The 57,671-nt window shown below is 43.2% G+C and carries 52 protein-coding genes, 2 tRNA genes and 1 pseudogene (2 of these 55 running past the window's edge); 14 read left to right on the forward strand and 41 right to left on the reverse strand.

What is annotated here, in order from left to right; genetic code table 11:
• From CWC29_RS10655 to CWC29_RS10675, 5 genes are all read left to right on the forward strand, one after another.
• On the forward strand, nucleotides 1–1,028 hold the 3' portion of the coding sequence (locus CWC29_RS10655) for an MFS transporter (protein ID WP_045964393.1). It extends 190 nt beyond the left edge of the window; only the last 1,028 of its 1,218 coding nucleotides appear in the window; its start codon lies beyond the left edge, outside the window; its stop codon occupies nucleotides 1,026–1,028.
• 201 nt (nucleotides 1,029–1,229) lie between these two features.
• On the forward strand, nucleotides 1,230–1,925 hold the full coding sequence (locus CWC29_RS10660) for a 3-keto-disaccharide hydrolase (RefSeq protein WP_138523824.1): 696 nt from the start codon (nucleotides 1,230–1,232) through the stop codon (nucleotides 1,923–1,925).
• A gap of 2 nt (nucleotides 1,926–1,927) precedes the next feature.
• Entirely contained in the window at nucleotides 1,928–3,607 is a 1,680-nt protein-coding gene (locus tag CWC29_RS10665; protein WP_138523822.1) for a GMC family oxidoreductase, read from the forward strand.
• Nucleotides 3,607–4,356: a gluconate 2-dehydrogenase subunit 3 family protein gene (locus CWC29_RS10670; RefSeq protein ID WP_128726847.1), complete on the forward strand. Its 750-nt coding sequence runs from the start codon at nucleotides 3,607–3,609 to the stop codon at nucleotides 4,354–4,356. The genes CWC29_RS10665 and CWC29_RS10670 overlap by 1 nt, the downstream gene beginning before the upstream one ends.
• A 71-nt stretch (nucleotides 4,357–4,427) precedes the next feature.
• A complete protein-coding gene (locus tag CWC29_RS10675) occupies nucleotides 4,428–5,282 on the forward strand; it encodes a sugar phosphate isomerase/epimerase family protein (protein ID WP_209319130.1) in 855 nt (284 codons plus the stop codon).
• Nucleotides 5,283–6,031: 749 nt separating this feature from the next.
• Here CWC29_RS10675 and CWC29_RS10680 read toward each other — a convergent pair.
• The 11 genes and pseudogenes from CWC29_RS10680 to rpsP all read right to left on the reverse strand — a co-directional run bounded on the left by CWC29_RS10680 (nucleotide 6,032) and on the right by rpsP (nucleotide 15,151).
• Nucleotides 6,032–7,063: a hypothetical protein gene (locus CWC29_RS10680; protein ID WP_138523819.1), complete on the reverse strand. Its 1,032-nt coding sequence runs from the start codon at nucleotides 7,061–7,063 to the stop codon at nucleotides 6,032–6,034.
• 87 nt (nucleotides 7,064–7,150) lie between these two features.
• Nucleotides 7,151–7,627, reverse strand: a complete 477-nt coding sequence (locus CWC29_RS10685; protein WP_138523817.1) for a hypothetical protein — start codon at nucleotides 7,625–7,627, stop codon at nucleotides 7,151–7,153.
• Between the two features lie 106 nt (nucleotides 7,628–7,733).
• Entirely contained in the window at nucleotides 7,734–8,153 is a 420-nt protein-coding gene (locus tag CWC29_RS10690) for a GFA family protein (RefSeq protein ID WP_209319046.1), read from the reverse strand.
• 420 nt (nucleotides 8,154–8,573) lie between these two features.
• Nucleotides 8,574–9,437: an AraC family transcriptional regulator gene (locus tag CWC29_RS10695; protein WP_138523813.1), complete on the reverse strand. Its 864-nt coding sequence runs from the start codon at nucleotides 9,435–9,437 to the stop codon at nucleotides 8,574–8,576.
• 421 nt (nucleotides 9,438–9,858) lie between these two features.
• Nucleotides 9,859–10,260, reverse strand: a pseudogene (locus tag CWC29_RS10700) (VOC family protein).
• A 164-nt stretch (nucleotides 10,261–10,424) separates the two neighbouring features.
• Nucleotides 10,425–11,390, reverse strand: a complete 966-nt coding sequence (locus tag CWC29_RS10705; RefSeq protein ID WP_138523811.1) for a phosphotransferase — start codon at nucleotides 11,388–11,390, stop codon at nucleotides 10,425–10,427.
• A 444-nt stretch (nucleotides 11,391–11,834) separates the two neighbouring features.
• Entirely contained in the window at nucleotides 11,835–12,983 is a 1,149-nt protein-coding gene (gene tyrA, locus CWC29_RS10710) for a bifunctional chorismate mutase/prephenate dehydrogenase (RefSeq protein ID WP_128726852.1), read from the reverse strand.
• Between the two features lie 208 nt (nucleotides 12,984–13,191).
• Nucleotides 13,192–13,551, reverse strand: coding sequence for a 50S ribosomal protein L19 (gene rplS, locus CWC29_RS10715; RefSeq protein WP_128726853.1), 360 nt, complete (start codon nucleotides 13,549–13,551; stop codon nucleotides 13,192–13,194).
• Between the two features lie 33 nt (nucleotides 13,552–13,584).
• Nucleotides 13,585–14,352 (reverse strand): tRNA (guanosine(37)-N1)-methyltransferase TrmD, encoded by a 768-nt coding sequence (gene trmD, locus CWC29_RS10720; RefSeq protein ID WP_128726854.1) that lies wholly within the window; start codon nucleotides 14,350–14,352, stop codon nucleotides 13,585–13,587.
• On the reverse strand, nucleotides 14,352–14,885 hold the full coding sequence (rimM, locus tag CWC29_RS10725; protein ID WP_128726855.1) for a ribosome maturation factor RimM: 534 nt from the start codon (nucleotides 14,883–14,885) through the stop codon (nucleotides 14,352–14,354). Before rimM ends, trmD begins: the two co-directional genes overlap by 1 nt.
• 17 nt (nucleotides 14,886–14,902) lie before the next feature.
• Nucleotides 14,903–15,151: a 30S ribosomal protein S16 gene (gene rpsP / locus CWC29_RS10730; RefSeq protein WP_017216164.1), complete on the reverse strand. Its 249-nt coding sequence runs from the start codon at nucleotides 15,149–15,151 to the stop codon at nucleotides 14,903–14,905.
• Between the two features lie 252 nt (nucleotides 15,152–15,403).
• On the opposite strand from rpsP, the gene CWC29_RS10735 reads away from it, so the two are divergent.
• Entirely contained in the window at nucleotides 15,404–17,062 is a 1,659-nt protein-coding gene (locus CWC29_RS10735; RefSeq protein WP_128726856.1) for a tannase/feruloyl esterase family alpha/beta hydrolase, read from the forward strand.
• Between the two features lie 59 nt (nucleotides 17,063–17,121).
• Here the strand turns inward: CWC29_RS10735 and ffh are convergent, their stop codons facing one another.
• Nucleotides 17,122–18,501, reverse strand: coding sequence for a signal recognition particle protein (ffh, locus tag CWC29_RS10740; RefSeq protein ID WP_010606686.1), 1,380 nt, complete (start codon nucleotides 18,499–18,501; stop codon nucleotides 17,122–17,124).
• Between the two features lie 207 nt (nucleotides 18,502–18,708).
• On the opposite strand from ffh, the gene CWC29_RS10745 reads away from it, so the two are divergent.
• Together CWC29_RS10745 and CWC29_RS10750 are read left to right on the forward strand one after the other, a co-directional pair.
• The gene (locus CWC29_RS10745) at nucleotides 18,709–19,515 is read left to right on the forward strand and encodes a cytochrome C assembly family protein (protein ID WP_095727509.1); all 807 of its coding nucleotides are present in this window, start codon (nucleotides 18,709–18,711) and stop codon (nucleotides 19,513–19,515) included.
• Nucleotides 19,516–19,583: 68 nt separating this feature from the next.
• A complete protein-coding gene (locus tag CWC29_RS10750; protein WP_095727508.1) occupies nucleotides 19,584–20,846 on the forward strand; it encodes an HlyC/CorC family transporter in 1,263 nt (420 codons plus the stop codon).
• A gap of 267 nt (nucleotides 20,847–21,113) precedes the next feature.
• Here CWC29_RS10750 and CWC29_RS10755 read toward each other — a convergent pair whose 3' ends face one another.
• The 6 genes from CWC29_RS10755 to rluD form a co-directional block, all read right to left on the reverse strand.
• The gene (locus tag CWC29_RS10755; protein WP_128726857.1) at nucleotides 21,114–21,722 is read right to left on the reverse strand and encodes a transglycosylase SLT domain-containing protein; all 609 of its coding nucleotides are present in this window, start codon (nucleotides 21,720–21,722) and stop codon (nucleotides 21,114–21,116) included.
• A gap of 130 nt (nucleotides 21,723–21,852) precedes the next feature.
• On the reverse strand, nucleotides 21,853–23,430 hold the full coding sequence (gene gshA, locus CWC29_RS10760) for a glutamate--cysteine ligase (protein ID WP_138523809.1): 1,578 nt from the start codon (nucleotides 23,428–23,430) through the stop codon (nucleotides 21,853–21,855).
• A 128-nt stretch (nucleotides 23,431–23,558) separates the two neighbouring features.
• The gene (locus CWC29_RS10765) at nucleotides 23,559–24,494 is read right to left on the reverse strand and encodes an NADP-dependent oxidoreductase (RefSeq protein WP_138523807.1); all 936 of its coding nucleotides are present in this window, start codon (nucleotides 24,492–24,494) and stop codon (nucleotides 23,559–23,561) included.
• A 129-nt stretch (nucleotides 24,495–24,623) separates the two neighbouring features.
• Nucleotides 24,624–27,197, reverse strand: coding sequence for an ATP-dependent chaperone ClpB (clpB, locus tag CWC29_RS10770; RefSeq protein WP_138523805.1), 2,574 nt, complete (start codon nucleotides 27,195–27,197; stop codon nucleotides 24,624–24,626).
• A 90-nt stretch (nucleotides 27,198–27,287) separates the two neighbouring features.
• Nucleotides 27,288–28,004 carry a peptidoglycan editing factor PgeF gene (gene pgeF / locus CWC29_RS10775; RefSeq protein ID WP_128726861.1) on the reverse strand — a complete coding sequence of 239 codons (717 nt, stop codon included), beginning with the start codon at nucleotides 28,002–28,004 and terminating at the stop codon, nucleotides 27,288–27,290.
• A 1-nt stretch (nucleotide 28,005) separates the two neighbouring features.
• Nucleotides 28,006–28,983, reverse strand: a complete 978-nt coding sequence (gene rluD, locus CWC29_RS10780) for a 23S rRNA pseudouridine(1911/1915/1917) synthase RluD (RefSeq protein WP_128726862.1) — start codon at nucleotides 28,981–28,983, stop codon at nucleotides 28,006–28,008.
• 123 nt (nucleotides 28,984–29,106) lie between these two features.
• On the opposite strand from rluD, the gene CWC29_RS10785 reads away from it, so the two are divergent.
• On the forward strand, nucleotides 29,107–29,871 hold the full coding sequence (locus CWC29_RS10785; RefSeq protein ID WP_128726863.1) for an outer membrane protein assembly factor BamD: 765 nt from the start codon (nucleotides 29,107–29,109) through the stop codon (nucleotides 29,869–29,871).
• Nucleotides 29,872–30,089: 218 nt separating this feature from the next.
• On the opposite strand, the gene glnB is transcribed toward CWC29_RS10785, so the two are convergent.
• The gene (gene glnB, locus CWC29_RS10790) at nucleotides 30,090–30,428 is read right to left on the reverse strand and encodes a nitrogen regulatory protein P-II (RefSeq protein ID WP_010371023.1); all 339 of its coding nucleotides are present in this window, start codon (nucleotides 30,426–30,428) and stop codon (nucleotides 30,090–30,092) included.
• Between the two features lie 137 nt (nucleotides 30,429–30,565).
• Between glnB and CWC29_RS10795 the strand changes: the two genes are divergently transcribed.
• Both CWC29_RS10795 and CWC29_RS10800 read left to right on the forward strand, forming a co-directional pair.
• Nucleotides 30,566–31,102 carry a GspH/FimT family pseudopilin gene (locus CWC29_RS10795; protein WP_235956562.1) on the forward strand — a complete coding sequence of 179 codons (537 nt, stop codon included), beginning with the start codon at nucleotides 30,566–30,568 and terminating at the stop codon, nucleotides 31,100–31,102.
• A 99-nt stretch (nucleotides 31,103–31,201) separates the two neighbouring features.
• Nucleotides 31,202–31,708: a GspH/FimT family pseudopilin gene (locus CWC29_RS10800; protein ID WP_235956563.1), complete on the forward strand. Its 507-nt coding sequence runs from the start codon at nucleotides 31,202–31,204 to the stop codon at nucleotides 31,706–31,708.
• A gap of 62 nt (nucleotides 31,709–31,770) precedes the next feature.
• Here the strand turns inward: CWC29_RS10800 and CWC29_RS10805 are convergent, their stop codons facing one another.
• The 13 genes from CWC29_RS10805 to murJ all read right to left on the reverse strand — a co-directional run bounded on the left by CWC29_RS10805 (nucleotide 31,771) and on the right by murJ (nucleotide 46,466).
• Nucleotides 31,771–32,208, reverse strand: coding sequence for a type IV pilin protein (locus CWC29_RS10805; protein WP_128726865.1), 438 nt, complete (start codon nucleotides 32,206–32,208; stop codon nucleotides 31,771–31,773).
• Nucleotides 32,195–35,329 (reverse strand): pilus assembly protein, encoded by a 3,135-nt coding sequence (locus CWC29_RS10810; protein WP_128726866.1) that lies wholly within the window; start codon nucleotides 35,327–35,329, stop codon nucleotides 32,195–32,197. Before CWC29_RS10810 ends, CWC29_RS10805 begins: the two co-directional genes overlap by 14 nt.
• A gap of 22 nt (nucleotides 35,330–35,351) precedes the next feature.
• Nucleotides 35,352–35,813 (reverse strand): pilus assembly protein PilX, encoded by a 462-nt coding sequence (locus tag CWC29_RS10815; RefSeq protein ID WP_128726867.1) that lies wholly within the window; start codon nucleotides 35,811–35,813, stop codon nucleotides 35,352–35,354.
• On the reverse strand, nucleotides 35,801–36,808 hold the full coding sequence (locus CWC29_RS10820) for a PilW family protein (protein WP_128726868.1): 1,008 nt from the start codon (nucleotides 36,806–36,808) through the stop codon (nucleotides 35,801–35,803). Before CWC29_RS10820 ends, CWC29_RS10815 begins: the two co-directional genes overlap by 13 nt.
• Nucleotides 36,805–37,362: a type IV pilus modification protein PilV gene (gene pilV, locus CWC29_RS10825; protein ID WP_128726869.1), complete on the reverse strand. Its 558-nt coding sequence runs from the start codon at nucleotides 37,360–37,362 to the stop codon at nucleotides 36,805–36,807. Before pilV ends, CWC29_RS10820 begins: the two co-directional genes overlap by 4 nt.
• 117 nt (nucleotides 37,363–37,479) lie before the next feature.
• On the reverse strand, nucleotides 37,480–38,166 hold the full coding sequence (locus CWC29_RS10830) for a LytR/AlgR family response regulator transcription factor (protein WP_128726870.1): 687 nt from the start codon (nucleotides 38,164–38,166) through the stop codon (nucleotides 37,480–37,482).
• A complete protein-coding gene (locus CWC29_RS10835) occupies nucleotides 38,163–39,167 on the reverse strand; it encodes a sensor histidine kinase (protein ID WP_138523801.1) in 1,005 nt (334 codons plus the stop codon). The genes CWC29_RS10830 and CWC29_RS10835 overlap by 4 nt, the downstream gene beginning before the upstream one ends.
• A 13-nt stretch (nucleotides 39,168–39,180) precedes the next feature.
• The gene (ispH, locus tag CWC29_RS10840) at nucleotides 39,181–40,110 is read right to left on the reverse strand and encodes a 4-hydroxy-3-methylbut-2-enyl diphosphate reductase (protein ID WP_128726872.1); all 930 of its coding nucleotides are present in this window, start codon (nucleotides 40,108–40,110) and stop codon (nucleotides 39,181–39,183) included.
• Nucleotides 40,110–40,550 carry an FKBP-type peptidyl-prolyl cis-trans isomerase gene (fkpB, locus tag CWC29_RS10845; protein WP_128726873.1) on the reverse strand — a complete coding sequence of 147 codons (441 nt, stop codon included), beginning with the start codon at nucleotides 40,548–40,550 and terminating at the stop codon, nucleotides 40,110–40,112. The genes ispH and fkpB overlap by 1 nt, the downstream gene beginning before the upstream one ends.
• A complete protein-coding gene (gene lspA, locus CWC29_RS10850; RefSeq protein WP_039496949.1) occupies nucleotides 40,547–41,050 on the reverse strand; it encodes a signal peptidase II in 504 nt (167 codons plus the stop codon). Before lspA ends, fkpB begins: the two co-directional genes overlap by 4 nt.
• 9 nt (nucleotides 41,051–41,059) lie before the next feature.
• On the reverse strand, nucleotides 41,060–43,888 hold the full coding sequence (gene ileS / locus CWC29_RS10855; RefSeq protein WP_138523799.1) for an isoleucine--tRNA ligase: 2,829 nt from the start codon (nucleotides 43,886–43,888) through the stop codon (nucleotides 41,060–41,062).
• Nucleotides 43,889–43,909: 21 nt separating this feature from the next.
• Complete coding sequence (gene ribF, locus CWC29_RS10860; RefSeq protein ID WP_128726875.1) at nucleotides 43,910–44,836, reverse strand: bifunctional riboflavin kinase/FAD synthetase; 927 nt, start codon at nucleotides 44,834–44,836, stop codon at nucleotides 43,910–43,912.
• 67 nt (nucleotides 44,837–44,903) lie between these two features.
• Nucleotides 44,904–46,466, reverse strand: coding sequence for a murein biosynthesis integral membrane protein MurJ (murJ, locus tag CWC29_RS10865; protein ID WP_138523797.1), 1,563 nt, complete (start codon nucleotides 46,464–46,466; stop codon nucleotides 44,904–44,906).
• Between the two features lie 429 nt (nucleotides 46,467–46,895).
• Here murJ and rpsT point away from each other — a divergent pair, with 429 nt between their 5' ends.
• Nucleotides 46,896–47,156, forward strand: a complete 261-nt coding sequence (rpsT, locus tag CWC29_RS10870; protein ID WP_010370978.1) for a 30S ribosomal protein S20 — start codon at nucleotides 46,896–46,898, stop codon at nucleotides 47,154–47,156.
• A gap of 93 nt (nucleotides 47,157–47,249) precedes the next feature.
• Here rpsT and CWC29_RS10875 read toward each other — a convergent pair whose 3' ends face one another.
• Complete coding sequence (locus CWC29_RS10875) at nucleotides 47,250–47,633, reverse strand: response regulator (protein WP_128726877.1); 384 nt, start codon at nucleotides 47,631–47,633, stop codon at nucleotides 47,250–47,252.
• Between the two features lie 92 nt (nucleotides 47,634–47,725).
• Here CWC29_RS10875 and CWC29_RS10880 point away from each other — a divergent pair, with 92 nt between their 5' ends.
• Nucleotides 47,726–48,196: a hypothetical protein gene (locus CWC29_RS10880; RefSeq protein WP_128726878.1), complete on the forward strand. Its 471-nt coding sequence runs from the start codon at nucleotides 47,726–47,728 to the stop codon at nucleotides 48,194–48,196.
• 119 nt (nucleotides 48,197–48,315) lie between these two features.
• On the opposite strand, the gene CWC29_RS10885 is transcribed toward CWC29_RS10880, so the two are convergent.
• The 7 genes from CWC29_RS10885 to dnaQ all read right to left on the reverse strand — a co-directional run bounded on the left by CWC29_RS10885 (nucleotide 48,316) and on the right by dnaQ (nucleotide 56,818).
• Complete coding sequence (locus tag CWC29_RS10885) at nucleotides 48,316–51,393, reverse strand: error-prone DNA polymerase (protein WP_138523795.1); 3,078 nt, start codon at nucleotides 51,391–51,393, stop codon at nucleotides 48,316–48,318.
• Nucleotides 51,393–52,790, reverse strand: a complete 1,398-nt coding sequence (locus tag CWC29_RS10890; RefSeq protein ID WP_128726880.1) for a Y-family DNA polymerase — start codon at nucleotides 52,788–52,790, stop codon at nucleotides 51,393–51,395. Before CWC29_RS10890 ends, CWC29_RS10885 begins: the two co-directional genes overlap by 1 nt.
• Nucleotides 52,791–52,792: 2 nt before the next feature.
• The gene (gene imuA, locus CWC29_RS10895; RefSeq protein ID WP_138523793.1) at nucleotides 52,793–53,479 is read right to left on the reverse strand and encodes a translesion DNA synthesis-associated protein ImuA; all 687 of its coding nucleotides are present in this window, start codon (nucleotides 53,477–53,479) and stop codon (nucleotides 52,793–52,795) included.
• 852 nt (nucleotides 53,480–54,331) lie between these two features.
• Nucleotides 54,332–54,408: transfer RNA gene (locus CWC29_RS10900), tRNA-Asp, on the reverse strand.
• Between the two features lie 41 nt (nucleotides 54,409–54,449).
• Nucleotides 54,450–54,526 (reverse strand) — tRNA-Asp (locus tag CWC29_RS10905).
• A 110-nt stretch (nucleotides 54,527–54,636) separates the two neighbouring features.
• Entirely contained in the window at nucleotides 54,637–56,007 is a 1,371-nt protein-coding gene (locus tag CWC29_RS10910; protein WP_128726882.1) for a TIGR03503 family protein, read from the reverse strand.
• A 100-nt stretch (nucleotides 56,008–56,107) separates the two neighbouring features.
• Complete coding sequence (gene dnaQ / locus CWC29_RS10915; RefSeq protein WP_128726883.1) at nucleotides 56,108–56,818, reverse strand: DNA polymerase III subunit epsilon; 711 nt, start codon at nucleotides 56,816–56,818, stop codon at nucleotides 56,108–56,110.
• A 69-nt stretch (nucleotides 56,819–56,887) separates the two neighbouring features.
• On the opposite strand from dnaQ, the gene rnhA reads away from it, so the two are divergent.
• Nucleotides 56,888–57,358 (forward strand): ribonuclease HI, encoded by a 471-nt coding sequence (gene rnhA / locus CWC29_RS10920; RefSeq protein ID WP_099029375.1) that lies wholly within the window; start codon nucleotides 56,888–56,890, stop codon nucleotides 57,356–57,358.
• A 63-nt stretch (nucleotides 57,359–57,421) separates the two neighbouring features.
• Here the strand turns inward: rnhA and CWC29_RS10925 are convergent, their stop codons facing one another.
• Nucleotides 57,422–57,671: the 3' end of a class I SAM-dependent methyltransferase gene (locus CWC29_RS10925; RefSeq protein WP_010370946.1), read on the reverse strand. Its footprint extends 500 nt past the window's final position; the window shows 250 of its 750 coding nt (coding positions 501–750); its start codon lies beyond the right edge, outside the window — the gene reads right to left on this strand; it ends in the stop codon at nucleotides 57,422–57,424.

Below are 57,671 nucleotides of genomic sequence, written 5' to 3' on the forward strand. Positions count from 1 at the left end.
GTGGTGCAATCTACAACGCCATTGGCGCCAAAAAGTTAGTTGCCCTCGCCTTTATTTGCCACTTTGCTGGGTTGGTTTTAACCATTACCGCTGATGGTTTTTGGTTACTGCTGATCTCGACGTTTTTAATCGGCTTTGCGAATGGTTCAGTGGAAGCTGGCTGTAATCCACTGATTGCCGAAATGTATCCGAAAAACACCACGACTATGCTCAACCGATTCCATGTCTGGTTTCCAGGCGGCATTGTGATTGGTGCTCTGGCATCGAATGCCATGACTGCATCGGGCTTTAATTGGCAATGGCAAGTTGCTTTGATATTAATTCCAACGCTGATTTATGGAGCGATGATGGTCAAGTCACAGTTTCCTGAATTTGACCGCACAGATCATTCCACCACCAGCAATCTCAAGCACCTGTTTTCTCCGCTCTACCTATTTTTAATTTGCTGTATGACCTTAACAGCAACAACTGAACTTGGTACACAACAGTGGATTGAACGCATACTGGGAGCGTCAGGCGCCTCTCCTATGATGATCCTCGCACTGATCACAGGCTTGATGGCATTAGGTCGCTTCTTTGCCGGCCCAATAGTCCACCGTTTTAATCCAACAGGCGTATTACTCGGCTCTGCGGTATTGGCAACCGCGGGGATTTTCATGATGAGCCAAGCACAAGGGTCAGCAATCTACTTGGCCGCAATATTATTTGCCTTGGGTGTCACTTATTTTTGGCCAACCATGCTGGGCTGCGTTGCTGAATACACCCCAAAAACAGGCGCACTTGGTATGTCTTTAATGGGCGGTGCGGGGATGTTCGCTGTCAGCATGTGGAATCCGGTAATTGGTAGTTGGATTGATTCGGCGCGACTCGAAGCCCAAGCAGCAAACTTAACCGCGCAGCAATCAGAACTAGTTGCAGGTCAAGCGGTGCTTGAAAATATTCTGTTATTCCCAGCTATTCTCATTGCCGCTTTTATCGGCCTTTACCTTTATATCAATAAAAATAAACGCGTTGAGAAATACGCGTAATACCAATTCGCTTAATTAAGTGATCTATTTTGAGGCGAGAAAATCTTGTCGATAACAAGGCGAAAATATTGCTATTTAATTGTTCTAAATGAGAAATTTTTAACGCAGTTAGCGTCAGATTTGCTCCTTCAAATTGAGCAAGTATTAAGACTAATTGGTATATGTAGCAACAAGTAAAAAGTGAACAGACGAGGTTCCAATATGCTCAACTCTATAAAAATACTAACGCTGGCATTGGCGGTTAGTTGTGCGGCTTGCGCTAGTACAACTGACAACCAATTGAGCCCGCAAGAACAACAAGCCGGATGGCAACTGCTTTTCGATGGCAAAGATATGTCGCAATGGCGCAACTTTAAAAGTGACGGCCTAAATAGCCAGTGGCAAGTTGAGGACGGCGCGATGACACTTACCCAAGGTGGTGGCGGCGATATTCTGACCAAAAAACAATATCAGAATTTTGAGCTCCAGCTCGATTGGAAGATTTCTAAAAAAGGCAACAGTGGGATTTTTGTATTGGCGGACGAAAAAGGTGGAGCTATATATTCCCACGCCCCAGAAATCCAAATTCTAGATAACAAAGAACACCCAGACAATAAAATAGACTCTCACCTTGCTGGTTCTATTTATGACCTGTTCGCCGCGCCAAGTACGGCACATAAACCTGCTGAAGTTTGGAACCAAGTTCGTATTAAGCTGCAAGATAACCACCTACAAGTTTGGCAAAATGGTGTAAGCACGACGAGTATCGTGATTGGCAGCACCACTTGGAATGCTTTGGTTAAGAACAGTAAATTTGCGACATGGCAAGGGTTTGCTGAAGGTAAAAAAGGCCACATCGGCTTGCAAGATCACGGCGACAAAGTTTGGTTCAAAAACATTAAGATCAAGGAGCTGTAACCATGGCAACATTTGATCATAAAGTATTGGTCGTTGGCTCAGGTGCTGGTGGCGCAATGGCCGCTTATACACTCACTAAGCTAGGCCACAAAGTTTTATTGCTAGAAGCTGGTCGAAATTACGACCCAAAAACAGAAAGCCCGATGTTCCGCCGAAATAGCGAAGCCCCACTCATGGGCGCTGGCAATAAGGATAAGAACTTTGGGTTTTACGACGCGACAATTGATGGCGGTTGGCAAGTACCAGATGAACCATATACGCGCGCTGAAAACACCGATTTTTATTGGTGGCGTGCACGTATGCTCGGTGGCCGAACCAATCACTGGGGTCGCTACTCGCTGCGTTTTAGTGAACATGACTTTAAGGGCAAAAGCCGTGACGGGCATGGCGCCGATTGGCCGTTTGAATATCAGGACATTGCGCCTTGGTATGATAAAACGGAAGAAATAGTTGGGATCTGTGGGACCAATACCGGCTTGGATGATATGCCTCCTTCTGCGCCTGGCGTGTTACAGCCACCACCGACGCCAAGAGTACCCGAATTACTGGTTGCAGCGGCCGCGAAAAAAATGGGGATCCCAGCGGTTCCTATGCACAGAGCGGTGTTGACTCGTAATAAAGACGACCGCTTAGCCTGTTTTTACGCCACGCCTTGTGGCCACGGTTGCTCAATTGGCGCAGCATTCCAAACCACAACCTCGCTTATTCCGATGGCCAAAGCGACAGGAAACCTTGAAGTGATCACCGATGCCATGGTGAAGTCGGTCGCGGTGAATGAAGATGGCAAAGTAACTGGAGTGACTTACGTCGATAAAAAGTCTGCGCAAGAACATGCACTCAATGCAGATGTGGTGATTTTGGCGGCCAGCGCCTGTGAATCTGCCCGTATTTTGCTTAATTCCAAACATGCAAAGCATCCCAAGGGACTTGCAAACTCAAGTGGTCAGGTAGGTCGCAATCTAATGGACTCTACCGGTGCTTGGCTTGGTGCACAAATCCCTGCGTTAAAAGGCCGCCCACGTTATAACGAAGACGGCCACACCGGTAACCACCTTTTTATTCCTTGGTGGGGACACAAAGCCCATGAGAAAGGTGAGCTTAATTTCCCACGCGGCTATCACTTTGAAATTAGCAGCGGCTTTAATCAACCGGGCTCTGGCGTGTCTGGCAATAAACAAGGTTATGGCCCCAAGTTAAAGCAACAAGTGCGTGACGCTTATGGTTCCTATGTTGGATTTGCACTGCGCGGAGAAATGCTACCGAATAAAGATTCTTACATGGAAATTGACGAAAACGTCAAAGATAAATGGGGGATCCCGGTTGCTAAGTTCCATTTCAAATGGTCTGACAGAGAGCTCAAGCAAATCGAGCATGGTCTCAAAACCGCGAAACAGATCCTTGAGAACATGGGTGCCGAAGTGGGCGAGCTACCACCTGCGGAAAAAGCCATTTCAAAAGGCGGTGAGATCATTCATGAGGTCGGCACGACGAGAATGGGCAGTTCAGCAAAAGAATCGGTAACGAATCAGTGGGGTCAAACATGGGACTGTGACAATCTATTTGTGATGGATGCCGGTGTCTTTGCGTCTAACCCCCATAAAAATTGCACCTTAACCATTATGACCTTAGCGATGCGAAACTCAACTTGGTTGGCAGCACAAATTGATAAAGGAGCACTGTGATGAATACACCTGATCGCGTTGATTCTTATAAATATATTTCAGGTATGACACGTCGCGAGTCATTAAAATGGTTAGGCTTGCTTGCTGCGGGATCTGCGGTAACACTCACCACTGGTTGCAGCAAGGCCATTGAAGGTGAAACGGCTACTGCCGGGCACTGGCCAGATATTGAAATACAGCCAGTTAGTGCTCAAGGGTATGGCACCGATCCAAATATGATCATGCCGCCAGAGTCACCTTGGCCGCTCACCCTCACCGAAGCGCAGCTCACGTTAGTTGCAGTACTAGCTGATTTTATTGTGCCCAAAGAGGGCAAACACCCTTCAGCTTCTGAAGTACAAGTACCGAGTGTGATCGATGAATGGGTAAGCGCACCGTATCACGGACAACAAAAAGATAGAGTGACAATACTCCATGCACTCGCTTGGATTGACGATGAGTCGACTTTGCGCTTTAAAAAGCCATTTTTGCAACTTAGCGCAACGCAGCAAAGTAAGATTATGGATGATATTGCTTATTTTAATGCGCAAACACCTGAGCAATTTCAGCGTATAGGTAAAGCATTCTTGCGCTTTAAAGATCTCGTTCTCGGCGCTTACTTCTGCACACCTGAGGGCTGTCAAGATATAGGCTATCTGGGCAATGTACCAATTGCAGGTGATTATCCAGGACCTACTGCTGAAGCCAAGGCGCATCTAGATGGCGTACTCGCAGAGCTTGGGCTAAGCCAGTATGCCTACCGCGACTAACCCTTGAGTCATTTTGTTATGGCTAACCGAAGCAGAGTCTAGCTCTGCTTTTTTAGTTTTAGGAAGAAATGATGTTTAGAAAAATCGTATTGTTTAAACAAGTAATGCTGTTCATTGCTTTTATTATCGCGCTGCCGCTATACGCGCAGGCATCTTATCAGTCGTTATCTATTAGCGTTCAACTGTGGTCGGTAAAAGATGAGTTGGCAAGAGACTTTGATGGCACTTTGCAAGCACTCGCCAACATGGGATTTGATGGCGTTGAATTTGCTGGAAACTTTGGCAACTATGCCGATAACCCAAGCAAATTAAAACAAAGACTAGCAGAGCTCGGCTTAGTTGCGAGCAGCGCCCACATCGGCTTTGACGTATTAGCTGAAGAAAAACTAGCGAGCACCCTACTCTTTTACAAAACCTTAGGCGTATCCACGCTCTTTATCCCTTGGGATGAAAGGGCATGGGACAAGAACCAAGTGCAAGCATTTGTAAAACAGCTTAACCAAGTGCACCAAATTGCCCAGCGCTATGATATGAAGATCGGGTTTCATAATCATGAAAAGGAATTTAACCCATACGCTAATAGCACGTTTTGGGATTATATCGCCACCAACACCCCTAGCGATTTTCCGCTACAGCTCGATGTCGGCTGGGTGAATTACGCCGGTAAATCACCCAGCGATTATGTTAAGCGATATGCTGGCAGAACCGTGTCGACACATATTAAAATACGCACTCATCAAGGAGATGACAAAAGCCCAATCATTGGCGAAAACCACTACCCTTGGAAAGCGCTCATCCAAACCATGCAGCAACACGGCGGCACACAGTGGCTAGTAATCGAACAAGAAGAATACCCAAGTGGTCTCACGCCGCTAGAAAGCGTCGCCCGCTCAAAAGCGAATTTAGATAAGATACTGAGTGAGTAACAAGCGGGAATATGTTTATCTGAAATAGTTAATTGTCACTGTCAGGTTTGATCGTGGGGTTCGATCGAACTTGACTGTTGAATGATGCGAGATTGGGAAATAGTAAACGCCCCATTATGTGACGGGTTAAGCTTGACTACACTAGCGAGAATGAGCGCTAGCCAAGCTTTAGACGTCCACTTCATAAACAGCTTGTTATTTGCCAAATACAAAATATAAGCAAAGCACAATAGAAACTGACAGCAATAGCGATATAGGCCTTTGAAATACTGTACCTGATAGCTTTTGAATACCATTTACCTTTGTTCGACTAAAAAAATTGAAAACATGTTCGGCACAAAACAATACAAATACGCTACCAAAACCTAATGCAGAAAGTGGCTTTTCATATAATAAAAACCAACTAAAGCAAAACAAAAGTAGCACCCCAACAAACGGAATTAATACTCTCTCAAGTAGTTTGCTGATAATGAACTTCCTTAGGAAAATAACAGCCCATTAGCTTGAACGGTCGAGTATCTCACTTATTTTTAAGTAAAAAACGACAATTATCAAACTAACTTTATTTAATAATTTTAATAACTTACCAGTCAAAGGCTATAATTTAAACAGGCAAATCACCTGCTACACGCAAGGAGTGACTTGTCCGAGCCATCGATTGGCTCGCTAAGAACAAATTACATCTAGATAACATGTTAAAAATGCTCAATTTTATCTGTTGCTGGTTATTTGTCGCCATAAATGGCGACCTACGTAAGATCTTGGCGTAAAGTTCTCGGTAATGCATTTTTATGTCGTGACATCTCGTCTGATACTGCTGAGATAAATTGGTCGGCATCATCTACCCCGACAAATATATTTTTAACATTCCCCACGGGTTCAATCAGTTCAATTTCAACATTTGGATAGCCTGAGTAGTTATAACGTTTTATAGACCTAGCACGCTTTACAAACTCCATGTTCTTCTGAATTTTTGCTATGTTGCTTAACGGTATTGCCAATGGCTGATAAAGACCATATCGGATGAACAAATGATTTCCCACCAAAGAAATAGGCCGTTTTGCAACAGCGCGGTACTCCGCAAAGAAAAATACTAAGCTAAACGCCGTCAGCAGAGTAAAGATATTTGCCGCAAATGGGGACCAAATAAAATGCAAAAATAGATGCATAATTGGCATTTCAAACGCTATTAATAAAATAAAGCCAAGCAGATTACTTTGTGCGCCATCTTTACTATGGTAAGTAAAGTGCTGCTCGCCACTAAAACTTTCAGGCTGCACTCGCTTAGAAAAAAGCGCATAGGTCCACATACGCGTTTCAAAACTCAGTAGCTTTGCAACAGGGCCGTCACCCGCATATTTTTTAATTGGCTTCTCAATGACATGGTCGGGCTCTTCACTCTTGCCAATGGCGGCTTTAATCGCAAGGTATACGGTTAAAATTGCAGCCAGTTCAAAGGCAAGCACGATAGCCAATAAAACATAGCGCCCACTCTCAAGAAAATGCCAAACCAGTTTGCTTTGTTCGGGAATAATGTAACTGCCGACGAGCACCGCAAGACACACTAAAATAATCGACTTCAACAAGGCTTCTTTTCTATCTTCAACACAGAAAAAGCAGACTATCGGCAAGACTATTAACGCATCTAACAGAAACAGCCATTCAAAATTTGCATTGCCATAATCATTAAGCGTACCGTTTGATTGGTAATAGAACCCCCACCATAACGAAACACACACAAGAAATAATAAGGGGACTTTTGACTTAATAGAACTACTCATACATGTCTCCGTGCAGTATCAAGCCTGAGCTAAAATTCGTGACGAAAGAGCGAAAACCAAGCCCTTAAGCTTCTTATGAGTAACTAGTTAAGCATGCAAACAAGCCGCATGCTTTCCCGTCAGCCAAAACCTTAGCTCTTGAAGCAATTCAGCTTCAATCTCAAAAGTAGTTTTCGTTTTGAAATCAAGCGTTTCAGTATTACTATAGCGCTCACTACCCGAGTGAGTCACTTCAAGTGCTAGATGCCCCAATGACGATAGAGAGTAAAATCTTAGTCTTAACTCACGGTCATCGTAGGTATCTTCGGCTGCACCACGCAATAATAATTGCGCCTCACCAGTTCTGGTGTCGTAAAGAGAGCTCAGTGCATTTATGAATTGCGCTATTTCGTCATCATGAGAACTAGATAAGTATGCCTTAAACACCAGATTAGATGAGGAATGAGTACTCTTTATTTTCGAATGAACGCCAACTTCCTTAACCCACTCTTCATCGTCCGCATAACCAAAAAATGACAGCTCTAGTTCAACACTACACCTTCTATCGATTGAATGAATTTGCATAAATCTACTTGCCTAAAGAGCCTGTTAAGAAGGTGAAAATGTTTAGCTAAAATATGGAGCGAAGCGAAACCAAACCCGCTGTCTTAGTTACGTTTTAAATGCCTTGTCAGCTGTGATTCAACCAACAAACCTTCGTTTCTGTTCGTATATCAATTACTTTTTTAGGTTTATACGGAGTATCTAGAGTAGCAATCGCCACTGACACCCAATCAGGATAGTTTTCACTACCTCCCCACTCAATACTCGAGCAGCAAACTTTACAGAATTTTTGCTTAATATTGGCAGAAGAGTTGTATTCTGTTAGCGAAGAAGAGCCAGATAAATAAACGACATCGCTTTTAGGTAAACTAGCATATGTAGCAAACGCTGCACCGTGTTGTTTTTGACACATATTACAATGGCTGTGTGATGCTTTTTTAGGCTCACTTAACAATTTATATTTTACTTCTTCACAGAGACAACTACCTAAATACATAATAACCTTACTGCTCATTCGCGTGAATTCTTGAATATCTCTCTTATCCACGAGAAAACTAAACGCAACATTCAAGCAAACTTTATTTAATAATTTTAGTAAGTTATCAGTCAATAGTTATAATTTCAATACGCAAATCACCTGCTACATGCGAGGGGGGGTCTGCACAAGCTTTTTGTTGGCTCGTTAAATACAAATAGTGTTTAGTTAACGCATTAAAAATGCTCAACTTTATATGTCGCAAGGTTGTTTGTCGCCATAAATGGCGACCTACATAAGATTACTTCGTAAAGTGTCAAAGCTAAACGGAAGGTTGGTAAGTCTTGATAATAAACGCTCAGACTCGACTTGCAGCGCTGAGAACTCGCTTCGCTAGAGCAACAATGATTGCTATAGCAAAGCAAATAAATATTAGTAACTTGCTTATAGGCAGATACATTAGCCATAAATGCAAACCAAGTAACGTTATCATCAATTTTGCAATGGCAGGTAAATATCGGTGATCAAGTCGCACTCATCCACTTGATGCACAAAATTATGATATTCAAAAAAGCAGCAATGCGCATTTGGCAATTCGCCACTGTCTGCTAGCCAGTTTTGATACAACCAGCGTATAGTTTGCTCCATATTGTCGTGACTCCCTAAATGCCTTACCTTGGCGCAACGCATTTGTGGAATAACACCATTTTCGACGCCAAACGCGTTATCTGGTACTTCAGTGTTTACTGAGCCACACAATTTAAAACGAAATGCGTCTTCAGCCATGGCTTCAGGGTCGCCATTAGGCATGCCAAATGTTCGACTCGTATTAATTGGTGAAAGTCCGCTATTTTGTCGCCAAGCGATAAACTTGCCGGCACTTTCAAATATCTGTTTTGCTGACCCTTTGTGCTCTAAAAAAGCAATTTGAGTCTGTTCAAAGTTAATAATATCGACCTGCATTGTCTGCACTCCTAAATTTTGCGGTGAAAAATTAAAAATGTCATACCAACTAGGCCAATTTGCAGCTTGTCTAAACTGTGAAGGACTTTGTTCAAAAGTACGTTTAAAAGCTCGAGAGAAGGCCTCAGCACTATCAAACTTTGCTTCAAGTGCAATATCAATAATTTTAATATCGCGCTCAAATGCTAGGCGAAAAGACGCCCGCTTTAATCGCGCCAGCAAAATATACTTACCCACATTCACGCCCATAAAAGCCACAAATACACGATGAAAATGAAATTTAGATAAAACAGCAACATCACTAAGCAAACTCACCGTTAATTCATCATCTAAATGTTGATTGATATAATCGCAAACGAGCGAAATACGCTGCTGTAAAAGATTGCTTTGCATAAAGCGCCTATGTGTTAGTAGAACTGCAGACAAGCTTAATCATATCAAAAGCAAGATACTTGATTGAAATTGCTCAATGTAAGAGAAAATGAGGAAATATCCATCCACAAAGATAGAAATAGCGAGGGGTGTCACTTATTTTACTATTTAATGAGGCTCGGTTCTAACATCAATATTCCTTTTAAACTGCTTAACCCAGTAAACATCATGATTGGGGCTGAATGCCCTTATTAAACGATATTTTGTGATGACTGACAATGGGATAGATTTTAATCAGTAAGCGAGCCATTAGATTGGTAATAAAACCCCCACCATAACGAAATACAAACAAGCAATATTAGGGGCAATTTTGATTTGATGGAACGATTCACCGATACCTCCTTATCCAAACCTCAGGTTATGTACGTGTTACTTAACGACTCTATATTAGTTGCAGTAAATTCCACTTGTTACCATAGAGATCTTGAAATACCACTACTGTGCCATATTCTTCAGCTCTTAGTTCTTAATTAAATACAACACCTTGTGTCTTCATTGACTCATAATCACGCCAGAAATCATTAGTTTGTAGAAACAAGAATACACGACCACCAGTTTGATTCCCTACTGCTTGCATTTGTTCTGATGTACTGGCTTGAGCCATCAGTAGGTTCGTACCATTGGAATTTGGAGGAGAGACTTGAACCCAGCGTTTACCTCCTCCTAAATCGCTATCTTCAACTAGCGTAAATTTAAGTTTTTGCGTGTAAAACTCTATCGCATCATCGTAATTTTCAACGACTAAAGCGATGCTTGCGATTTGCTGCTGAACAGTGTGAGACATGATTCTTCCGCTATTCCAAAACGCTGATTGCGCGCTATTTTAAGACTTTTTAAGAGAGCATATAATGCCCAGTTAAGATGTGAGCCATGCGATATCGACGCTAATACATAACGCCTATAAGCATTTTTTATATGCACTTTAGAGTTTTTGCGAATAATTAAATTCTATTTCTGGCGTCGAGTTGCATTGGTTAAACAAGACAAATATCTTGTAAATGATTCTGTAAAATCACTCACATCATCTTCATTACCGCCTGAAGCATTCAAAATAATAGACGCATAACTTAAAGTATGATGTGCATAGCAAACTGGTTCTGCAGCTTGCCACGCTCTTTGCAGTTCTAATTCAGGTAAATAATGACGCCAATTTGACAAATAATTTTTAATTAGCTTCTGCTTCAAATTTGTTTCTGAAAACTGATAAATGAAATTACCGTCCATAAATGGATGAGTAACGCAAGCATCACTCCAATCAAAAAACAAATAAGATTCAGCCGTTCTTGCCATATTACTTTCATGTAAGTCACCATGAACCAGACAATCTGGCAACGAGTATTCTTTAAGCTTATGAATTTCTATTTCTAAATTAGACAAGAAGTTATTATCAAAAACAATATTTCTATCTGTTAAAATTGCTGCGATCTCGGGTTGGTTAAAATGCCAGATAAGCTGTGTTGATAAATTTTCGATACTTCGTGATTGGCACCCTGATTGTCGCAACTTATCAACATGCTCAACAGATAAGCTCTGGATTTCTCCCCATACTTGATATGCATCATTCCACACCGTCAAGTCTACATCTTCGTCCAGCGGCTCCCCAAAATCACTCGTTAGTTGCCACCGACGGCCTTTATCAATAGCTAAAACTTCCGGCACTTTCCCCTTGAAAATATGGGCTAGAAAGTCACAAACTCCAGCTTCATTAGAGAACAGTGGCAATGATGCTGTTGCTTTAAAATATACATTTCCTTTTTCGGTTGGAATGCGCCACACATCCCCTAAAAACCAATCTTCAACAATGATTGGCTCATCAACTTTTTTGTAATTTAGTTGTTTAAGTGTATTTTCTATCCAGTATTTAGCATCAAGCTTCCAACCTGAAAGGCGCTCAGAACACGGTTGAGTATTCATTCAAAGTTTCCCTTAACGATGCGCCTGTTAGTAGGCGCTATTCCAACGGTTAGGTGTATCATACCAGATCCTTCACCAATCGTTTTTATTAAGGGTACAATTTTCAGCTAATCGGCTAGCGCTTGAAGTAAAATGCGCTCGTATCAGTAACTCGAGGATATTTTTCGACATAAAGATCGCGGCGTAAAGCCGCTCCCACAACACTATTTGTACGAAATCGCTGACACCCACCTCATGCTTGGAACTGTATTTTCAGCATTGCTGCAGATAGCAACGGGTGTTATTTGATACTTTGCTTCGTCAGGCTAACGCTTAGAACAAAACGCTATAGAATCTGCGCCGAAAAGTTATTTGTCGCCATAAATAGCGACCTACGTAAAATCGTGACGTAAAGCCACTCCCACAACACTATTTGACCCGTGATGTAGGAGACATACCTTGGCGCTAAATACTTTCCTCATAGTCCAACACTTTAGCGTCATTGGCTTTGTTAAGCAGGCCACGGCTTTGTGATAGGAAGTGTTTCGCGCTTTCTGAGAAATACTGTTTGGCCTCTGAGAAAGACTGCATTAGGCCTTCTTTATCGCCTTGTTGTAGCTTAGTTAATGTCTGCTCAAAGGTATCTTGATAGCTTGCCAATAAGCCTTCTACATCGTTAAATTGCGCAAGCATGATATCTGAATAAAGTTCTGGGGATTGTGCAAACAGCCGTCCCACCATCATCAGCTCTAATTGGTAAATAGGCGATGAGCAGCTTCTTAGGTCTTTTAATGAATGGCATTGCTTAGATAAAAACTGACCATATACAAAAGTCGTTAAGTGGCGCATAACTTGGATGATCTGCATAGATTGATCGTGTTTTTTAGCGTCCATGGATACCAGCTGGCAGCCCCAGATCTTTAGTTGCTTGATTAATCCTTCACATTGTTTTGGCAAACGCCCTTCGCACACCACAACAGTTTGCTTCACCCAGTGAGATATATCTGGACCAAACATAGGGTGCAGTCCAACCACAGGGCCATTATGTTTGTTCAATAAAACTTTAAGCGGTGCTTGTTTCACCGAGGTAATATCGGCAAGAATACAGTCATCAGGTAGCGCGGGTAGCTCGTTGACGACTTGCTCTAGCGCATTAATTGGTACGCTCACCAATACTAGCTTAGCATCACTCAGCAGCTCAGTAGCCTGTGATTGATTGTCTTTGTCTAGTAATCGTACCTCGTAGCCAGAACGTCTAAATTGTTTCGCAAATAACTTACCCATCGCACCTTGACCCCCAACTATAACGATAGGCGACATTTTGGGTGAGGCACAGGCAAGCTCACTTTGTTGGTTTTCGTAGGCCTCTCGCATCATGCGACGCAGTATATCTTCGACTAAATCAGGGTTAACCCCTTTAGCTTCGGCTTCCATACGACGTGCTCTGATAAGCTCAGCTTCACGCTTTGGTACATGTAACGGTGCACCTTTTTGCTGTTTTATTTTTCCAACTTGCTCGGTCAATGCTTTGCGCTTTGCAAGTAACGCGACAAGCTCGCTATCGCACTCATCTATTGCAACGCGTATTTCATCTAAATCGTTTGCCCCATTCATGATGTAAACTTATATATACAGTAGTAAATTAAATAATACACCGAGTCTAACAAGAAGTAGACGGCTTTAAAAGTAAGCATAGAGGAAAATATCAGACAAGATACCTAAAGTGCCAAGGAAAATGGCTAGGATTATTTTTTCTGGTGTTAAAACCAAAACAGGCCGCATAAAGCGGCCTGTTTTATCTGCATTTGATAAATGCGACGTATTAGTTAAGTTTCTCTTTAATACGTGCAGATTTACCAGAACGCTCACGTAGGTAGTAAAGCTTAGCACGACGAACCGCACCACGACGCTTAACTTCTACGCTGCTGATAAGAGGGCTGTGCGTTTGGAATACACGCTCAACACCTTCACCGCTTGAAATCTTACGAACAGTGAAAGATGAGTGTAGACCACGGTTACGCTTAGCGATTACAACACCTTCAAAGGCCTGTAGACGCTCTTTGTTACCTTCTTTTACGCGTACCTGTACAACTACTGTATCACCAGCGCCGAACGCAGGTACGTCTTGCTTAAGCTGTTCAGCTTCAAGCTCTTTAATAATATTTTGGTTTACTTTTGCCATTTTATTTCTCACATTCCTAGGTGTAACTGTCTTCTAGCCACAAGCTTGGCCATTCTCTTGCTGAAATTCAGCAAGTAATGCCGCCTGCTCCTCAGTCAGAGCTAGGTTACGCAACAAGTCAGGACGACGTTGCCAAGTTCTACCCAAAGACTGCTTTAAGCGCCATTTGGCTATTTCTTGGTGGTTTCCGCTGAGTAATACAGCAGGCACCTGTTTATCATCCAATGTTTCCGGCCGAGTATAATGAGGACAATCTAACAAGCCATCCGAAAATGAATCTTGTTCTGCTGATTGGTTATGACCCAACACACCTGGCACTAATCGTGCTACTGCATCGATTAATGTCATGGCAGGTAACTCACCACCGCTCAGTATAAAATCGCCGATGGACCACTCTTCGTCTATATAAGACTCGATGATCCGCTCATCAATACCTTCATAACGACCCGCTACTAAAATCAACTTTTCAGATTGCGCCAATTCAGTCGCACCTTGTTGATCTAGCTTTCGCCCTTGAGGGGACATATAAATTACTTTAGCGCCTTCTCCTGCTGCCGCTTTGGCATCAAGAATAGCTTTTTTGAGAGGCTCAACCATCATAAGCATTCCTGGGCCACCACCATAAGGGCGGTCATCCACAGTTCTATGCTTATCAAGAGCATAATCTCTCGGGTTCCAGCAATTAAACTCAATCAAGCCATTTTTCACAGCTCGACCCGTTACGCCTTGCTGAGTTATCGCATCAAACATGTCAGGAAAAAGTGAAACCACTCCAACCCATAGCTTTTGCTGATCACTCATTAAAACGCTGGATCCCAATCTACAGTAACTTTTCTCTCTTCATGGTTGACATCCAAAATAACAGAGTCTGTTAAGAATGGAATTAACCTTTCAGATTGCCCAAATGCATCTTTTTTGTTTGCTTTCACAACCAAAACATCATTTGAGCCTGTCTCCATCAAGTCATCAACTGTGCCTAAGTCGTAACCTTTATCGGTTACTACTGACATGCCGATGAGATCTCGCCAATAAAACTCCCCTTCAGGTAATTCAGGAAGCTGCTCAGCATAAACAGCGATTTCGGCATTGGTATAAGCCACTGCTTCATCTCTGTCGTTTACTTGAGCAAATTTAGCGATATATCCCTTGTTGTGACGACGCCAGTCGCTCACTTCAAGGTTTTGCCATTTACCTTGTTGCCCTATCAACCATGGGCTGAAATCGAAGATCCCTTGGGGATCATCAGTAAATGAATGCACCTTAAGCCAACCCTTGATGCCATAAGGAGCACCAAGCTTACCAACAACGATTGTCGAGGTTTTACTTTGACTCATGGTTACACTTACGCCTATTAAGCCGCTTTACGAGCGTCTTTAACCAGCTTCGCAACGCGATCTGAAAGAGATGCGCCTTGACCTACCCAGTGATCAACACGAGATAAATCTAAACGTACTTTTTCTTCCTGACCTGCTGCGATCGGGTTAAAGAAACCTACTTTCTCGATGAAACGACCGTCACGCGAGAAACGGCTATCCGCAACCACGATTTGATAGAATGGACGCTTTTTAGCGCCGCCACGTTGCAAACGAATAGTTACCATACCGTCCTCTACATAGATTGACTGTTTTCATTAATAAGTTTGTACTTCCCATTACGGGAAGCTCGGGCATTTTACGCATTTTCACGCGCAATGCAAGTTAATTCCATCGTTGATGCTTTATTAGGCCTTGCTAAAGAATTACTGCTGAAGTTTCACACGCCACTTTCGTCTCAATATCGGTACGAAAAATTGACTTTTCAGCACTACTGGAAAGTCGCCCCCCTGTTGTTTCATTATAAGGAGAGCACACATATGAACCAAATGTGGAAAGCAAAACGTTCAATTAAACACCTATTCCTAAGTATACCACTCATCTCTTTTACGCTCGTTGCTCCTTCAACACTGGCAGCAAGCAATGAAGAAATAACGGCTTGTAAACTGTTACGTTTTGGTGACTTCTCGCAGCTAGAGCAAGGTAATGCTGCAATGAGTATCACCAACGCAGAATATGTACCAAGCCAAACCCTAGATGCCGACACCGAACTCTGGACATATAAGTATAGTCGCCTATTAGGTGCGCCTGTACCAAAAGGAACAAACTCTTTACCTGAGCACTGTTTGGTTGAAGGCTATGCTGCACCGACGATACGTTTTCAGCTTAGGTTGCCAATGGATCAAGTTTGGAACCAACGTTTCCTCCTCAATGCCTGTATGGGTTTTTGTGGCGAAGTATCCAACTACCCGACGATGGCTGGAGTTATGCGCAATTACGCGACCATGTCTCATGATGGCGGCCATACTGCAGCCGGATTCGATGGTTTGTGGGCTAAAAACAATGTGCCATTAAGGGAGGACTTTGCCTACCGATCGAACCATGTGGTTGCTGTTGCAGCAAAAGCGGTTATTGAGCGCTTTTATAGTAAACAACTTACGTACTCATTTATATCGGGTTGTTCGAAGGGAGGTCATGCTGGGATAATGGCCGCAAAGCGTTACCCAAATGATTTTGATGGCGTGATTGCCAGAGGGCCGACGATTAATTACACCAAAGTCAACCTAATCAACTGCATGGATAATGCAAAAGCTATTTTGGATGAAAACGATAACGCACTGCTCGATGCAAGCTATACTGACTTTATTTCGCAGGCCGTCATGCAAGCTTGTGACTATAAAGATGGCTTAGTTGATGGATTAATAAGCGATCCTAGACGCTGCGATTTTGACCCCCAAACACTCCTGTGCAGCGACAACACCACGGGTACATGCCTGACTCCTCGCCAAGTCAACGCAATTAAGGAAATATATGCACCATCCTACGATCAACAAGGCAACGTTATTTATGGCGGCCTCCCCTATGGCTCCGAACCTGAATGGACAGGCTGGCTGTTTCCTGAAGCACCGTTTATCAAGCCTTATCACTATTATGCTGCAACCGAGTATTTAAAGTACTTGGCTTTTCCTCGAGAAAGATACAATCAAGGCAACTGGAGAGACTTTTCTTATAACAATGAGGTTGGCGAGCTTTCACCTATCTCAAGCTTTATGGACGCCGATCACCCTGATCTCACTGGATTTAAAAATAGCGGTGGCAAAATGATTGTATTACATGGATGGTCAGACGCTGCAATACCCGCATATGCAACTATTGATTGGTATGAGTCAGTTATCAATTATATGGGTAAAGACAACACCTACGACTTTGCTCGGCTATTCTTGCCACCAGGATTAGTGCATTGTGGTATCGAGGGACCTGGCGCTGAAACCTTTGATGCCATCGCAGCGCTAGTGCATTGGCTTGATACCGGTAACGCCCCGGATGCGCTTATGACACAAAAAGAAGATCCGCAGGGCAATATTCTTTTCACTCGCCCTGTTTACCCTTATCCACAAGAAGCCCAGTACATTGGTACAGGCGACCCTAAAAAAGCAGAAAACTTTAGGCCAATAGTGCCCAATTTTAAGAATAACTAAGTAAACAAAAAGGCAAGCCCCAAGGCTTGCCTTCACATTATAAAAACTATAAAACGGTGTTAGAACTTAGGCCCACCGCCACCGAACATGCCCGGCGGCATCATGCCTTTCATGTTCTTCATCATTTTCATCATGCCGCCTTTGCCTTTCATCTTTTTCATCATCTTCTGCATTTGGGTAAATTGCTTCAGCAACTTATTAATGTCTTGTACTTGCGTACCAGAACCCGCAGCGATACGCTTTTTACGCGAGCCTTTGATGATTTCAGGACGTGCACGCTCTTTTGGCGTCATTGAGCTTATGATGGCTTCCATTTGGTTAAAGGTCTTATCATTTACTTGACCTTTTACTGCATCCGGCAAGTTTGACATACCAGGCAGCTTTTCCATCATTGACATCATACCGCCCATGTTTTTCATCTGGCGCAGCTGCTCAGCAAAATCTTCCAGTGTAAAACCATCGCCTTTAAAGACCTTCTCAGCCACTTTTTGGGCTTTGTCTTTATCGACTTTCATTTCGACTTCTTCAATAAGCGACAGTACATCGCCCATACCGAGAATTCGAGATGCAACACGGTCAGGGTGGAATGGCTCTAAGGCATCCGTTCTTTCACCCACACCGATAAACTTAATGGGTTTACCGGTAATATGACGAATAGACAACGCCGCACCACCGCGCGCATCACCATCCGTTTTAGTTAAGATAACACCGCTGAGTGGCAGCGCTTCATCGAACGCTTTTGCTGTATTTGCAGCATCCTGACCTGTCATTGAGTCAACGACAAATAAGGTTTCGATTGGGTCAATCGCCGCGTGTAAATCTTTGATTTCGTCCATCATGTCTGCATCTACGTGCAAACGACCAGCGGTATCCACAAGCACCACATCAATGAACTTTTTCTTCGCGTGAGAAATAGCACCCGTTGCGATATCTACCGGTTTTTGTGAAATATCACTGGGGAAAAACTCGACGTCAACTTCAGCGGCTAACGTTTCAAGCTGTTTGATAGCCGCTGGACGATAAACGTCAGCACTTACCACCAATACAGATTTCTTTTTGCGCTCTTTAAGGAATTTAGCCAGCTTACCAACACTGGTGGTTTTACCCGCACCTTGCAGACCTGCCATCATGACGACAGCTGGCGGCTGCGCGTTTAGGTTCAGCTCTTCGTTGGCCTCACCCATCGACTTTTCAAGTTCTTCACGAACAATCTTGATGAAAACCTGGCCTGGGCTCAGACTCTTTGTGACTTCTACACCAACCGCGCGTTCTTTTACTTGTTTTACAAAGTCGCGCACAACCGGCAAGGCAACGTCAGCCTCAAGCAATGCCATGCGTACTTCACGGAGTGTTTCTTTAATATTGTCTTCAGTTAGTCGGCCACGGCCACTGATGTTTTTAAGCGTTTTTCCTAAACGCTCTTGGAGGTTTTCAAACATGTATCGGTTCCAAAATCTCGAAATTGTCGGGCATTATACTGATATGCGAGCTACTAATACAGTATTCAAGCAGATTGTTCTGCTTTTTACGCTTTCGTTGAACGAAAATAAGAATAAGTTAACGGATTGAAATAAAACCCTATGCAAGCGCAGAGGCTTTAAATACAATAGCTAAAAAAGGAAAGCAAAAATTAGGCACTTATTTTTATGTTGATTATTAGCTTGTCATTAATCGCCTGTCTCTTTTACATCATGGCCACCAGCCATGTTTTATCGCGCTTATTTGACAAACAAGGTCCAGATCAAAAGAAAACATTAATATTAAGCACTGTCGCCATTTTGACTCATATGCTAGTGTTGGTGAATTCAGTGTTTACGCACCAAGGACAAGATCTCAGTACCGTCAACGTTGCCTTGTTAACCTGTTGGGTTATCGTTGTTTCCGTAACGACCGTATCTTTACGCTTCCCTGCAACACTATTGCTGCCTGTGGTGTATGGCTTTGCCGCCATTTTGTTATTGGCAAGCCTGTTTATTCCACACCACATTATTATGCATACAATAAACATAGATGTTGGTCTCGTTTTGCATATTTCACTTTCTTTGTTGGCTTACTGCGTACTTATCATCGCCACGCTCTACGCCATTCAATTTATGTTTATTGATAAACGCTTAAAACAACGGGATTTGGCGATTATGACCAGCCATCTACCGCCACTTATGCAAGTAGAAAGGCAGCTTTATCAGCTGTTATTTGTAGGCACAGGTTTATTAACGCTGGCATTGGCATCCGGTTTTTACTTTTTAGACGGTATGTTCGCTAAAGAGACTATTCACAAAACCATTTTATCTATCGTTGCATGGCTTATCTATGTCGTCGTCGCCTTCGGGCATAGGCAGTTTGGCTGGCGCGGTAAGTCTGTGGTGATTTCCATCATAGCGGCTTCTGGCATCGTGACTTTAGGTTACTTTGGCAGTCGCTTTATACAAGAAGTGATTTTAGGCAGGTTTTAAACTTTAACTTGACTATCGTAACTCACTAACGCTTAATACTCTTTCGTAAGTAAAAAAGGGATCCACTGTTGGAAGACATATCGACCAGCGCCTTGTTTATCATACTCGGCGTGCTCATTTTGATGTCGGCTTATTTTTCTAGTTCAGAAACCGGTATCATGTCAATCAACCGTATTCGTCTACGCCATCTTGAAAAAGAAAATCACCGTGGTGCGAAGCGTGTAAGTAACCTCCTTAACCGTCCTGACAGACTAATTGGCCTGATCCTGATCGGAAATAACCTCGTTAATATTGCCGCTGCGCAAGTTGCAACTATCATCGGATTACGTTTGTATGGCGATATGGGTATCGCAGTTGCTACCTTTGGTCTCACACTCGTGGTCCTGATCTTCGCTGAAGTCACACCTAAAACTCTTGCGGCTTTATATCCTGAGAAAGTCGCTTTCCCAAGCTCTGTAATCCTAAAAGTATTGTTGAAGGTCTTGTTTCCTTTAGTTGTCGCGACTAACTGGATCACCAATGGTATGTTGCGTTTGGTTGGGATCACACCACAAGAGATTGAGGAGCACAGCCTAAGTAAAGAAGAATTAAAAACCGTGGTAAATGAGTCAAGCGCTATGTTGCCCTCAAACCACCAAAACATGCTCACTTCTATCTTAGACTTGGATCACGTGACCGTAGAAGACATTATGATCCCACGTAGTGAAATCAATGCGATAGATATCAATGACGAGTGGAAAGATATTGCTCGCCAGCTCACGAATGCACAGCACACCCGAGTGCTACTTTACCGTGACCAAATTGATGACGCGGTTGGTTTTATCCATGCTCGTGATGCGTTACGCCTGCTAACAAAAGAGCAGTTTGATAAGCCGTCACTACTACGTGCGGTAAGAGAGATTTACTATGTGCCAGAGAATACCTCACTCAATACACAGCTGATCAAATTCCAAGAAGCCAAAGAACGTATTGGTCTTGTTGTTGACGAGTATGGTGACATTCAAGGTCTGGTTACGCTTGAAGACATTCTTGAAGAAGTCGTTGGTGACTTTACCACCACGCAGACGCGTGCGCCGAGTGAAGACGTAAATATGCAGCGTGATGGCTCAGTTATGGTTGACGGCAGTGTAAACGTGCGTGACTTAAATAAAGAAATGAGTTGGGACTTACCTACCGAAGGTCCTAAAACTCTCAGCGGTCTGATTGTAGAGCACCTTGAAGATATTCCAGATGCGCCTCTTGGCTTAACGATTTCTGGTTATAAGATGGAAGTCATTGAGATCAAAGAAAACATGATCAAGATGGTGAAAATATCTTCTACTACCAATTAGCTTGATTAAGTGGTCTATTTTGAGGCAAGAAAATCTTGTCGATAACACCGCTACCGCGTCCTGCTATCGCCAAGGTACCTACATCCATATAGGCAAGGCAAAAATTTTACTATTTAGTTGTTCTAAATGAGAAATTTTTGACGCAGTTAGCGTCAGATTTGATCCTTCAAATTGAGCAAGTATTAAGACTAATTGGTATAACTCTTAAGCGAGTAAAAGCTAAACTCTAAACTCAATTGCGGTGTTGAAAGTAACACCGCAATTTACTCAAGAAAAAATTCTCTCGAACCAGTTCTTATCTAAATCATCTTCACAGCGTTTAAGTTGAACGGCATAGCGCGCAGCACGATGCTTTACCTTATTTGCTACTTGCATTAACCATTTCTTATTCTTATATGTACCACGACGATAACCGCCCCAACCTTCATGATAATTGAGGTATTGTGCGTAAGCGTCCCATTTCGACACGCCGTTTACCTTGTGAGTTTTGTATACGAACCAAGCCATAAAATCGATGGCGTCTTCAAAGTCATCGCGATCTGCACCTGAGTTTCCAGTTTCACGAATATAATCAGACCAGGTCGGAGTTTTGGCTTGAGAGTAACCATAAGCAGAGCTCACTCTGCCAACAGGAATAAACCATAGGAAATATTCCATTGGAGGCGCCGCATCGTGACGAAAGGAGCTTTCTTGGTACATCATGCTCATCAGTACATGCTTTGGTGAGCCCCATTTATCTTGAGCATCACGAGCGTCATAATACCAATCTTCTTTTTCCTCAAAAATCTTACAAATATCATGAGGTTGTTTAGGTGGTGCGGTAGCACATCCGGATAAAACAGCGACGAGACTAATTAAAATTAATTTTTTTTGCATTTTTTTCGAAACCTAATGAACTTTTACAATTTGCATTGGTCTGAACTTATGAATGCAGCAGTTTAGCATTGTTTCATCCCTGAAATTTATTTGCGCAGCCTTATGGCTGCGCTTTTTTATGCCTTGTGCATTATGCCCTTGAAAAATAATCGTCAAGGAAAGTAGTAAAGTCTACAGAATCAGCCGCTCTAACCGCTGCCTCATCTTCAAAAGACTGACGTGCAAATGACTTCAGCGTATCTTCATCGTAATAGCCGTATTTGATATCTTGATGAAGCTGCTTATATTTGTTCGCTAGTTCAATGCCCATTGAACCTTGTTCTAAGGTACGACTCTTCAGCTGAGATAGCAACTGCCCAGAAAAAGTAAGTGCAGGCGTTTCAATTGCCAACATTAATTTTTCCACTGTTGCCACATAGACTGATTTTTCTGTACTCCCATCTAACATTTTTGCAACTTTAAGTAAGTCTGTAAAAATCTCAGTGCCCCACTGTTTCACACTCACAGGCTCACCCGCTTTACTCAGTTCAAGTGCTGTACAGCGACCTTGATTAACCACCTGATGTAAATTCTTACCAGCGAGCTTTTGCGCATCAAACGAGAGTTCAGGGCTTGGCTTTAACAAACAATAGGTTAAGAACACATCTAGGAAGTGGATTTGCTCAAGACTCACACCAGTATGCTCGAATGGGTTAACATCCAGCGCACGAATTTCGATGTACTCAATACCACCACGTTCAAGTGCCTGAGTCGGGGTTTCACCAGACTTGGCATTACGTTTTGGTCTAATTGGCGAGTAGAACTCGTTTTCAATCTGTAAAATGTTGCGATTCAGCTGTTTTGGCTCTGCCGCTCGATAGTCTGGAATTTCATGATATAAGTCGGAGCGGCAACGAATGGCTTGTCGCAAGCCCGCAATATACTCATCCAGATCGTTATACATCACCTTAAGCGAACTTTGTGCGCTATTGGTATAACCTAAATCACCCAGTCTAAGTGCGGTGCCATATTCAAGGTATATAGAGCCATTTTCTAGCTTACTAAATGGCAAGTCGCTCTTTTTGCCTTGCAAAAATGACGGACAAAGCGCAGGAGATGCGCCAAACAGGTAGCTTATCAGCCACATTTCACGCTTGAAGTTACGAATAAGGCCTAAATACTGTTGGGAGATAAATGATTGCTGAGGTTTATCGTCTTCAGACATCACTTGCAGGCTTTGCCATACGGTCTCTGGAAACGAAATATTGAAGTGCACACCCGCAATGGCCTGCATCATACTACCATAGCGATTTTTTAGCCCTTCACGATATAGCGTTTTCATTTTGCCGATATTAGAAGTGCCAAACTGCGCTAGGACAATATCTTCTTCGTCCTCAATAAAGCATGGCATCGACAAAGGCCACAGTAACTCATCACCCATGTTAGCCAACGTAAATTTCTGTAGATCAGAAAGTTGCGCTAATGTCTCTTGTGGATCTTCACTCACTGGTGTAATAAATTCGAGCAGCGACTCAGAAAAATCAGTGGTAATATGACCATTGGTCAGTGCATGGCCCGTCTTTTCTGGATGCGGTGTTTTCGCTATTTTTCCCGACCCTTGGATCCGTAATGCCTCACGTTCGATACCTCTTTTGATACCTTTGAAAACGCCGCGATGCGCGCCGTCAGACAAAAAGTCCAGCTTAGTGTTTAAGTCTAATTGTTTCAAAAATTCTTCCTCGAACCTACAGGCCAATTTCAAGTTTATGGGGTCGAAACCAAATTATACCAAGTGTATTCATCAAATGAGTGATTTAAACCGAGCAATCAATTTAAATATGGCTACTTTTAGTACACTTAGGCCTTAATAATAACTTTGCCAACATGCTTACCACTTTCCATACAGTGATGAGCCTGCGCAATATCCGCCATCGCAAAGTAATGACTTACGTTGATGCTGATTTTGCCAGCTTGGTACGCCTGATACAAATATTTAAGATCGTCTAAATTACTCGCAACCAACATACCTTCAGCCCTTACATCCCTTGTCGTGGCTCGCTCACAGACGATTTCTTTGGTGACGCTCGGAATGGTCACCAGGTGCGAATCCGGCTTCATCGAGTCGACACACTGTAATGCAATATCGCCACCAATTAAGTCCAGTAAATCGCATTCAACTTGGTGCTGATAAAATTCGTCATAACTTATTGCCGTTACCTTGAGCTTCGACAACAATTCGTGCTCAGGGCGGGTGGAGACCGCGATAACTTTTCGCCCTTGGAGCTGTGCTAGTTGAATTGCTAAATGCCCCACGCCACCAGTTGGTGCCAATACATATAATGGACGATCACGATTAGAGAATTTATCTAACGCTTGTTTTGCCGTAAGACCCGCAAGACAAAGACCTGCAATATCTGGACTTTCTTGCAAAGAAACCTTGATGAGTTCTGACTCAAGCGCCACTGTATAGTCACTATAGGTCCCGGGGTTACTCGCAAATCCAATCATACCGATGACAAAGTCGCCTACTTTAAATTGGCTATCTGGGCCATAAACCTCAACCACCTCACCATACAGATCATATCCGAGCGGCAAAAAGGCATCTGCGCTTTTTTGCGCTGCAACATAACCAAGACCTTGTCTGGTTTTCACTTCAATAGGATTAATACTGGTACTGCTTACTTTTACCAGCACTTGGCCTAAGGTTAGTGTTGGCAAAGAAATAGTGGTGCTACACAGTTGACTGCTATCACCAAATTCGTAAATACCATAAGTGGTTGAGTTATTTATCATATGCGGCTTGCTTAGAAAACAGTTTGGTATCTTTGTAGAATACGCGAAAGGGTAAGGAGTTTGAAGAAATTTACGGTATGGGAGGGAAAAACGCTCTTACAGTATGGCTGTAAGAGCGTTTAGCTATATTTAGTGATTGAACACTATCTGGTCATCAAGCACCTCGACTTTAATGGTATCACCAGTCACAAACTTACCTTGCAGCAAGTCCTGCGCCAACGGGTTTTCAATGTATTGTTGTACGGCTCGTTTAAGAGGACGAGCACCATATACAGGATCAAACCCGCTTGCAGCGATTTTATCAAGCGCGGCATCACTAAGCTCGAGTGCAAACCCTCTTTCAGTTAAACGTTTACTCAATCTGTCTAACTGGATACTCGCAATTTCTTTAATGTGTTCATTGATAAGCGGGTGGAACACCACAGTTTCATCAATACGGTTAATAAATTCAGGTCTAAACTGACTAGCCAGCACGCCCATAACACGCTCTTTGAGTGCTGCGTAGTCGTTATTTCCTGCTTGCTCTTGAATGACATCCGACCCTAAGTTCGAGGTCATAATGATCACTGCATTTTTAAAATCAACCGTGCGGCCTTGGCCATCGGTCAAGCGACCATCGTCCAAGACTTGCAATAAGATGTTAAATACATCTGGATGCGCTTTTTCCACTTCATCAAGCAAAATCACAGAATAAGGACGACGCCTTACCGCTTCTGTCAAATAGCCACCTTCTTCGTAGCCAACATAGCCAGGAGGAGCACCAACCAAGCGCGCAACTGAGTGCTTTTCCATAAATTCGGACATATCAATGCGCACCATGGCATCTTCCGTATCAAACATAAAGTTGGCCAGTGCTTTGGTCAGCTCCGTTTTACCCACCCCTGTTGGACCTAAGAACAAGAACGAACCAATTGGGCGATTAGGATCTGCAAGCCCCGCTCTTGAGCGACGGATAGCGTTAGCAACCGCATTAACAGCTTCGTCTTGACCAATCACTTTTTTATGAAGCTCGTCTTCCATTTGCAGTAACTTTTCACGCTCACCTTGAAGCATTTTTGCGACCGGGATCCCAGTCCAGCGAGATAAAATTTCTGCAATTTCATCTTCACCGACCTGATTTTTTAAAAGACTCATTTCCTGCATTTCAGCCTGAGAAGCAAGATCTAGTTTTCGCTCAAGCTCAGGGATCCGACCGTACTGTAGTTCAGACATACGTTGCAAGTCACTTGCTCGACGCGCAACTTCTAGATCTAAGCGCGCTTGCTCAAGCTCAGCCTTAATCACTTGTGTGCCTTGTAATGAAGCCTTCTCTGCATTCCATACTTCATCAAGCTCTCGATACTCAGCTTCTAATTCATTGATGAGCGTTTGCATCTCAGTACGACGCTTTTGACTCGCTTCGTCCTTCTCTTTCGCCAGCGCATTATCTTCCAATTTTAGTTGGATAATACGGCGCTCTAGTCTGTCTAACTGCTCCGGTTTCGAGTCAATTTGCAGCCGAATTGAAGACCCAGCTTCATCTATCAAATCGATAGCTTTATCGGGAAGTTGCCGATCTGAGATATAACGATGTGACAAGTTAGCCGCAGCGACAATCGCAGGATCGGTAATATCTACTGAGTGGTGCAATTCGTAACGCTCTTTTAAGCCACGTAGAATCGCGATGGTATCCTCTACGGTTGGCTCTGCAACAAATACTTTTTGGAAACGACGCTCGAGTGCCGCGTCCTTTTCAATATACTGACGATACTCATCAAGCGTGGTCGCCCCCACACAGTGAAGCTCACCACGGGCTAGTGCGGGTTTTAGCATATTGCCAGCATCCATTGCACCATCGGTTTTGCCCGCCCCCACCATGGTATGGATTTCATCAATAAAGAGAATAACTTGGCCTTCTTCTTTAGCCAGCTCGTTTAATACCGACTTTAGGCGCTCTTCGAATTCACCACGGTATTTTGCTCCAGCCACCAATGCACCCATATCTAGCGATAGTACGCGCTTACTTTTTAAACCTTCTGGAACTTCACCGTTGATAATACGCTGCGCGAGCCCCTCAACGATGGCAGTTTTACCAACGCCCGGTTCACCGATAAGTACAGGGTTGTTTTTAGTACGGCGCTGTAGCACTTGAATAGTGCGGCGAATTTCGTCGTCACGGCCAATAACCGGATCAAGCTTGCCTTGCTCAGCACGCTCAGTGAGATCGATGGTAAATTTCTCAAGAGCTTGGCGAGTGTCTTCGGCATTAGGGTCATCCACTTTTTGACCCCCTCGAATAGCCTTGATGGCTTGCTCAATCTTTGGTTGGGTGATGTTAAGCGCTTTGAAAATCTCGCCTAGTGGGCCTTTATCTTCGCATGCAGCAAAAACAAATAACTCGCTGGAGATGTATTTATCTTTACGCTTTTGTGCATATTTATCACACAGATTGATCAGTGAAATAAGGTTATTTGAAAGCTGTACATCACCACCTACACCTTCTACTTTAAATAGCTTTTCAATGGCTTGTGACAACTTAGTATTAAGCTCGTCGGCGCTCACATCTGCTTGTGCTAATAATGCGCGCACACTCGAGCCGCTCTGCTGGAGCAAAGCATACATTAAATGAACAGGTTCAATAAATTGGTGATCGCGCCCAAGCGCTAATGACTGCGCATCAGAAAGCGCAGCTTGAAATTTGCTTGTAAATCTATCTAAACGCATGATTTATTTACCCATATAAAATATTGAATTACCTTATTTATGGGTATTAACTGAACGAAGATCAAGCGTAAAAGTAATAATTTACCCTGATTATTTGCGCCAAATCAAAGTTGCCATACGGCCCGTTGTTTTGTCTCTACGATAGGAAAAGTATTGCTCGGACATAGTTACTGTACAGTGTTTATCGCCGTAAAAATCCTTTACACCTTGCTCGCGTAATAGCGACTTTGCAAGCTCGAAAATATCCGCAAAGTATTTACCGTCTTTTTTGGCAACAAATGCCGTATTTCGTTGCGCCTCAAAAGCCTGTACCACGTCTTCGCCCACCTCGAATTTACTAGGCCCAATCGCAGGGCCAAACCATACACAAATCTCTTCAGGAGCACAGTTAAATTTAGCTAGTGTCTGCGAGATAATTCCAGCTGCAAGAGGCTTCCAACCACCATGGATAGCGGCCACCTCCTCACCATCTTTTGATGCAAGCAGAATGGGTAAGCAGTCTGCTGTCATGATAGCCAGTGGTGTTTGACGCAAGCGAGTGTATAGGGCGTCGGCTTGATGGACCTGCGCGATTTCAAACTGCTCGTCGACCACCACCACTTCTGCACCATGCACTTGCTCAAGCCATACAATCGGGTTAGCCACATAGCCGTGTAAAATTCGACGATTTTCGGCTACATGTTCAGCATTATCACCAACATGAAAGGCTAGGTTAAAGCTATCATACGGCGGTGCTGAAACACCGCCTTTGCGCGTTGTTGATAATGTCCCAACGAATTGGGTTAATGGCCACTGAGCAAGTTGCATCTTATAACGTTAAATCCGGGTTTTCTTTGGTATCTTCTCTAAGCGCTGCCACCAGCTTAATCATATCTTCAGGCACAGGCGCTTCCCATGTCATCATCTCGCCGGTAATTGGGTGAGCGATACTTAGTTTTATAGCATGCAATGCCTGACGTTTAAACTCTCTTAATTGTTCGGTTAATCCTTGAGTCGCATTTCTTGGTGGACGAGGACGGCCGCCATAGAGCTGGTCGCCAATTAACGGATGATTCAAATACGCCATATGTACACGAATTTGGTGTGTTCTACCGGTTTCTAGGCGCAGGCGCAGGCGCGTGTGTGCTCTGAACTTTTCAGCAACACGGTAATGAGTGATAGCCGGCTTGCCCATCTCATGCACTGCCATATGTGTACGCTTAGTTGCGTGACGACCGATTGGCTTTTCAATCATGCCACCTGCTGTCATCGTGCCATTACAAACTGCTTCGTATTCACGCGTGAAGTTTTCACGGGCCTGTAGGTTTTTCACCAAGTGCGTTTGTGCTTGGATGGTTTTCGCCACAACCATTAGGCCGGTCGTGTCTTTATCTAGACGATGTACAATACCAGCACGAGGTACGTTAATGATTTCTGGGTGATGGTGCAGCAGAGCATTTAACACAGTGCCATCCGGGTTACCGGCTCCCGGGTGAACCACCAGCCCCATGGGCTTGTTTATCACAAGAATATCATCATCTTCGTAAACAATATCTAACTCTATATCTTGCGCTTCGTATTCACGTTGTGCTTCGATAACCGTCTCGATAGCAACACTTTCACCACCAAGTAACTTTTCACGAGGAGTGTTGAATACTTCACCATCTACGGTGACTTTATCTTCAAGAATCCAAGTTTTTATTCTTGAACGAGAAAAATCCGGGAACAATTGCGCCAATATTTGGTCTAGACGTTTACCACCGAGTTCGACTGGAACCTCCGCTTGGAGGGAAATTTGCTCTGACATCTGAAACTTTACCTAATTTACCAGTGCAAGCCGTGCTCGACTGGGTTAGAATCGTATTAATGCATAGTTTACTCGGTTTTGCCGAGTTGGCCTAGCCGAAGAAAACAAAGGTAGTAAAATAAAATGATTAAAAACTTAAGGACACACGCCTTTAGGCTGGCGTTAGCCGCGTCTGTTTTAGGTTTGGCAGCCTGTTCATCCGCACCAGAACAAGAAGATATTGAACGCGTACCAAACAAATCCGCCCAAGCGCTTTATGAAGACGCAAAACAAACATTAGATTCCGGCTTGTATGCCCGTGCCATTGAATTATTAAGTGCAATTAATGCTCGTTATCCATTCGGCCCTTATGCAAGACAAGTTCAAATGGACCTAGTCTATGCATATTATCAAACAGGTAATACCGACCAAGCACTTGCGACTATTGATCGTTTTATTCGCTTAAATCCAAATCATAAAGACCTAGACTACATGTATTACATGCGAGGCTTAGTTAGCATCAAGGCTGATGAAAACGCATTCCAAGAGTATTTCGGTGTAGACAGAGCTGACCGTGATGCCAATCGCACCCGTGTTGCTTTTCAGGATTTAACCACGTTAGTTAAAAACTATCCAAACAGTCCGTATGCACCAGAGGCGAAAAAACGCTTGGTCTGGCTACTGAACAAAATGGCTCGCTATGAGCTCAGAGTCGCTGAATATTACTTCGAGCGTGAAGCATACCTTGCCGCAGCAAATCGTGGTAAATATGTAGTAGAACATTACTCTCAAAGTAGTTACCTGACTCAGGCTTTTGACATTATGGAAAAAAGCTATCGCAAACTTGGCCTTCAGGACCTTGCGGATAACGTGAAAAAAGCCAAATCGGTTAACGCACGTAACAAATAAAAATAGTGTCAAGTCACGATACCGCTGAGATCGTGACTTATCTCCCGCCAGTATTCGCCTTCAAGCTTGCTACAGCAGTAAAAGTACTTGCTTCCTGTACATGGAAATTAATCGTCAGTGTGTTTTACCTGTTTGTAGTTGTAATAAGGAAGGATTTAGGCTGCCCATAATAGAAGGTAAGCAGCCTTAAAAGGTAAGTATTTGACTTAACAGCGTCATTAAATTGCTTCTTCGTCCTCTTCACCTGTACGGATCCGAACCACACGCTCAACATCGGTTACGAAAATTTTACCATCACCAATTTTGCCCGTTTGCGCGGTTTTTAGGATAACTTCAATCGCTCTGTCCACGTCTTCATCTGCGGTAACAATATCAAGTTTTACTTTAGGCAAGAAATCTACCATATATTCAGCACCGCGATATAACTCAGTATGGCCTTTCTGACGACCAAAGCCTTTCACTTCACATACCGTCATACCCGTGATCCCCACATCCGAAAGCGCTTCTCGGACATCATCAAGTTTAAACGGTTTAATTATTGCTTCTATTTTCTTCATGACTATCTCGATTCCTTTGGTATAGCGTCGATTTTAGACAATCCGCTTGCCCAAGGCAAACAAAGACATTGAAAGTTGAAGTGATTTCACGCAATAATAATAATCATAAATTATTACTTTTTGGTTGTGAGGCGGTAATGAAACAATCAGCGGGATTCAACCTACTAGAACTAATGATAACCATCGCTATATTGGCTATCGTCTTGGCCATTTCATTTAGCTTTGATGGCAACCTGCTGCAACGTAACCGAGCAGAGTCTTTCTTACAAGAATTACAGCGCAATATTGCATTTGCTCGTGTAAAGGCAACCGCCGCAGACGAAATTGTCATTCTCTGCCCAGCTCCCCCAGCCAATATTCAAGCTAGGAGTCCATTTACTTGCCAAGATAATTGGGCAACGAACAGAATTAGCGTGTTTGTTGATAGTGATAAAAATGGCACATTTAGTAATGGTGATACTATCCATAGAACTATGGAGGTCGTAGACGATAACGACACTATGGTATTTTCTGGTGACAATCGTCTAAGGTTTGATTCAAGCGGACTTTTAAGTGGTTCAAACGCCGGCAATTTTACCTATTGTCCTGGCAGTGACGACAACAATCAGCAGTTGAGTGTTTCAACCGCTGGCACAGCATTATATCGTGGAGATACGACAGAATCCTGCGAATAGCCACAAAAGTACTGACGCGTAAAATATCTCTTCGCTTCAACCTTGCCTTTAACACACAAACAACTAGGCTTAAAGAAAATGTAATTCGAGGCAAAGGATATGCGTCGCTATATGGGTTTTTCCCTACTGGAATCTTTAGTGTGTTTGGCGATTATCACCATCGTCAGCTTATTTTCTCTTCCCAGTCTTACGGCTTTATTTCAGTTTGATAAACCAAAAATAAAACTTGAAGCACTGCGGCGAGCGATTAATTTGGCTCGCATTCAAGCTGTTGCAAGCGGTGCAACCGTCACTTTATGCCCACTGAAAAATAATCGCTGCGACAGCAAAGAATGGCACACTCAGTTAACGGTTTTTATTGATTACCACCCCCAAGGTGAGTTTTCAGACGATGATTATAAATTAGCTGTTGTGGACTCAATAGACTCAGGTGACAAGCTCACTTACCCAAGAAACGCTATTATATTTCGCCGCTTTGGTCATCTCGCAGGACTCTATAACGGTACTTTTGTCTACTGTAACGCAAGTTCTACCATGGGATTGTCGTTGTCAGTTAGCTACACAGGGAGAAGCACTCTAAAAGATACAGATGAGTGCCAAGAATAAATAATCTGAGGTTTGGATAAGTAATGTTAATACAAAGGGGAGCCAACGACTCCCCGAAAAAATTAACGTTCCCAACACCTATCTATAGCGTCTTGATTCGTGGTCCCAGTAACACCACGAACGCCAAGCTCATCAATAGTTAAAGCTGGGCACTGTTGATCTCCTTGAACTGGCCCTGCAGCAGCTGTTGCAACAATTGTAAAGGTATTTGCGGTAACGTTTTCAAGTGTCACATTGAAGTAGCCATTTTCTGTTGCTGTCGGCACACCAATATTTGCAAGATTATTTGAATACGCTCTATTGTCCACAAAAAACTGCTCTTGCTTATTTGCAGCATCAAGTAACAAAGTCATGGCATCAGCCCTTGCTCCTCGTCTCACATATTCAGTGTAGTTAGGGTACGCAACAGCAGAGAGGATACCAATGATCACTACCACTATCATTACTTCAATCAGGGTAAAGCCTGACATTGTTTTGCCTAGGATACTATTTCTTCTCATCGCTATCTTCCCTCTTATAAATGTAAAGTTGCCTTGTTCTGATCCCAGAAGTTTTATCTTTAAAGATAATAACCTTGTCGTTATCTCCGACAACTGGCACTGGTTCACCCGGTATTCCTGGCGGCACAAATGGATTACTATCATCAGCTATAATTCCAGGGCCAGCAATAAAAGGAATTCGTTTACCATTTTCGTCTTTACGTACAACTAGAGTTGGTGTATCCGGTAGATCCTGTGAAGTCACGTAGGTTTTCCCTGTGCCATAATGTAAGTGGAACATGTACAGCTGCCCTTTACCACCCGTTAACGTGCATTGTTGGGTAGTCTGATCTGCAGGTGTAAATGAAGTGAAGTAAGCAACTCCTCCAATTACAGTAGCACCAGATAGTGATTTTTCACCTCCTGATAACTGATACTTCCAGCCATTAAACTTAGCCAGTTCTACTTCTAGTTCAACAAAGTCATCAATATCATCTACAGCATTTCCGAACGGATCACTCTTCATTTCCATTAAATCAGAAACTAGTATAGGGTCTGGAATATCACTTACAAAAGACTGTGTTTTCGTGTGTATGTCCCTAATCATGAAAAGATAGTCATTCACGCTTGAGTCTGTTGGCTTAGAGCGATTACCACTGCCGATAACGATTGCATCAAACGGTGTATCTCTGCGCTCTTTAATTAAATTCCCATTATATCTGGTCTCTGTTACTTTACTATAAAAGGTACGGGCAACAGTTGGACGATAGAAGAAGCGCCTATCTTCATTAGCAGAGCTATTCCCCAAACGCGCCAATTCGAAATGAGTCCAAGGCTCAGTACTATCAGATGGGTTTGGGCCGGGTATATCAATTCTCCAGATACTCCCCGCGGTATCCGCTAGGTAAATTCGGTCAATATAGCCATCATAGTCTGAGTCCGTTAACGTTGGCTCCGCAACAATACTGTGCTTACCTTTAAACGCATCTCCAGTAAGCGACCAGACGATATCAGCATTGTTTGACATGATATCAACCATGTAAATTCCTACGCCTTTATCATTATCATCGCTACGTGAAACATTGTCTTTATTGGTATTATATCCTGCTGCAAAAACCAATACCGGTCTATCCTTTTGCTTTTCAATGAAAGTCACTACAGGCTTAGACCACGTTTGTCCTAAATTCTTAAATTTGTTTGAATCCCCGGAAATAGGCGCACCCCACAATAGTTTAGGCGAATCCGGATTGGTAATATCAAAACCATAGTATTTATTGCCGCCACGGCGCATCCCTACAAATGCCCAGACTTTGTCTCCCGATTCCACTTTGCGATTTTTATTCACATCGTGAAAGTACACAGTAATAGGCCCATCTAGACCATACAGTTTAGTTTCTGCTTTACGTGTTTTTACCGGATTCAAAATAGGTAATAAAGAGCCAGGGATAAATGCCCAGCTTTCACTTACGCTATTTCCGTGGTCTTTAAACATGTGAAGCATACCTGCATTGGTGCCAATGAGCACACGGATATCGCCGTTGCCATAGTCAATTGTTGCGGGTTTTGAATGTAGGGGATCAGCAAAGATGTCTGGTCTTCTTTCAGAGCGTAAGCCATCACCATCTTCATCATCAACATCTTGGCCTATCGCCCAATTAAAAATATTTTGTATCTCACTTTTACTTGCACCACTTAACTCCATTGCAGCGGCAAGCTTAGTTAAATTACCATAGGCACTTTCGGCGTTATTATAAGTGAAGTCAACTAAATCACTGCCACCAAAATCAGACAGGACTTTTCTAGTGATCTGATTTTCAAGGGCATAGTTAACTCCGCCCTTTTCTATATTATTGCCATCTTTTGAGTCCGCTTGCGACCAATACGTCGTGATGTTGCTATCAATAACACCCTTGTTATCTATCGCTTTGGTTCGCTCCTGACCTACTATTTCTGTACCCACAAACTTTAGCTTTTTCAGGTTGCCACGCCAACGCGTATGTGTTTCCGGTTTAAACTGTGTGTAATAAAGTGCATCACCGGTTTGGGTTTGGTCTTCGGCATTGGCAGACACCGTTGGTGAGCTAAAACTTGCACTTACATTTCTGATATTGGTAATGGTGGTTTTGAGTACGTCTGACAACTCGTCCGCAGTATTAGCATGAAGATATTGCCCACCACCTTGCGCCGCGGTTTCCTTCAGCAGGTCCTTGCCTGTACCAGACATACCGTTACCAAAACCGATTGTAAAAACACGTGCAAAGTCGTGTTCATCAGGCGTAGAAGGGTATAAGTCAACTTTTACTTGAGACGTACCGCGCATTGTTTTAGCTAATGCGGGTAAATAATTTTTAGTGACACCAGAGCCTTCATTTATATCAAAGTAATTGGGGTATGCACCGTAGACTGAGAAATATTCATTCACTATGCTGTTGTTGGAGCTGGTGTCACTGGTTGGATCTCCATCTGTCATTAAGATTAAATTAATAGAGGTATCGCAGCGCTCCTCCGCGCCACGAGCAGGAGTAAACGCGGAGATATAATTACCACGACTTTCTATGCTTTTATCTCTATCATTTCCACCATTTTCTCCCCAGTAAACGCCTCCACCTTTGAGGTAATTATACAACTCCCATAAGGTTTCCGACAAAGGCGTTGAACCAGAAGCAGGTAATGCATTTATTTTATTTACGATGTCGTTACGGCTACTACCAATACCATTTAATATATAACCGCCACTTGAAGAATACAGACGAGATAAGCCAAACTGGATATCTGCGTTATCATTCACCAGTTTACGCATCGCATTTTGTGCTACCTTTAGGCGGCTATCAGCACAGCCCTGAACATAATTCCCAAATTGGTTTTTTTGATAACACTTATTACCTTGAAAACAATCAGACGATCGATACCCATTCCTTTTGACCCTACGCCAGCCCTTCCACGTGTAATATGAGTAACGTTCGTAACACGCCTTACCATTTTGAGAATCCCACGCCATACTGCCTGATGTATCAAATAGCATCAGCACCCGAGGTTGCTCGCGAGTAGAAACATTGTGTTTAACATAAAGCTCAATGTCTTCTGCTTGAGCGGTTTGTAATAGCGCCATTAATGCAACTATCGTGTATATTAACTTATTCATATCAGTTACTCGAAAAAGGCTGTTAATTCGAAACGCTCACAATTTCCTGACCAATACCCATCACAATGGTGACGTTATGACGTCCTCTATCGCCATACCCCACAGTAGCTCGGACTTCGGTCATGTTGCAAACGAACCCTTCGGTATAGTCATATTGACGAGGACAAAACAACTCTAACTCTCCATTATTTAGGTTGGTTACAGTGGCTTGTAAGCCATTCGGCGTTTGAACGGTTGTCCCATCGTTAGCTAGCTGCTGTCGTGAGCGTAAAAATACACTATTAGCGGCTCGCTGCTCTTGTCTTATTAGTCTTTGCATTTCACCAAACAGTAAACTCTCAGCTTCTTCTCGTTCCATCACCGCATGTGTCATTTTAATATCCAATGTGCTGGTGCTCATCAATGTCACTGCAACTGCCATTATTGCAACTACCATGACCATCGCCATGATCAGTACCACACCTCGTTGTTTTACATTTCCCATGCCGAGCCTCCCATGTTGTACATTGATATTGTGGTTGAAAATACAGTACGTCTGATAGCGTCGTTATAAGTAACCGTTCTCCTATTAGGGTCATTCCCTAATACATACGATCGCGACTGCACCCCAAAATCAACATCTGGTTCCAATACTCTTACCAATACGAACAACTGTAGAGATAATATGCCTCTTGTGGCACCCCAATCAGCATCAGACATAGTTGCTGTATTTCTATACCTATCAACACGACCATCAAAATTGGTGTCTAAGCCAAAAATAAAACGAATTTGTTCAACGCCTTCGATCACCAGCTCGTCTGTCATACCACCATTAACATGTAACCTTTGCCTTCTTAGGACTGGGATAGTAATAGTGCGATTATTAATGACTTGTTGCTCTTCACTTACATAATATACATGGTGACTATATGGCCAAAGTGTTGCATTAACACTTGGCATATTCCCGACATTACCCCCCGCGATAAATTCAGCTTGCTCTTGCTGTGCAATAAAATAATACCTGGTTGATTGGATAGCACCTGCATCTGGCACAAGACCCGTTACATCTACAGGACTCCCTTCTAAAAATTTTACCTGTAAAACTTCTGACTCTGGTTTCGCTCTGGTAATACATCCAAGTGCTGTCGAATTAGTAGTGAAGGTTGCCCAAATTGGACGAAAGTTTGCGGGTTGGTTATTGGGAAAACTTCCATTGTTAATTCCTCCTGAACAATCATTGCCAGGGTTTGCAGGCGCGACTTGATTATTAGGGGAAAACGCTTTTTCATAAAAAGTCCCCCAAAAGCCGACTTGCTCAATATCACGGCGCATTATTGATAGAGCCAGGCGACCCTTCTCTTGTAATTCTCCAATTTGCATCGTGTCATTGGTGGTCGCCTTCATACCTACGTATGTTGCTATAACACCGCCCAGTAACAATACGCCAATAAACATAGCGATCATTATTTCTAATAAAGTAAACCCTAACACCCTCTTCATGGCTCACTCCTAATTAAGACAAACGTATCCATAACTACTGCTCTACGCCTATCATCAACCGTGCCACAACTTCCTGCGGGATTATTCGCAAGGGCTGTCATGGCTTGACGACCTCGCCAAGTGACGATGACCTGTACATTTACCCCTGATGTATCACCGGCAACTTGAGTAGGGTTAATACAAACAACCGCGTTATCCAGCGAACCTGTATTCTCCCTTGCTCTTATAGCTTGGCGCCAATTAGCAATATCTGTTCTCGCAAGCGTTGCGGCATTGCAGCGCTGAGAATAACACGTGGTGTTTTCTTGGACGTCTTCTGTGCTATTAAAGTTGATGTTGTAGAGTGTAGCTATATTTGCCGCATCATTTGTTCTTATTCTGTGCATGATGTCGCTGGCAAGTTCGACCGCCGCGGCTCGCTGCATTGAATCAAAACTTGCTTGTTTAGCTTTTGCTTGTAATGCCACAGCACCAAGCAACCCAAAGCTCAAAATCATAAACGCAATAAGCACTTCTAACAATGTGAAGCCCTGTTGCTTTAGCGAAATATGCATATCTCAACCAAAATTCAATTATCCTAGCTTCAGTTTAAGCAGTCGTCTTTGAAACTCAATACGAGATAGTATGAAAGGTCTTTTGAGGCGATAAGCGGTTTATTCACCGCTTAACACTCAAAACAATGTTTTTAGTTGGGTGTAAGCTCTACGGCTAACTTCATAGCGATTGGGGAGTGACTCGAGGCACACATAGTGTTTTTGTTCATGCAACTCTAACGCGGAGATTTCCGTTCGTTTAACTAATGTGCGGCGATGGATTTGAATAAAATGTGTCGGGAACTTATCTAACAGTGACTTGAGTGACATGTCAATGAGTGCTTGTAGGCCAGAATTCAATGTTACTCGCGTATACTTTTCATCCGCCTCGGCAACAATCACATCCGAAACCTGAACGTGACGCAACTCACTGCCAACGTAATAGCTGAGCGTCTCCATACTCGGAAAGATAGTAGTCAATAAAGCATCTAGCTTATCACTATCTAGTGGCTTCACTAGATAACCATTAGCGTGCAGTTCAAATGCTTCTAACGCATATTCCGGGTGCGCCGTTAGAAACACGATTTTCATCCTCGGAAATTGCAAGCGTAATTGGCTCGCGAGTTCAACACCTGACTGACCCGGCATTGAAATATCAAGAAAAATAAGCTGCACAGGCTCCTGTTTTAATAGCGCTTCCACACTATCTGCGCAATCAGCTTCACCGATACAGCGAAAGCCTCTATGCTTTTGCATTAGCCGTTTAACGCGCGCTCTTGCCAACGGCTCATCGTCCACAATAAGATAAGATATTAATGTCTTCATAGCGGTAGCGAAAAACTGACGGTATAGCTATCTTGACTGGCTTCAGTTTTAAAATCAATGGATTGATTGTAGTGTAAAGCCAAGCGGCGCCTGATATTACTTATCCCAATGCCATGCCCTTGGTGCGTCGGCTTTAATTTAGCGTCATAGCTGTTAAAAATTACCACCGTTAAGGTGCGTTGACTACGGTGAATATGAATACGAATATCTGCTCCGTTTGGATTTGGCTCTACTCCGTGGCTAACCGCGTTCTCCACCAATGGCTGTAATATCAACGCAGGGATCAAAACATTTCCCAAGACATTGTCTAACTCCCATTCTACCCTCAAACGCTCTGCGAAGCGCCACTTCTCAAGTGCTAAATATGCTTTACATAAAGATATTTCACTTTCCAGCGGAACAGTATTTTGTGTAGACATCGCAGCGCGTGATAAATCGGCAAGGGCTAATGCTGATTTTTCTGCTGCATTTGCATCAATATGAGCCAATTCGGCCACAGTATTGAGTGAGTTATATAAAAAGTGCGGCCGAATTCTCGCACGTAACGCTTCAAGTTCCGCTTGGGATAGCGCTTTCACCTTACGAATATTATCGGTAAAAATAGCTAAAAAATGTGCAAAGAGAGTGATAATACAAAGGCATATTGCGATATTACGCCACAAATTCAATTCAACTTTTGCCTCATCAACCCAACCCAATAGTGCAAAACCATAGGGAACAGCCGTGCTCGTTACGCCAGTGCAAAACACAAAGACTAAGATGAGAATTCCAGCTTCTACGAGATCCGAACGCTTTTCAACAGCGTGGCGAACAATCACTATGACGGCTAGTGATAAAAAGGCAGTGAAATGAATGAATAAGCTAGTTAACCCGAGAGATTGCCAAAACGCTGTCGCGGAAATCAGCGTATATAAAAAGGCTAGGATTTGCGAGGCAACCAGCAATGCTAGCACACCTCGCTCACTCAATAGTGCAGACAACAACCTGATACGCGGTGTCATCGTGCTAACTCTCTTATCTGAGTTCTACTGGTACGGCAAACACGACATTTTCTTCTTGTCCAGGGTTCTCAACTACCGTTTCCCCACCAAGTTCTTTAAGCCGTGAGATAACCTGCTGAACCAGCACTTCAGGTGCTGATGCGCCCGCAGTTACACCAACCTTTGCAACCTCATCGAACCAAGCTTCTTCGATGGAAGAGGCATCATCGATGAGAAATGCCTTAGTTCCCATTTTATCCGCAAGTTCTCTTAAGCGGTTAGAATTAGAACTATTTTTAGCACCAACTACGAGCAGTAGTTCCACTTTATCCGCTAAGTCACGAACCGCATCTTGACGGTTTTGCGTAGCATAACAGATATCATCTTTTCGTGGACCGCTAATATTTGGGAACTTATTGCGCAGCGCATCAATTACATCCGCAGTGTCATCTACCGATAACGTTGTTTGACTGCAATAGAATACATTGTCTGCATTTTTAACTTCGAGTGTCACTACATCCTCGGGCTTTTCAACTAAGTAAATACCACCGTTCGGATTGTCATACTGACCCATGGTACCCTCAACCTCTGGATGACCGTGGTGCCCGATTAAAATACATTCAGTGCCTCTGCGACTAGCACGCGTCACTTCCATATGTACTTTTGTTACTAATGGACAGGTTGCATCGAAAACCTTCAATTCCCGACGCTTTGCTTCATTACGTACTTGCTGAGAAACACCATGTGCACTGAAAATAACAATGCTGTCGTCTGGTACTTCATTTAGCTCTTCAACGAACACCGCACCACGAGATTTCAAACCATCAACAACATATTTGTTATGAACCACTTCGTGACGAACATAAATAGGCGCCTCAAAAATATCGAGTGCACGCTCAACAATACTAATCGCTCTATCTACGCCTGCACAGAATCCTCTCGGGTTTGCCAGCAAGATTTCCATTAGTTATTTACCTCAAGAATTTCCACTTCAAATGTTATTTTTTGACCCGCAAGTGGGTGGTTGAAATCAACCGTTACCGAATCACCGGCCACCTCTCGTATCAATCCAGGCAAGTCAGTACCATCAGGTTGCGTAAATGCAATAATGCTGCCCACTTGAGCGGGGGTTTCTGCGCCAAACTTGCTTCTATCAACATAGTAAATGTTGTCAGGATTTGGTTGTCCGAACGCGTCTTCTGGCTCTAGCTCAAAAGATTTCTCATCGCCTGCTTTTAACCCAAGCAAACACTTTTCAAAATTTTCCGTCAGGCTGCCATCACCCATGAATAGCTTTGCGGGTTTATTATGAACCTTGGTGGAATCTGCTGCTGAACCGTCTGATAACTTGATTGAAAAGTGGAACAATACTTCAGATTTTGCTCCAATTAGTTGCTCACTCACGCATTTTTCTCCTGTGGTTTATCGCCACTGGTAAAGGCATCAAAAATTAATAGTGCAGCACCGCCAACAATCGCCATATCTGCAACATTAAAGGCTGGATAATGCCAATCCTGATAATAAAAATGTAGAAAATCAATAACATAACCATGAATGATACGGTCATATAAATTCCCTACGGCGCCACCTAGTACCATCGCATAGGCTAATCCTAGTTTCCAATTAGATGCTGGCAATTTACGTAACCAGAAGATCAGCAAAGTACTAATCGCCACGGCAATACCACTTAAAAAGTACCGTTGCCAACCGCCCGCTTCACTTAAAAAGCTAAACGCTGCACCATAGTTATGCATGTAAGTAAGGTTGAATATTGGCAAAATATCAATGGATTCGTAGAGTTCCATTTCAGCCATAACCAGTGCTTTGGTGAAGTAGTCTACTGCAAAAAGCAGTAGACTAAGCCACAACCACACCAGACCACTTTTCTGTGTAGTTTGTGTCACGTTTTACTCCTAGGCAAATTGACGCTGTTCGCCATCACCTTCAACGTTACTAATACAACGGCCACAGATGTCTGGGTGTTGCTCGTCTGTACCTACGTCGTCGGTATAATGCCAACAACGATCACACTTCTTAGCTGATGTTGCCGCTACACTAATAAACAAACCATCAATTTCTGATGAGATTGCATTTTCTGGCTTGCTGTTTACCACTTCTACAGTTGCTTTCGAAGTCAGTAAAACAAAGCGTAATTCGTCACCAATAGCACTGAGTTGCTCAGCTAAGTCACTGCCTGTGTATAGCGTTACTTCTGCCTGTAGCGTTGCACCGATCACTTCTTCTTTACGTGCATTCTCTAGTACACGGTTCACTTCATCACGTACCGCAAGTAAGTTCTGCCAGTAAGCATTATTCAACGAGCCTTCTGTCGCCCCTTCAATTGCATCATACCAAGTGTCCGTGAATACAAACTGGCCGCGCTCACCTGGTAATACTTCCCAGATTTCTTGTGCAGTAAAGCTCATAATTGGCGCCATCCAACGCGTCATAGCTTCGGCGATATGATAAAGCGCAGATTGGCAAGAACGACGCGCATGGCTATCACTTTTCGCGGTGTACTGGCGGTCTTTAATCACGTCTAGATAGAACGAGCCCAATTCACCTGTACAGAAATTCATGAGCTTTTGTGTTACTTGAAGCATTTGATACTTATCGTACGCTGTTTTGATCTCAGTTTGTAGCTGTGCGGCACGCGCTACAATCCAGCGATCTAGCTCAACCATATCTTCAATTGCTACTAAATCCGTTTTTGGATCAAAGCCACTTAGGTTCGCAAGTAGGTAACGACTTGTGTTACGAATACGACGATAACGGTCTGCTGAACGCTTAAAGATTTCATCAGACACGGTCATTTCGGCCGTATAATCAGTGGAAGCTACCCATAAGCGTAAAATATCTGCACCTAGCTTGTTCATGATGTCTTGCGGCGAGATCACGTTACCTAATGACTTAGACATCTTGTGGCCTTTTTCATCGACCGTGAAGCCGTGCGTTAACACTTGCTTATAAGGCGCGTGACCATTGATAGCAACTGAAGTCATCATTGACGACATAAACCAACCACGGTGCTGATCCGAGCCTTCAAGGTAAAGATCTGCAGGGCCTGTTAATTCTTCGCGTGCATCAACAACACACGCATGCGTTACGCCTGAGTCAAACCATACGTCTAACGTATCTCGTACTTTTACGTATTGTTGAGCATCTGCTTCACTTAGTAGCGCGCTTGGCTCTAAGTCGTACCATGCTTGAATACCCTTTTCTTCCACTAATTTAGCAACGGCTTCAATTAAGGCTTCCGTTTCAGGGTGCAAGCTACCTGTGTCTTTATCGACAAATAATGCGATTGGTACACCCCAAGTTCGCTGGCGTGAAATACACCAGTCAGGGCGACCTTCAACCATGTTTGCAATGCGGCTTTCACCCCACTCTGGTAACCATTCAGTCTTTTTGATCTCATTTAGTGAATCAGCACGAAGGTTAGCCTGATCCATGCTGACGAACCATTGCGGCGTCGCACGGAAAATAATCGGAGTTTTGTGACGCCAGCAATGTGGATAACTATGCGTTAGTGCCTTATGGCGGAATAACACGCCTTTCTCAGTTAATAACTCAATGATGCTATCATTTGCTTTAAATACGTGTTGGCCTGCAAAAATCGGCGTATCAGGTAGATAAACGCCATTTGCACCAACAGGGTTCGCAACCTCTAGACCGTAAGCCTGACCTGCGGTAAAGTCTTCTTGACCGTGACCAGGTGCTGTATGAACGATACCAGTACCTGAGTCCGTTGTTACGTGTTCACCTAAGATAACAGGCACATCGAAATCTAAGAATGGGTGTGCAACGCGCAGATTCTCAAGCGCAGCGCCTTTCGCGTAACCTAATACGTGGAAGTGCTTGAATCCAAAACGATCAACAGCGTCTTTGACTAATTCAGAACCAAGCACAATACGCTGTTCTTGACCTTCATCTTCGATTTGTACCAGCGCATACTCTAGTGCACCATGTACTGCCACAGCGCGGTTTGCAGGTAGTGTCCAAGGTGTTGTAGTCCAAATTGCGGTACTTACTTCGCCTTTTCCTTCATGGCCTTCTGCCAAACCAAATGCACTTATGATTGCCGCTTGATCAGCAAACACAAATTTTACGTCAATTGCTGGTGATTGTTTGTCTTGATATTCAACTTCTGCTTCTGCAAGCGCTGAACCACAATCCGTACACCAGTGAACTGGCTTTGCACCTTTGTGCAGGTGACCATTTTTGATAATACGGCCAAGCACACGAATAGCATTGGCTTCAAAATCAAAGTTCATGGTTAGGTAAGGCTTATCCCAGTCACCTAACACACCAAGGCGTTTGAAATCTGTTTTTTGGCCATCAACTTGCTTTTTAGCGTAGTCGCGACACTTTTCACGGAATTCAGCAGCCGATACTTTCTTACCTGGTTTGCCTACTTTCTTTTCTACCTGTAGCTCAATTGGAAGACCATGACAGTCCCAACCAGGTACGTAAGGCGCATCAAAATCAGAAAGCGTTTTTGACTTGATAATAATATCTTTTAGGATTTTGTTTACTGAGTGACCTAGGTGAATATCACCATTTGCATACGGAGGACCGTCATGCAAAATAAATGGCTTTTTACCTTTTTTCGCAATGCGAATTTGACCGTATAGGTCTTCTTCATACCATTTTTTCAGCATCTTTGGTTCGCGTTGCGCCAAATTACCACGCATCGGAAACTCAGTTTCCGGTAGATTTAAAGTATGTTTGTAGTCGCTCATTTATCCTACTTTCCGTATCGGCTACGTTAAAGAAAAACACTGTTTTGCATTGCTAACATCACGACTGATTTGTTCTGTTAACTGCGACAATGTTTCGAATTTTTGCTCATCGCGAAGCTTTTTAATTAGCTCCACTTTCATAAACTGACCGTAGATGGTCTCATTAAAATTAAACAGATGCACCTCTAAAAGGGCTTTCGTTCCGTTTAGCGTTGGCTTAGTGCCAACATTCGCTACGCCATAATGTGTTTTGTGATTCACAGTCGCTTTGACCGCATACACACCGCGCACAGGGCTCACTTGGCGCTTTAACGCGATATTTGCAGTGTGGAAACCAAGCTCTCTGCCTTTCTTCCAACCGTGAATAACACGGCCTGAAATGGCATAAGTATGGCCCAACATATCATGTGCTTGACGCAAATCACCAGCCGCCAGCGCCGTGCGGATCAACGTGCTACTCACACGACAATCTTGCTTGCGAAAACTTGCCGTGTCTTTTACTTGCATACCTAGCGGTTCGCCTACTTGCTTTAGCATTGCAAAATCACCAGCACGTTCACGACCAAAACGAAAGTCATCGCCGACCGTGAGCGCCTTGGTTCCAAGCTTTGCCACTAGGACTTCTTTGATAAATTGTTCTGCATCTTGCGAGGCAAATTTGCGATTAAAGTTGACGCAAATGACTCGCTCTATACCAAGCTCTTGTAACAGGACTAGTTTATCACGTAATCTCGTCAGCCTAGCCGGTGCTTTATCTTTGGCAAAAAACTCCAAGGGCTGCGGCTCAAATAACATCACTGTACTTGGAAGTTGATAGTGTTTTGCGTCGCTAATCAGCCCCTTCAAAACCTCTACATGTCCAAGATGAACCCCGTCAAAGTTTCCAATCGTCAACACACAACCAAAATGATGTGGTCGAATATTATGGATCCCTCGGATTAGTTGCATAGTGCCGTGCCTTTGTGCAGCAAATATCAAAGAGCCCGATTATACCCAAGTTGCTTAAAAATGCGAATCAAGCATCTCGGATTGTGCTCAATCTTACCCCTAGTATAAATAGTAAACTAAAATAGCTCACCATTGCGGCCGCCAATAATCCGCAAAGTAATAGTACCTGCTCCATTAGTCCCCACTCTAGCCATTCAAAGCGGGCACCGAGAAAGTATACGCATACAGCCATCACGACCGCTGAAACAAAGCATTTGGCAGTAAAACCAAGAGAAAATGCGCTTAGCTGATACACACCTTGATGTGACAGCTGACGATAAAGTAAAAACGCATTACAAGACGCTGATAATGAAGTTGCCAATGCAAGGCCTAGATAACCAATAAAAGGCGCTAAGATAAGATTGAAAACCATGTTGAGTGCCATGGTAATAATACCAATACGAACAGGCGTTTTGGTATCTTGTCTAGCGTAAAAGCCCGGTGCCAGTACTTTAATCAACATAAAGCTTAGTAAGCCAACGGAATATGCGGCTACTCCTAAACTTACCTTATTTATATTGTCTGCATTTTGAGAAACAAACTCACCATGGCCAAATAATACTGAAATGATAAGTGGGCTTGTCACCATCAGTCCTAGCATTGCAGGTAACCCCAAAAAGATGACAAAACGGACACCCCAATCTAGTGTTTTCTGAAAGTCTTCACTTTTTTCTCCTGCGTGTAGTTTAGAAAGTGCAGGCAGTATCACGGTCGCAATACCAATTCCAAATAGACCGAGTGGAAATTCAATTAATCTGTCTGAATAATAAAGCCAAGCAATCGATCCCGTCACGAGAAAAGAGGCAATGACGGTGTCCAGTAGTAAGTTAATTTGGCTAACAGAAACACCAAATAATGCTGGGATCATCAAGGTTCTGACTTTGGTTACTTCAGGGCTACGCCAGGCAAAGCGGGGGCGACTTAGCACCTTTAAACGCAGTAAAAACGGTATTTGGAATAGTAGTTGAACCATTCCCCCAATAAATACCCCTAACGCCAATGCATATGCACCCTGCTCAAATTTATCATGAAGGAAAATAGCGCAAAGAATAATCGCAACGTTCAATAATACAGGAGTAAAAGCTGCGGCAGCAAAACGATTATAAACATTTAGTACAGCGCCACTTAGAGCCACTAGAGAAACAAAGAATAAATAGGGAAAGGTGAGTTTTAATAGTGCACTGGCAAGCACAAACTTTTCGGCATCTGCACCACCTTGCCACCAGTCTATGAACCAACTTGTACCGAATAACGCCGCAATGACAGGCGAACCGACGACCCCCAAAATGGTGATGATAAAGAGCACTGTACCAAGCGTGCCAGCGGCTTGTGCAACAAATAACCTTACTTTATCATCGCCATGCTTTTCTTTAATTTCTGAAAGAACAGGTACAAATGCCTGAGCAAACGCGCCTTCAGCAAATAGTCTACGTAAAAAATTAGGGATCCGGTTGGCGAATAAAAATACATCAGCAGCCAGTCCAGCGCCCAACAGATTTGCAACTACAGCATCTCGAATGAGGCCCAAAACCCGCGAAATCATAGTCATGGCACTGACAATCATACCCGATTTAAATAACCCTTTTGCCACCTTAACTCCTAAATTCAGTGAATCGCGGCAGATTATGCCACAGTCGTTGTGCATTTAGCACTAGGCGTGCCTTGTCAGCTTTGATACAATACGCGCCATTAACCTTGGTAGGCCTGTTTCACCTAGTGAAATTAGACTGTTTACTTTGGTTCAGACCTGAGATTTTCAAGGCACTTTGTGAAGCTACGCTTTTCAAATTATTAGTGCAACTTGGGATATTACGGGTTTACTTGCCTGCAATAAAAGTAAGAGCGTCGCATCGCAGCGTTATTTAATTTGTGCAGGTTAAGAATTGAGAATAGCCCAAGTCAAGCCTTGGGTGTTGAACATTAGGCCGCGCTTGTTAATTTATATTGACTTTTGCGATTAAAACAGGCATATTCCTCGGCCTTTAAATTAAGCTTATTTTAAGATTGTTAGGAGCAAACCTTGGCTAACATCAAGTCTGCAAAAAAACGCGCTATCACTAGCGAAAAGCGTCGTAAGCACAACGCAAGCCGTCGTTCAATGATGCGTACATACTTCAAAAAAGTAATCGCTGCAATTGAAGCTGGTGATAAAGAAGCTGCAACTCAAGCATTCGCTGTTGCTGCACCTATCCTAGACCGTTACGCAACTAAAGGTCTAATCCACAAAAACAAAGCTGCTCGTCATAAGAGCCGTTTAGTTGCTAAGATCAAAGCACTTTAATTTGTTGCTGGATTGAAAAAACCGACGTCAAGTCGGTTTTTTTATATCTGTAATTTATGCACCTTGGTATCAAAAAATAAAACCGTTGGTGTCTTATGCCAATTCTAAATCTGGGTAAAACTTTTTCAACATAGCCGCGATTTTCTTTGGTGAGAATGGCTTTACGACAAACCCTTTTGCACCACGCTCAATCGCATCTTTTACATTATCCACTGTGGAGTGAGCTGAAACCATAACGACATTAACACTCGGGTTAATTTCATTGAGTGTTGCGATCAACTCTTTACCGTCACCATCTGGCAGTTCAATATCCAAAAAGACAATGTCAAAATGCTGCTCTTCACATGACTTTACGCATTGTGTTGCTGTTGAGGCTTCTCGAACATGATCAATGCCCAAATGCATCAAGGTTTGATGTAAAAAGCTGCGAACTGTCCCTACATCATCAACGATTAAAATAGAGATACTTTGATCCATAGTCCTTTCCCGTAGGCTGTAATATAAAAATAGGCTATTATACTTAGCATAGAAGCATTATAGAGACCTGCAACTAAAAGGCTACTTAAAGCATGGCAAAACCATCAAAAAAACAATCGCTTTTAGGTCAAGTACAGTCCAATCAAAAAAAACGAACTAGTACAACTAAAAACCGCCGATCTTCACCGCAACAAATAGCGGCAATCAAAGCTCAACAAACCGCACAAGCGCAGCAAACACAAACCACTATAGATAATGATAAACCTAAGGGAAAGAGTAAGTGGATAACACTTGCAGTCGTTGGAATACTATTCATTGCCTTGCCAAAACCACAACTGATTACTTACGAGAAATTAGGTCTTGTGGCTAGTAGTGTATATTGGTCTGGCCTTCCTGGTATTGATCCTGTGCTATTTGACTCAAACTTACACCCAAAGCCTGCGCTTGAGCGTAATACATTATATCTATGCCACGATTTGAAAAACCCAGACTCGTGCCAAAAGTACCAAATAATCAAGCAAGAAGGTTTTATAGCAGCCATGATGAAGTTGCTCCAAGGCTAAAGTGAGGAAAAGCGACAAAAGCGCCTCTTTATTGGGGCTTTAGCTTTATAAGAATCTAGAGCGCATTTACGAAAACAACATTTCTCTGCTTTAAGCCACAAAAAATCACTAAAAAACAATTAATGAAAGGCTCGAGCTTTAACTGTCATCGTCTCTAAAAGTTCACTTCTATCGATTAGTCTACCAGCAATAACATGTACCACTTCCCCTTCCTTCTCGACTATACCTTTTACTTCTAATAACTGTGCGCCCATATAGGCTTGCTTCTGCGCTCGAGCAGTACCAGACCACACAATCACATTGATGTTGCCTGTTTCGTCTTCCAAAGTAAAAAAGGTCACGCCTTTTGCGGTACCCGGGGCTTGCTTTCCTGTCACCAGCCCTATCACTGTGACTAACGATTTATGCGGTCGATAAAGCAGTTGATTGGCCTTAACCGTTCGGTCTATAAGCTTTGCTTGCTCAAGTTGCTTGATTGGGTGAGTGCGTAAGGAAACTTTAGTGCTATTATAATCTTCCTGTAGGTTTTCAAACTCTGTGGCGTTAAAGTGGCTATATTGCGACTCTTTCTCTTCAATATCGCTGAATAGTGGCAATGCTTTACTTTGATCCGCAAGTGACCATCTAGCAGCATAACGGCTATCCACGAAGTGATGTAAAGCATCCGCAGAAATCAGCTTTTCAATAGTGCTATTGGTAATGCCAGCTTGCTGTAACTGCACGATATTAGCGAACCCCTCTTGAGGTCTGCACTGTAATAATTGTAGAGCTTCAGTTTCACTTAACCCTTTTATAAGCCTAAGCCCTAAACGGATCGCAAACGATGCTTGTCTTGGTATTTTTACGACTTGGTGCTCGTAATCGGACTGGTTAACACAAATAGGTAAAATACTAACCTCATGCCTTGATGCATCTTGCAACAGCTGTGAAGCCGAATAGAACCCCATTGGCAAGCTATTGAGTAACGCAGTATAAAACATTGCTGGGTAGTAGTATTTCAACCACGCAGAAGCATAAGCCAGCACAGCAAAAGAAGCGGAGTGGCTTTCAGGGAAACCATATTCACCAAAGCCGCAGATCTGCTCAAAAATCCGCTCAGCAAATTGTGCTTCATAGCCCCGGGCCAGCATACCTCGAATAAGCTTTTCTCTAAACTGCATCAGCTCTCCGGTTTTCTTCCATGATGCCATGGCTCGGCGCAGGCTATCAGCTTCTCCTCCAGTGAACCCAGCTGCAACCATAGCCAGTTTTATTACTTGTTCTTGGAAAATGGGAACCCCCATGGTCCTCTCTAATACCGATTTAACCGCTTCGGATGGATAAGTCACTTGCTCTTCACCATCCCGTCGCTTTAAAAATGGATGCACCATATCACCTTGAATAGGGCCGGGACGTACAATTGCTATTTGGATCACTAAGTCGTAGTAATTAGCGGGTTTCAGCCTTGGCAACATACTCATTTGTGCGCGAGACTCTACTTGAAACACGCCAACACTATCCCCTTTTTGCAACATCTTATAGACCAAAGGGTCGTCTTGCATACGAGTCAATTGGGCAAGATCTAGGTTTCGCTTGGTATGCGCTGCAATATAACCAAAGCACTTACGAATAGCGCTTAGCATACCCAAGGCCAAGATATCGACTTTGAGTAACTTAAGGGTTTCAAGGTCATCTTTATCCCATTGAATAATGGTGCGCTCTGGCATAGCTGCATTTTCTACGGGCACTAATTCATGTAATGGACTTTCTGAGATAACAAAACCACCAACATGCTGCGATAAATGCCTTGGAAACCCCATAATGTCATTAACCAACTGAATAAAGTGCTGACCTTTTAATGAGTTTGGCTCTAACCCTAGCTCCACTAATTGGGCCTGCCAGTTAAGCCCTTTATCACGGCGGTTGAGATGCTTAATAAAGTACTCTATTTGCGCCACTTCAATGCCCAAGGCTTTGCCAACATCACGCATGGCACTTTTTAAACGATACGTGATCACCGTTGCTGCTAATGCTGCGCGCTTACGACCATATTTTTTGTAGATATATTGGATCACCTCTTCACGACGTTGGTGTTCAAAATCTACATCTATATCGGGTGGCTCATTACGCTCTTTACTAATAAAACGCTCGAACAATACGCCCACTTGCCGAGGGTCAACTGCGGTTATCTCTAAGCAGTAGCAGACCACAGAGTTAGCGGCTGAACCTCGCCCTTGGTATAAGATTTGATGCTGTTTTGCATACATCACAATGTCATGAATAGTGATAAAGAAAAACGGATAATCAAGCGCTTCAATAAGCGCTAGCTCTTTATCAATAATGGCTTCTACATCTGGCGGCACGCCATCAGGAAAGCGAACTTGTTTACCCTTTTCAACCAACGCGCGTAAATAAGCCATTGGAGTAAAGCCTTTAGGCACTAACTCCTGAGGATATTGATAATGCAATGAGTCCAAATTAAATACACATCGCTTCGCGATATTGGCACTTTCTTCAAGAAAGGTAGGTGAAAACAACTTATTAAGCTTAGAGATAGATCTCAGTGCCGACTCGCTATTGCTTATCATTTTCTCAGGGATCTCGCTTATCACACGGTTTTGTCGAATAGCTGTCAGAGTATGCTGTAGCGCAAGTCTAGACGAGCAGTGCATAAGCACCCCACCAACAGCGCAAATAGGTATTTGGTACGCTTTTGACAGTTTTACACAATGGGTAAAGTAATGTATATCTTCTGCACTCAAGTTACGTCGGTAGCCAATCCATATTCTATTTTGGTGGTATTTACACAGCCATTGCAATGATTGAACATCTTGACTGTTCCCCTTTGGCAACCACAACAATAAAACATGCTTAAGCGACATAATATCCCACTCACTAAGCCGATATTGTCCCTTTTCCGTTCGCTGGCGAGCATTACTGATCACTCGACATAACTCTGTATAAGCGAGCTGGCAAGGACAAAGAGCGACCAATTCAATATTGTTGTACTTTAGTAAGTTCCCAACTATCAGTTTTATCTTGAGCTTATGATCACGAATATAAGCATGAGCACGGACAATGCCAGCCAAAGAGCATTCGTCAGTAATAGCTATGGCGCTATAACCTAAAAAATCTGCCTGTTTGACCAACTCTTCTGGTCGCGATGCGCCAGTCAAAAACGAAAAGTTGCTCTGGCAAAAAAGCTCGGCATAAGACATTAGCTAAATACTCCATGAATATACCAATGATTATTTTGCTCTCGAAATACCCATAACCGCTGCGCTTGTTCATTTTGTACAATAAAATAGTCTCGCTGGACCGGCTCACCGTCCCACCACCCCGAAGCGATGCGCTCTGGACCAGAAATAATATTGACTCTTTCACATAAAGGCTGTGGCTTCGGAAATAAAATGTTGGGCCTTAACTTACTATCTAGTGCCGTGAAACAGGGCTTATGGCTATAAGTGCTGGCCTTTTCAGGACGAGGATCGCCTGTAAGCTGTAAACCTTGCACTGCCTGCTCACCGAGCTTGGCACATAGAATAGCTCGCAGTCCTTGCGCTGACATCACACTTTGCTGCGTTGAGAAAAGATCTTTTATTGTGGCATGCTGCGTTTCTAAAGCATCAACTTTGAGTGAAACACTTTGTACGGGCGCATCTAAGGTTATGGATTCTAGCTTGAGGTTTAACAGGCGCTGCCAATTTGCCGCCTTATATTCAGGCTCTGCGCTGTTTAATGTGATCTCTAAAGCCTCTTTATCTCGAAGTGCTAAGGTAAAATAAAGCGTTCGAGTTACCAAGTTACGTTGCTGTAGGAATAGCGCTAAACGCGATAGCAAATGTTCGATTGGCTTTTCTAACCAAGCCATCACTTCGACTTCGTAAAGTAAAGGTGCAGTAAGTTCAAAGGTTTCCGCAGGTTGGAAATAGTTAAGGGTTTCCTTTAGTTTTCCAAACAAGCAGCCTACATAATGTACGAGTTCAGTATCAAAACGCTTAGCCAGCTCACTGAGTGCAAACTGCTCTAACTGCGCCACATTTTTAACTCCGGTGCGAGCAAGCAGCTCAATCACCCGGCTGTCTAGACTTGTACGTGTTAGTCCTATTTTCCTCAGGTAATGACGCTTTTGGCAAGGCGTTAGTACAAGCACATTGCAACGCTCTCGCGCCAAGAGCTTAGCCATTATTGTGGACTCACCCATGCCGTAATAATAACTCTTGCCAAGCTGCGCTAATTGTCCAGATATTACTTGCCAGTAACTTGGCAAATCATGATAGAGCGAAAGCATAGAATCGACTTTAAGCACAAGGCCATTAGGTTCATCGATTACAATATCTGCACTTACTTGATAAAGCATATTGGCAATTTCTAATAGCTGCTGTCTTTCTAGCAAGTCGTCGTAGGGCAAAACATGAAGCTGTGTACACAATGCACAAGCAGTCCCAAGGCCCATTCCTATTTTTATACCTCGCTGCTGCGCTGCATCATTTAACTGCACTATCTGGTTTTTGCGGCCATCAATAATAACAACGGGTGTAACAAAATCACCGGAAACCGTTTGCTTCGTCATTCCCTCTAGTTGCAGCATAGGAAAATAGAGATATAACCACATAACTAGCTCGTTAAACGCCGCTCATAGCCCGAAAGTGCAACTATATTATCGCTAACATGAGGTAGATTTGGCTTTTCAAGCTCTGGCCAATAATGGGGATTCTCTAGTTTAAGACTGCGATGTGCAAAGTGCCCCTTGTGCTTCTTTACTGTCACATCCAAGCTGCTGTGCTGTGCTTGTAAAACCACTGAAAGTGTAAATGGTAAAGTCTGGGCGTACTGTGCTTGATGTAAAACAAATAACCTACAACTCCCCGCCTGTGCACCTAACTGCAAACGCTTTACAGCAGCAATAGAAAGCGCTTCGTGCCAAAGTACAAGTGCACTACACACACCACTTTTTACGCATTGCTCCGCAGCCCATAGTGCTTCTTTTTCACTTGGAGGCTGTACAATCATAAATTCACTCAGATCTAACGATAAATAATGCAATGCTGCGGCATGTATTTGTCCTGGAGGATTAATTAATACCTTCAAACGGTTATCATCCACAAAATGGGGCAATATCAACCTTAACTCTCCTATTCCCATTGCAGTTTTCACACCAATCACACCTTGTTGCGGCCAACCACCGCACAGTAAATCGTCAAGTGCAGCAAAGCGAGTACTGACGACATCATGCTGCGCGGCCTGTCCACGTCCACGCCAAAGCAAGTTTTTACGCTCAAGAAGATCTATATAATTCGCCATACATCACCAAATACTGTTTATATATACAGTATATTTAAATAAAGGCAGATCGCAAGTAGATCGCTAGAAAAGAGGCGAGTTAAAAATAACCATAGTTTGCGCTTTAAGTTAATCGTGTTTTGCTTAGGAGAAATGAGATCTACAAAATGTATTTGTATAAAAGGCGACAAGAACTGAGATGTAAAACAATGAGTGTGGCGCGTAGATAATCGTCTTTTGGCTTAGCTGAATGCTATCCACTTAGGTAACAGCTAACCAACTGAACTACCACTTTCTTTACACTAAGCTGCAAAACGACAAAACTGTGCTTATTTTACTTGTAGTAGGGCTATATTTTTAATTTCTAATAGTAAAGGAAGCTTACTAAGAAGAGAAAATGCAAACTGGCGGAGTGGACGGGACTCGAACCCACGCCCCCCGGCGTGACTGGCCGCTTTCTCTAAGGCAACAGCTAACCAACTGAACTATCACTTTGCTGCAACGAGCAAAGTTATACCGACATTATTATAAGCTTATGTTGAAAAATAAGTTACTGGACTGTGATGACAAAGGGAAGACTAACGTAAATGAGCTTTTTTATTTTGCTAAAGGAAGTCTACTAAGAAGAGAAAATGCAAACTGGCGGAGTGGACGGGACTCGAACCCGCGACCCCCGGCGTGACTGGCCGCTTTCTCTAAGGCAACAGCTAACCAACTGAACTATCACTTTGCTGCAACGAGCAAAGTTATACCGACATTATTATAAGCTTATGTTGAAAAATGAGTTACTTGACAATGATGACAAGGGAAAGACTAAAGAAAATGAGCTATTTGATTTTGCTCAATGAAGCTTGCTTAGAAGAAAATGCAAACTGGCGGAGTGGACGGGACTCGAACCCGCGACCCCCGGCGTGACAGGCCGGTATTCTAACCAACTGAACTACCACTCCGCAGAGATATCTTAATGACATTATTTTACTCGTTTTAGTGTTGGCGGAGTGGACGGGACTCGAACCCGCGACCCCCGGCGTGACAGGCCGGTATTCTAACCAACTGAACTACCACTCCGCGTCATATTCTTGCAGTGTTTGCTGTAAGGTGTGCTCCCTGACAGCGGCGTGAATAATACGAATGACCCCCTCATGAGTCAACCGTTTTTTGAAAAAAAACCGTGTTTTTTAGTTATCTTTCATTGAAAGGTTCAAAATATCACCTGATTTATCATTTTTTGAACCATTACCTGCTGCGTTATTTTCAGATGGCCCTAAATCATCAAGATCAATGACTTCTTCGGTTTTCTTAAATGGGTTCTTTAACATTGGTACTTTTAACTTAATTGGTTTTTTTTGCACAAAAATGCGAATAACTAACCCACCAAGCAATAATACAACTAAGTTACCAGCAACGATAATACTGACTAATAGCGCTGTACTTATAGTCGGCTCTGGTTCTGGAGCGGGTTGTTTCGCTGCTGGTAACGCAGTGGCTTCTAACTCAGGCACTTTTTCAATGGGCCTTTCAATTTCAAAGTTATAGTTTGGCAACGTAGCCATAAACTCACGGCCATTGATATTTTCACCAAATGCTGAGATTTCTATGCTATAACGACCCCAGTCATAATTCTTGATTGGTAGCTGACGATAAAGTCGCTCTTCGGCATCTAAAGTAAACATCTGCTCTTCACCATTGGGGTAAAAGATTTTACCTTGTAACAAGATAGTTTCTGGCTTTATAACCGTGTCGTCTAACGTGATAGTAAGACCATGTTCAAGCTCGTTTTCGCCCGCAAGCATCAATTCAAAGTTGAATGGCGGCTCAGCAATAACAATGGGAGATTTAATCACTCTTCTTTTTAGAATGGGCGTTTCAATGAAAAATTCTGGCTGCCACTCCCCTGCTGGAAAATTTAATTTAAACTCACCAGTAAAAATTCCATCCAAGGGCCTTTCATCAAATTCGCGACCATCATCTTTAAAGTCGGTTACACTTTGCGTACCTGCCCCAAAGTTTGCATATTCATCGTTATTGGTGCTGGAGAACTCTACATACAAAGTCACGACATCCCGAAAGTAACCTACATCTATCGGTTCGCCATCATTGGTCACACGACCTGTTACCTTCAATACTTCACCACGGAACAATAACGGAGGCAAAGCTTCAACTTCGAGCTCAATGTCACCCAATACCATAATGCGGCTGTTTTTTTGGATCTGTCCGATAACTTGCCAAGGGCCTGGCGTCGGATTTTTTAGAATGATCAAGTCATAGCTGACTTCGTCGTACCATTGCAGTGCATCATTATCTAGCGAACTGGTCGCATAATATTTACTGCCATCAGGCTTCACAAGTACCACGGCAGGCGTGCCAGGTGCGCGAAAAAACAGTAAAGTAATCTCTTCAATATTATAATCAATGCGAAAACGGTTATCTAAAAGAGGGATTTCATTTACCTTGCCGTCCCGCTGTAACATCGTTATCTGTGGTGTTTGAGCGCCAACAATCGTACTTACTAGCAGTACAAACCCCAAGATAAGCTGTTTTAGATTCATGCATTAACCCTACATTGCCTTGATGGCCTGAGTGATCTTTTTCTGGGATAAAGCCCTTAGTTAAGCGTCTACCCCATCCCAACGATACCGATTGTATTCATTATTGTTGCCACAAGCTTTGTCCACAAGCTTTGTTTACAAGCTCTAAACGTTCTGTATGTGCTTGTTCTTCATCGGCAGAAGCACGTAAAACTTTAAGTGCAGGGCGATTACTGTCTAAACGAATAATGCCACCGCCTGAGCTAGCCTGCTCACCTTTATTTTGGTTCGCCAAATTGAGCTTTTTTTGGCCTCCCGTCATCGAAAGGTAAACATCAGCAAGGATCTCGGAATCCAGCAAAGCGCCGTGCAACGTACGCTTTGAGTTATCGATATCATAGCGACGGCACAGTGCATCTAGACTGTTCTTCTGGCCTGGATGAAGATCCCTGGCCATCACCAAGGTATCTAGCACTTGGCAATAGTCATGGGTCGCCGGAAAGCCTTGATTTAGCTTAGCAAACTCGTGATCCATAAAGCCGACGTCGAACGGCGCGTTATGAATGACAAGCTCAGCTCCTTTAATATAGTCAAAAAACTCTTGCGCAATTTGATGGAAAAAAGGTTTATCGCGTAAAAATTCGTTGGTGATACCGTGAACATCAATGGCTTCTTCTTCAATGTCGCGCTGAGGGTTAATATATACGTGGAAGTTATTCCCCGTTAGTCTGCGATTGACTAGCTCAACACAACCAATTTCAATGATCCTGTGCCCTGCTTTAGGATCAATACCTGTGGTTTCTGTATCCAGTACTATTTGCCGTGTGTGCATATCGTTGCCCGCTTAACTTTGCTATTATTTTGCCCTATTCGCACATTTTACATAAAAATAGGCAATTCAGTGCAAAAAACCGTAGAGATTTATACCGATGGCTCGTGTTTAGGTAACCCAGGTCCAGGTGGTTATGGTGTTTACCTTTCCTATCAAGGACATGAAAAAGAAATGAGTGCAGGGTATAAGCTCACAACCAATAACAGAATGGAAATGCTTGCAGCCATTGTTGCACTCGAAACATTAAAGCGTCCCTGCGATATCATTCTGTATACCGACAGCCAATATGTTAAGCAAGGCATTGAGTCTTGGCTTGAAAACTGGAAAAAGCGCAATTGGAAAACCGCAGCTAAACAACCGGTAAAAAATGTCGATTTATGGCAAAGACTGGACGCTGCCACCAGCCGGCACACGATCCAGTGGCGCTGGGTAAAAGGCCACGCTGGAAATAAATACAATGAGCTTGTCGATGATTTAGCACGAGAAGCGGCTTCAGGCTCAAATCTACTTGTAGATGAGGGCTACGAAGCCAGCGTCTAACTAGGGAGTCATTCTATAACAAATAACAGCTCCCTTAAGATTTATCTTAAGAACTAACACTCGTTATTCTTTATCTTGGCAGGTTTGCCTGAGCCCAGCTCCTTTCACAGCGGGTGTCCACTTGGGCTTTACATGCCATTTGGGTTTGATTGGAGTGAGCGGCATCACCCGCTTTCTTGCCACCAACATATACACGCTTCCCATCGGCTTTAAGTAATGACGACAAAAGCGGCGCCATGGCGCAAAACGAGAAAGCCTGGAGCCTCGCGCTAAAGACGCGTAAATAAAGCGCTCGTCACCAACAATCTCAAAC

This window comes from Pseudoalteromonas galatheae, assembly GCF_005886105.2.
In the GTDB taxonomy this organism is placed as follows: Bacteria; Pseudomonadota; Gammaproteobacteria; order Enterobacterales; family Alteromonadaceae; genus Pseudoalteromonas; species Pseudoalteromonas galatheae.

What these genes read in the sequence shown, in the direction of transcription:
- CWC29_RS10755 (WP_128726857.1), bottom strand. Translation starts at nt 21,722, where the DNA reads ATGCAAAAAAAATTAATTTTAATTAGTCTCGTCGCTGTTTTATCCGGA.
- pgeF (WP_128726861.1), bottom strand. Translation starts at nt 28,004, where the DNA reads ATGCAACTTGCTCAGTGGCCATTAACCCAATTCGTTGGGACATTATCA.
- clpB (WP_138523805.1), bottom strand. Translation starts at nt 27,197, where the DNA reads ATGCGTTTAGATAGATTTACAAGCAAATTTCAAGCTGCGCTTTCTGAT.
- dnaQ (WP_128726883.1), bottom strand. Translation starts at nt 56,818, where the DNA reads ATGCACACACGGCAAATAGTACTGGATACAGAAACCACAGGTATTGAT.
- CWC29_RS10910 (WP_128726882.1), bottom strand. Translation starts at nt 56,007, where the DNA reads ATGAATCTAAAACAGCTTATCTTGGGGTTTGTACTGCTAGTAAGTACG.
- CWC29_RS10685 (WP_138523817.1), bottom strand. Translation starts at nt 7,627, where the DNA reads ATGCAAATTCATTCAATCGATAGAAGGTGTAGTGTTGAACTAGAGCTG.
- rimM (WP_128726855.1), bottom strand. Translation starts at nt 14,885, where the DNA reads ATGAGTCAAAGTAAAACCTCGACAATCGTTGTTGGTAAGCTTGGTGCT.
- CWC29_RS10805 (WP_128726865.1), bottom strand. Translation starts at nt 32,208, where the DNA reads ATGAGAAGAAATAGTATCCTAGGCAAAACAATGTCAGGCTTTACCCTG.
- CWC29_RS10885 (WP_138523795.1), bottom strand. Translation starts at nt 51,393, where the DNA reads ATGTCTTATGCCGAGCTTTTTTGCCAGAGCAACTTTTCGTTTTTGACT.
- CWC29_RS10735 (WP_128726856.1), top strand. Translation starts at nt 15,404, where the DNA reads ATGAACCAAATGTGGAAAGCAAAACGTTCAATTAAACACCTATTCCTA.
- CWC29_RS10800 (WP_235956563.1), top strand. Translation starts at nt 31,202, where the DNA reads ATGCGTCGCTATATGGGTTTTTCCCTACTGGAATCTTTAGTGTGTTTG.
- CWC29_RS10810 (WP_128726866.1), bottom strand. Translation starts at nt 35,329, where the DNA reads ATGAATAAGTTAATATACACGATAGTTGCATTAATGGCGCTATTACAA.
- pilV (WP_128726869.1), bottom strand. Translation starts at nt 37,362, where the DNA reads ATGCATATTTCGCTAAAGCAACAGGGCTTCACATTGTTAGAAGTGCTT.
- ffh (WP_010606686.1), bottom strand. Translation starts at nt 18,501, where the DNA reads ATGTTTGAAAACCTCCAAGAGCGTTTAGGAAAAACGCTTAAAAACATC.
- rplS (WP_128726853.1), bottom strand. Translation starts at nt 13,551, where the DNA reads ATGGCAAAAGTAAACCAAAATATTATTAAAGAGCTTGAAGCTGAACAG.
- rpsP (WP_017216164.1), bottom strand. Translation starts at nt 15,151, where the DNA reads ATGGTAACTATTCGTTTGCAACGTGGCGGCGCTAAAAAGCGTCCATTC.
- CWC29_RS10830 (WP_128726870.1), bottom strand. Translation starts at nt 38,166, where the DNA reads ATGAAGACATTAATATCTTATCTTATTGTGGACGATGAGCCGTTGGCA.
- CWC29_RS10705 (WP_138523811.1), bottom strand. Translation starts at nt 11,390, where the DNA reads ATGAATACTCAACCGTGTTCTGAGCGCCTTTCAGGTTGGAAGCTTGAT.
- CWC29_RS10660 (WP_138523824.1), top strand. Translation starts at nt 1,230, where the DNA reads ATGCTCAACTCTATAAAAATACTAACGCTGGCATTGGCGGTTAGTTGT.
- CWC29_RS10795 (WP_235956562.1), top strand. Translation starts at nt 30,566, where the DNA reads ATGAAACAATCAGCGGGATTCAACCTACTAGAACTAATGATAACCATC.
- CWC29_RS10820 (WP_128726868.1), bottom strand. Translation starts at nt 36,808, where the DNA reads ATGAAGAGGGTGTTAGGGTTTACTTTATTAGAAATAATGATCGCTATG.
- CWC29_RS10835 (WP_138523801.1), bottom strand. Translation starts at nt 39,167, where the DNA reads ATGACACCGCGTATCAGGTTGTTGTCTGCACTATTGAGTGAGCGAGGT.
- CWC29_RS10785 (WP_128726863.1), top strand. Translation starts at nt 29,107, where the DNA reads ATGATTAAAAACTTAAGGACACACGCCTTTAGGCTGGCGTTAGCCGCG.
- glnB (WP_010371023.1), bottom strand. Translation starts at nt 30,428, where the DNA reads ATGAAGAAAATAGAAGCAATAATTAAACCGTTTAAACTTGATGATGTC.
- ispH (WP_128726872.1), bottom strand. Translation starts at nt 40,110, where the DNA reads ATGGAAATCTTGCTGGCAAACCCGAGAGGATTCTGTGCAGGCGTAGAT.
- CWC29_RS10815 (WP_128726867.1), bottom strand. Translation starts at nt 35,813, where the DNA reads ATGGGAAATGTAAAACAACGAGGTGTGGTACTGATCATGGCGATGGTC.
- tyrA (WP_128726852.1), bottom strand. Translation starts at nt 12,983, where the DNA reads ATGAATGGGGCAAACGATTTAGATGAAATACGCGTTGCAATAGATGAG.
- trmD (WP_128726854.1), bottom strand. Translation starts at nt 14,352, where the DNA reads ATGAGTGATCAGCAAAAGCTATGGGTTGGAGTGGTTTCACTTTTTCCT.
- rluD (WP_128726862.1), bottom strand. Translation starts at nt 28,983, where the DNA reads ATGTCAGAGCAAATTTCCCTCCAAGCGGAGGTTCCAGTCGAACTCGGT.
- ribF (WP_128726875.1), bottom strand. Translation starts at nt 44,836, where the DNA reads ATGCAACTAATCCGAGGGATCCATAATATTCGACCACATCATTTTGGT.
- ileS (WP_138523799.1), bottom strand. Translation starts at nt 43,888, where the DNA reads ATGAGCGACTACAAACATACTTTAAATCTACCGGAAACTGAGTTTCCG.
- CWC29_RS10890 (WP_128726880.1), bottom strand. Translation starts at nt 52,790, where the DNA reads ATGTGGTTATATCTCTATTTTCCTATGCTGCAACTAGAGGGAATGACG.
- CWC29_RS10665 (WP_138523822.1), top strand. Translation starts at nt 1,928, where the DNA reads ATGGCAACATTTGATCATAAAGTATTGGTCGTTGGCTCAGGTGCTGGT.
- CWC29_RS10745 (WP_095727509.1), top strand. Translation starts at nt 18,709, where the DNA reads ATGTTGATTATTAGCTTGTCATTAATCGCCTGTCTCTTTTACATCATG.
- imuA (WP_138523793.1), bottom strand. Translation starts at nt 53,479, where the DNA reads ATGGCGAATTATATAGATCTTCTTGAGCGTAAAAACTTGCTTTGGCGT.
- CWC29_RS10675 (WP_209319130.1), top strand. Translation starts at nt 4,428, where the DNA reads ATGTTTAGAAAAATCGTATTGTTTAAACAAGTAATGCTGTTCATTGCT.
- CWC29_RS10670 (WP_128726847.1), top strand. Translation starts at nt 3,607, where the DNA reads ATGAATACACCTGATCGCGTTGATTCTTATAAATATATTTCAGGTATG.
- CWC29_RS10880 (WP_128726878.1), top strand. Translation starts at nt 47,726, where the DNA reads ATGGCAAAACCATCAAAAAAACAATCGCTTTTAGGTCAAGTACAGTCC.
- CWC29_RS10875 (WP_128726877.1), bottom strand. Translation starts at nt 47,633, where the DNA reads ATGGATCAAAGTATCTCTATTTTAATCGTTGATGATGTAGGGACAGTT.
- CWC29_RS10765 (WP_138523807.1), bottom strand. Translation starts at nt 24,494, where the DNA reads ATGATAAATAACTCAACCACTTATGGTATTTACGAATTTGGTGATAGC.
- CWC29_RS10680 (WP_138523819.1), bottom strand. Translation starts at nt 7,063, where the DNA reads ATGAGTAGTTCTATTAAGTCAAAAGTCCCCTTATTATTTCTTGTGTGT.
- CWC29_RS10695 (WP_138523813.1), bottom strand. Translation starts at nt 9,437, where the DNA reads ATGCAAAGCAATCTTTTACAGCAGCGTATTTCGCTCGTTTGCGATTAT.